Consider the following 55,415-nt stretch of genomic DNA (forward strand, 5'->3'; position numbering starts at 1 on the left):
ACCAGTACGCCGGTCGCCAGGGCATCAAGGACGGCGATTACGAAGTCATCGATGCCTTGGGCAAAAGCATCAAGGGCAAGCTCGACGCGAAGGGCTTCGCCAGCGTCGCCGGCGCCGCACCGGGGCCAGCGCGGGTGCTGTTCGGCAAGGATCCTGCGGACACCTGGAGTGAAGGCAGCTACATCGGCAAACCGCAATGGCCGTTGAATCCGCCGGGAGCCGAAGACGTGCCGAGTCAGGTGCAGGCGATGGTGGCGCAGGTGCTGCCAAGCAAGAACTGGGACATGTTGGAGAAGGGCAAGGAATTGGCACAGACAGGGATGGGTGCAATGCAGACCGCGCAAGGTGCGATGCAAACGGCGCAGCAGGTGAAAGGCGTGATGCAGGGCGGAGCGGCCGGACTGCCGAAACTGGCGAGTGCGGCGTTGCCGAGTGCGTCGGGGATTCTCGGGGCGGCGAGCAAGGCGGGCAAGTTGCCGAGTCTGCCGGTGCCGACGCTTCCAAAACCTTCCTTGAAAACCCCGGGCCTGCTGGCGGGTGAGATGCTGTCATGACCACTGAAAATGCTGTTGTAAAACGTGAACCTCAGGTTGCCATTGTTCCCCTGAATGCCATCGATATTCAGGATGTCGCCAGCGGTGCGGCGACTTTCGATGCCTGGCTTCAATCCGCCAGCGGCGGGGTGGTCACCCTCGACCGGATCAAGAACGTTGCCGGCTCCTTGCCGGTGGTCGGCAACATCATGGCGCTGGTCGATGCGCTGGGTGACATCGTCACCCTGTCGAGCGCCAAGCAGCGCGACTTGCTCGCGTGGGCCAGCCTTGGCATCAACCTGATCGGCGTATTGCCTTTACCACCGGCGATGGCGGCTGCACGCATGACCCTTCGTCCGACCCTGTTTCTGGTGCGTCAGGAGATGAGGGCCAGCAGCAAGTTGTTGCTCAGCACCTCCGTGATCGAGGTGCTGGTCGGTCACCTGAACGCCTCGATTATCGGCACGCTGGATGATTTTGTTGAACAGGCCAAAGGCAAGTTGCCCGGTATTTTGGCGGACGCTGGCAAGCTCGGCGAAGAAGTCGTTAACGAAATTGCCAAAGGCATCGAAGCGGTGGCGTTTGGCAATCTGGATGCCAAAGGTGATCTGAATGCAGCCAGCGCCCAGGCAAGCGCTGCGGCCGACCAATTCAAGAATGATCCGCTGGCGTCTTTCAGCAATATTTTTGGGGCTGCCAACAGCGCGCTGAAGTCAGCAGGCAAAGGCCTGGCCAACAGCGTGGCGCAAAATCTCGTCCCTGATGACCTCAAAAAAACCGTTTCCGACGAAACCAAAAAACTGCGGGCGATGGGCCCGGAACTACGCACCCAATTGAGCAAGCTGGACGACGAGTCCGTTCAGAACTCCATCGGTTGGTTGCTGCTGATCCTTTCCAGCGCCGTGACGTTGTGGCGCAAGCGCAATGCCCATGGCCAGAACGCCGCCGTCCACCCGGAGAAGACCGGACAGGCGAAGCGTACGGCATCTGAGGGGCAGTTGGCCGCCCACGGCCAACAGGCACCGGCGAAAGGCGCGCCCAATCCAAAGAAAGGCCCCTGTGAATGTGCCACGGACTTCAGCATCAATTTCGCCTTGGGTTCGGAAAGCCTCAGCCATACCGATTTCAGCCTGCCCGGCCCATTCCCGATCGAGTGGACCCGCACTTACAACTCTCGCCTCGACGCCTACGATCAGAGTGAACTCGGCGCCCGCTGGATCAGCGAATTCACCACGCGTTTCGACTGCGTGGATGAAGGCCTGACCTTCTACGGCGCCGATGGCCGCGACCACAGCTATCCACTGCCAAAGGTCGGCCTGTTCCACTACGACCCCATCGAAAACACTACCCTCGTTCGTGCCAGCGAAGATCAGCTATTGCTGTGCCGTGGTTTCGAGCGCAAGGAAACCTACGTCCGCCGTGGTCAGTGTTATGTACTGACCAACATCTCGCTGCGCAACGGCGCCGGGATCATGCTGCATCACGAGCATCGGCAAGGCGAACAATCGGTGCTTTCGGACCTGATCACCTATCAGGAAAACGACTTCACCAAAGTCCACCTGCACCTCGGCACGCTGATCGACGATCACGGCCGGTTTATCGGTCTCTGGCAAATCGTTGATGGCGAGCCGCAGCGACAGCTCTGCGCCTACCAGTACGACACCTATGGCGATCTGATTCGAGCTCAGGACGAGAACGGCGCAATCTGGTCGTATCAGTTCGAGCATCACCTGATCACCCGCTACACCGATCGCACCGGACGCGGCATGAACCTGCAGTGGGACGGTCCGGGGTCCAAGGCCAAAGCCATCCGCGAATGGGCCGATGACGGCAGCTTCGACACGCGCCTGGAGTGGGACGAAAACATCCGTCTGACCTACGTCACCGATGCCCTTGGCAACGAGACCTGGCACTACTACGACATCCTTGGCTACACCTACCGCATTCGCTACGCGGACGAGCGTTCGGAATGGTTCTTCCGCGACGAGGCCAAGAACATCGTGCGCCGCGTCAATGCCGACGGCAGCACCGATCGCTACAGCTACGATGAACGCAGTAACCTGCTCGAACACATCCGTGCCGATCACACGGTGATGCATTACGCCTACGACGATCAGGATTTGCTGATCAAGATCAGCGACGCCGAGGGTGGTCAGTGGCAACGCGTCTATGACGACCAAGGCAACCTGGTCGAATCGCTCGATCCGCTGGGCAACAAAACCGAATACGCTTACAACAAATCCGGTCAGCCCACCGCGATCAAGGATGCCAACGGCAACGAAAAAACCCTCGACTACAACGACGCCGGGCAACTGGTCGAGTACGTCGATTGCTCGGGCAAAACCAGCGCCTGGGAATACAACGAACTGGGGCAGATGATCTGCTTCACTGACGCCGCCGGTAACGCCACCGAATACGAATACAAGGCTGGCCAACTGGTGCTGATCAAGCACCCGGACAAGACTGAAGAGCGCTTCGAACGCGACGCCGAAGGCCGGCTGTTGACGCATGTCGACGGTCTTGATCGCTGCACCACCTGGAGCTATGGCGCGGCCGGTTTGATCGCCGAACGTGTCGATGCCGCCGAGCAAACCCTGCGCTACCGCTGGGACCGCCTCGGACGGTTAACCGCCCTGGAAAACGAAAACGAACAACGCGCACACTTCCACTACGACCCGGTTGGACGCCTGTTGGAAGAACGTGGCTTCGACGGTCGCACCACGCGCCATCAATACGATGCACAGACAGGTCGCCTTGCCCAATCGATCAATGGCAAACGCGTCATCTCGGTGAGCTTCGACCCGATGGGCCGCTTGACCGAGCGTCGCGCCACTCTGGGTGACCAATCGCAAAGCGAAACCTTTGCCTATGACGGCAACGGCAATATGGTGCTGGCCGACAACGCCGACAGCCGTCTGCAATGGTTCCACGACCCGGCCGGAAATCTGCTGCGCGAACACCAACATTACCTCGGACTGGAAAAGCCCACCGTCGCGATCTGGCAGCACGAGTACGACGTGCTCAATCAACGTGTTGCCACCGTTCGCCCGGACGGTCACCGCGTCAGTTGGCTCACCTACGGCAGTGGTCACTTGCTCGGTATGCGCCTGGACGAGCATGACCTGATCGGCTACGAACGCGACGACCTGCACCGCGAAATCGCCCGCCACCAAGGCAATCGCCTGCTGCAAACTCAAAGCTGGGACCCGGCCGGACGCTTGCAGGAACAACTGCTGGGGCGCAGCGATGACAAAAGCATCCTGCTCAAGCGCGAATACAAATACGACGCTGCCGGCCAACTGACCGACATCAACGACAGTCGTCGCGGCCCGCTCGCCTATCGTTACGATCCCGTCGGTCGACTGCTCAGCGCCGTGACGCGTCAAGGCGTTGAAACGTTCGCCTTCGACCCGGCCGGTAACCTGCTGGATGACAAGACTGCTGAAATCCGCCGCCCACTGGATCTGACGCCACCGCGCAGCAAACTGGTCGACAACCTGCTGCGCGAATACGCCGGCACCCACTACGACTACGACGAACGCGGTAATCAGATCCAGCGCTGGCACAACGGCCAACGCAGTGATCTGCGTTGGGACCTGTTTGATCGACTGGTGCATTTCGAAGACTCGCGCCTGAGCGTGGATTTCGCCTACGACGCGTTGGGACGCCGTCTGCACAAAAACTCCCGCGCGCACTACAAACAGCGCCCGGAAGCCGGTTCCCTCTGGAACAGAAACGAGCACGCCCGCAAACAGCGTGAACTGGGCTGCGGTTTTACGCTTTACGGTTGGGATGGCGACAATCTTGCGTGGGAAAGCAGTCTGGCGCAGGGTGATGGCGAGCCGGGTCGCACGGTGCATTACATCTTTGAACCGGGCACTTTCATACCCGTCGCTCAAGCTGTGCGCCACGCGCCGATCAACCTCATGGGGCAGCCTGATTACAGCGGTGAGTACAGCCTTGATGAGGATCCGTTGTGGAATCACAAAGCCACGGTATTACCTTTTGATGCGCTGGCCTGGTACCAGTGCGATCACCTGGGAACACCGCAGGAACTGACGGATTCCCAAGGCAACATGGCCTGGACCGCGCAGTACAAGGCGTGGGGGCAGGTGACGGAACAGCGTTCAGAATGGGCGCGGCAGCATGGCGTGACGAACCCGATACGGTTTCAGGGGCAGTATCACGATCATGAGACGGGGCTGCATTACAACCGGTATCGGTACTATGATCCGGGGGTTGGGCGGTTCATTTCTCAGGATCCTATACGCTACGAGGGAGGCTTAAACCTTTACAAGTATGCGCCAAACCCGGTTGAGTGGATTGACCCATTGGGGTTGGAGACTGTTGTTGCTACCAAAAGCCGCGCAAGCGCAATGAGGAAGGCACAACAACACGCACAGGTTCCAAGAGTAGGAAGAGGTGGAAAAGATATCCCCACACAAGAGTTGAACGGTGAAAGTGACGGGCGATTTTGTGCATGTTTGAAAAAGCGTGGAGTTACAACGCTGGGAAGGCGTGGACACGATAATTCTGAGGTCTTTGATCACCCGGATGGTCACTCTCATATGGTCGGAGAGGGGCACCCGGAGCATCACAGCTCCCCACATGTTCATGCAATGAACAAAAAAGGCGAGTCAAAAATATTCACTTATCCGGGAGAGATGTAGCGTGAACGACTACAAAATTATATGTTATCGGGCTAAATTTGATGATTTCAAAAAAACCTCAAGTGCTCGCATTAAAAATATTCCTGCGGAAGTTAATGATGATTTTGCACTGTTGGCTTCTGTTGATCAAAAAGGCACTATCGGTTTCAATAAAACCATCCAGGGCTCCGCTGCGATCAAAGCTTTGATTGCTAGTTGCTACTACATTGATATCGATGGAAGGCTTCAGTCGCCTTCAAATAATGAACTTTGCTATATGCCGTTCTTTATGTTTAGGGATAAAGATGGGGAGTTTGAGCTCGCAGTTCGCGCGCACAGGCAATACGAAATAGATATCAAAAAATATGAAGTGCTCTCACGGCATCGAAGCGTAGATAAACCCATTGCCCCTATGCTGACTACTTTTTTGCAAAATGATGAGTTATCCATAAGTCATGATGTATATGAACTTCTCAAAAGGTCCTGCCACTATGTCGCTATTGCGAAAATTTCTGGCGAATATGGGCATGGTGCGTTCGATGTGTTTTCTAACGATTTGACTTATTTTTTTGAAGAGTTTGGCAGTATTACCGCGGGAACAGCTGAATGGGTGATGGTTGATGCTTTGTCGCAACTTCCAATAAATTAGTTGGCGAGTGTTCTTAACCTCATGGAGGCAGGTCGCGTTTTTAATAGTGTTTAAATGTGGTCTGTCTCTGATAAAACCCCACAAGGCCGAACGCAATGGTGGGGGCGGGTTTGTTTTTTAATTAGGGGGGGCGTCCGTGATGTGAATGGCACTAACAAGCCGCCTGGTTCAGTTTGTAGTCCCTTAGTAAAGAAGTTTGACTTTAGGGTGCGGAGGAAATTCTTGATGTTAGAGTTTTCGAACAGGCTTTTAAAACTTTCTCCGATAGATTTGCAACTCTATGCATCGAAATCTTTAAATGCTTATTGCGCAGCAAAGTCTATTCAGCACGTGACGGTCGATGAGTTGATAGCCCACCTTAATAGTCGTCCTGAAGGCCGTGACTTGGCTGAGTGGGAGAGAAGGGGGGCGCTATTGCCGCTCAATGGAAGGGGGGATGATATGCCTCAAGAACTTAGGCAATCGATTCCATCTCAAGATATTGACGATTTTTGTCATATTGTGGATAGCGCGGTCGAGGTCGGAATAGTAGATGTCTATGGAACTGCAAGCGAGCTGCCGGCCATGTTCTTAGAGAAAATAACTTCAATTCTTCGCAAAAATAACATTGATATTCCTCAGTTGTAATTTGTGGAGTAATGGGGGATTTATTTTTGTATGATTTTTGCATTATATAAATCTGTCACCTTTGTTCAGGTCGGTACCTTTCTGAGTGGGCACTATGCCGCAGGAAAGAACCCGATGGCGCGTAAATAAGGAGATATAAGATTTCTACTGATTTTTATAAGCTGATTGCGCTGTTTTTAGAAGGAGCGGGTAATCTTCAACCAAATATTTTTGAATTGAAGGGTTTCTCTGAGTCTGAGTTTTTAAATGCCGATTTTGAGTTGGTCGGGGATCTGGATGATTTTCATTTTTTCGAGAAGGAATACAGCGTTTCTTATTTGTGTCGAAAAATATCGATTGTATTTAAGCAATATTTTTTTGTAAGTGAGGCGTTAGGGGGCGGCCTTGGTGTTGCATGTGGGGTGAGGCTGACTTCTCTTTTGAAAAAGCAGCCATTTGCTGCAGCGTTGAGGCAGATAGGCGATAATCGGATTTCGTTCTATTTTTCCGAAGATGAAAGTGAAGGGGCACTGATTTTTGATGAAAGCATTGTAATAAGATTTGGTCGGCGATCCAAAAGAAGCTCATACATGATTTCAACTGTTGAATGCGATTTTGATAATGAGCGTTTTGGTGACATAGCAAGGAAAGCAGTGCATGAAACGTTCGAGTGCCTTACTCCCGAATCGATGATAAGCGAAGCCAGTTCAAAAGGCTGCTCAAATGCTTTCAAACGGCTGGTTCGACAGATTTATTTGGGCAGTACTATGCAATGAATAGTGCCATCCGCTCACAACTAAAAGAGTTATAGCATGACTTTTGCTTTTTATAAATTTGTCACCTTTAAAGGTTGTAATTTTTAAAGCTTTCGGGATAAAGGTCTCAATCTATGAAAAGGCTGACTGAGTTCACTGTGCACGGGACCGCTGTCGGTAGTGATGCGAGTATTCAGCTGGATGAGGTTTCGATTCTTGCTGATCCACAAACGATTAGAGAGCTTGGTGTTTTTTCTTATTAATGCATCGTATGAGATGTCAACGAATGGTCTTGAGCATATGCACCTTCAAGATATAGTTGAAGACTTCGACTATGACGCGAATGTGGACTTCATCGCGTTGAATAACAGCTTTGTGAAGCCTGTTTAAGTATCGGATCATGAGTCATGAATACAAGCTGGTGTTCGGCGACACAACCTCTACCAGCAAAGTAATGAAGAAAATAAAGGGCAGCGATGCATGTGTTCGCGCACAACAACTTGGCGACTTCTACCTGAAAGATCAGTCGCTCAACAGTAGCGCCGATTATGACGCTCGATTGATCTATGAAAGTGGGAGCGTTTTGTGGCTTCAGGTCAATTTCAAGTCATTGAACCTATACCAAACCTTGCTCTCGGCGTTGGGTGACAGCGACTATAGATGTCTTGAGGAAGGTGATGATGAGGTGCCGCTTAAGGATGCATTTCGCATCAAGGGCAATGTTTGAAGAACGCTTGAATGTCTGCATCGTGCATTAGTGCGAATAAACAGGCCTTGGTCAAAGGAGTGACAACATGAAAGACGCAATCCGCCTCGGCGACTCCACGACTCACGGTGGCAAGGTCCTCGAAGCATTCTCCCGGACAGATCTCAATGGCAAACCGATTGCCGGAGTCGGTCACAAGGTCAGTTGCCCATTGTGCAAAGGGGTTTTCCCGATTGCCGAGGGCAGCAGCACTTACACCGTGGACGGCACACCCATCGCACTGGACGGTATGAAAACCGCCTGTGGTGCAGCGCTGATTGCCAGTGGCCCGAAAGGCGCCGTAATCAGCTGAGTTTCTGAGTTTCTTTTACCCCTGTTTGCCCCGGTCGATATCCAGAGTGGGCAGCCGCTAGTCCAGGGATTCAAAAAGCAAAAAGATCGCAGCCTGCAGCAGCCCTACATCAGGATTAATTTTCCCCTGTAGGCGGTGCCGCAGGCTGCGATCTTTTGCTTTTACTTCGCGGAGAACTTCAACACCACGCTCTGCGTGTAGGTCTGTCCCGGATCCAGTCGGGTACTCGGGAAGTTCGGCTGGTTCGGCGAGTCCGGATAATGCTGGGTTTCCAGAGTGAACGCGCCCCAGTGCGGATAGACCTTGCCACCCTTGCCCTTGACCGTGCCGTCGAGGAAGTTGCTGGTGTAGAACTGCACGCCCGGTTCGTTGGTGTACAGCTGCAAGTGGCGACCGGATTGCGGGTCGCTGACTTCGGCGGCGAGTTTGCTGACGTCACCCTTGGTGTCCAGCGCCCAGTTGAAATCGAAGCCGCCTTGTTTCTCCTCAGCGAATTTCAACTGCGGATGGTCGGCCTTGATGTGCTGGCCGATGGCGGTCGGTTTGGTGAAGTCCATCGGTGTGCCGGCCACGGGCGCCAGTTCGCCGGTCGGGATCAGCTTGGCGGTGACCGGGGTGTAATGGCTGGCGTGCAGGGTGGCGACTTGCTTGAGGATGTCGCCATTGCCGGCGCCGGCAAGGTTGAAGTAGCTGTGGTTGGTCAGGTTGAGTACCGTCGGTTTGTCGGTGCTGGCCTTGTAGTCGATGCGCAGTTCGTTGCTGTCGGTGAGGCGGTAGGTCACTTCGGTGGTGAGGTTGCCGGGGAAGCCCATTTCGCCGTCTGTCGACAGGTAGGTCAGGGTCACGCCGACCGAATCCTTGTCCTTGGTTTCTTTCGCCTTCCAGACCTTTTTGTCGAAGCCCTGAGTGCCGCCGTGCAAGGCGTTGGTCTTGTCGTTCTGCGGCACTTGGTAGCGCTTGCCGTCGAGTTCGAAAGCGCCGTCGGCCAGGCGATTGCCGAAGCGGCCGATGGTTGCGCCGAAGTACGCGGTGCCTTTCTGGTAACCCTGCACATCGTCGAAGCCGAGGACGATGTCGTCGAGCTTGCCGTGTTTGTCCGGCACCTGCAGCGCCTGCAAGGTCGCGCCGTAGGTGATGACCGTGGCCTGCATGCCGTGGCTGTTGCGCAGGATGTATTGCTCGACGGGCGTGCCGTCATTGGTTTTGCCGAAGGCTTTGTGTTCGCTGGTCAGGCCGGCGGCCTGGGCGGAGAGGGTGGCGATCATCAGGGACAGTCCGAGGCCGCAGAGTGAGTGTCGGGATTGAAGCATGGGTTGACCTTCCTTTTTGTTGTTGTTTTGAAAATCGATAAATAGTCATGCTAATTATGGTGTTAATGAAGGTTTATAGCGGATTTAGCATTTATTGCAAAAATAAAGTCCGACTAAATGAAAAAGGCAACCAGCACCGAAGGTCGGGAATCCACCCTGGCACCGCACTTTTGCGAAATCCCCGGCTCTATCCATGGCCAGGTTGCGGTGACTTCCGCTGCACAGGAACGTGTCCGTCAAAGAATTCATGCCGAGAGTTTTGCACCCAATCGCTGCATTCATTCATCGCCCGTGCCTGCTGCTGGCCTGCCTGTCGACGCTGCTGTTCGGCGGTTGCAGCCATCAGGACGGCAACAATTTCATCAGCCAGATGCGCGAGGGCAGGCCTCAGGAATTTCTCCAGACCAGCGTCGACCGCATGGCTACGCTGGCGATGCGCGACAACCTCGACAGCCTCTATCGCTTGATGGGCAAGTTGTATTTGCGTAACCCGGAAGAACTGCGCAAATCCGGTTTTCTCGACATTCGCACGGCGGTCAAGCAGGTGCGACTGGCCATCGAGCAACAGCAACCCTTGCCGACCCTCGGCGGCAAAAAGGATCTGGCAGCGCTGAGCTATGCCATGAGCCCGGAATTCCTCGGCGACCGGGTCGGCGCGTTCATCTATGCGATCGGCAGCATGCTGGTCACCGCCCACGGCAACCGCACCGAGTTCTACATGACCGATGCGATCAACCCGACCTTCGTCAACAACGCCGCGCGCAACATCGAGAAAGCCACTTGGATCCTCGCCCAGCGGCAGAACAAGGATGGCCAGCCGCTGCTGTTTTCCAATGAGATTTCCGAGGAGGGCAGCAACCTGAGTTTCGCCACGGAGTTCGGCAAAGTCGTGGCGCGTCTGGATCTGCTGACCCAGATGCTCGACGAGCGCTACCGGCGCATCGGACTGAATTACGCCCAGAGCCTGCTGTTTTTGAATTTTTTGCCCGTGCAGTGAAATGGCATAACGATAGATCCGATCGATATAGGGCGTTATAAGAAAACTGGTTATGCTGCGGGCCGGATTTTTCCTGTGGTTTGTCTGGACGTCTTAATGGAATTGGCAAATTTCGGCCTGGTGATTGCCGGGCTGGTGGTGGGGTTCATCGTCGGCATGACCGGTGTCGGCGGCGGTTCGTTGATGACGCCGATCCTGCTGTGGTTCGGCATCAATCCGGCCACGGCGGTGGGCACGGATCTGCTGTACGCGGCCATCACCAAATCCAGTGGCGTGCTGGTGCACAGGAAGAACAAGAACATCGACTGGGCCATCACCGGCTGGCTGACCCTGGGCAGTGTTCCGGCGGTGGCGATGACCTTGTGGTTCCTCAGCACCTTGCACACCGCCCCGGACGCGATGAACGCCATCATCAAGCAAGCGCTGGGCTTCGTGCTGTTCGCCACGGCGCTGGCGATTCTGTTCAAGAAGCGCCTGCTGGAATTCGCCCATAAACGCGCCGGCGGCAACTACAACCCCAGCGGTGCGCGCCTGAATGTCATGACCGTGATCACCGGTCTGATCCTCGGCACCATGGTCGCCCTGACCTCCATCGGCGCCGGCGCCCTCGGCACCGTCGCACTGTTCATCCTCTATCCGCTGCTGCCGACCCGCCGCCTGGTCGGCACCGAAATCGCCCACGCCGTACCGCTGACCCTGGTCGCCGGCCTCGGCCACGCGAGCATGGGCAACATGGATTGGGGCGTGCTGGGCTTTCTGTTGGTCGGCTCGCTGCCGGGCATCTGGCTCGGCAGCCACCTGACCGGCCGCGTCTCCGATGAACTGCTGCGCCCGTGCCTGGCGACGATGCTGGTGTTGATCGGTTACAAGCTGGCGTTCTGATCAAGCGCCCGTTTCATCACCGTCACCGGCAATCCGTCGTACTCCGTTTCTTCCAGCACCTCCCAACCCAGCCGCGCATACAGCGACTGCGCGGCATCGGTGTACAGGTACAACTGCGGCACGCCCAGTGCGGCAGCTTCCTCGACGATGCGGTTGACCAGTTGCGAGGCGATGCCGCGACCACGCTGTTCGGCCTTCACGTAGACCCCGGCCAGCCACGGCGTCAATTGCGGACGGGCATCCATATCGCTGTCGATCAGCAGCGCACCGCCGAGCAGTTTTCCGTCTTCGATCGCCACCACCACGCTGGGAATCGCACCTTTGCCGCAGGCGGCGCGCATACGTTCGGTGCGGCTGGCGAGGGTGTCTTCGGGTTTGTATTGGCCCCATTCCTTGAAGTTGAGTTCAGCCAGTTCCTCGATCAGTTGCGGGTGATGGCAGAGGTAGTCGATGTGCATGCGCGTTGAACTCCATTTCACAGGTTGAACAGCCACCCTAATGCGGTCATAAAAGGTAATCAAATGCGCGACATGATCGCGCCCGACCGGTTGCGCAAAATCGGTGCTGACCTAAGCTTTGGGCAAGGCGAAACACTTTTGCCGGGCAGCCCCCGGAACAATCGCCGCGATGCGCAATCATTAGAGCGTGGATATCAAAAGGAGATGCGCATGCTCATCAGGTCACTGACCCTGACACTCTTGCTGGCGATTGCCGGCCCCCTGTTCGCCGCCGACGGCGATTCCCCTCTGGACGTCGACAAGGGCATCAACCGCCCGGTGATCGTGATCGCTTCCAGTACGGTCGATTCTTATTGGGTCAGCCTGAAAAAAGCGCTGGACGACCCGGCCAACAAACAAGGCATCGCCGACCGCAAGATCAAGGTTTACACCATCCTGAGCATGAGCGGTCAGGTCGATGGCAAAAGCCTCGAGCAGCAGCAAACCATGGCGCTGCTGCGCTCGCTGAAGCTGGGCGCCGGGGCGTATCCGAAAGTCTTCCTGGTGGGCAAGGATGGCGAGACCAAACTGACGGCTTCGGGGGATGAAGCGGCGGCGGTCGATCTGAAGAAAATCTTCGACACGATTGATGCGTTGCCTGCCGCCGAGAAAGAAACCACTTCCACCGTGGTCACGGCCCCGGCTGCTGCAGAACCGGCACCGGCCAAGGGTGCGAAAGGGACTAAGCCGGTAAAGCCGACGAAACCGGCCAAGCCGCCGGAAATGCCGGATGATTGATGTTCTGATTCAGGGGTGATCAGAAAAGAAAAACGGGCGACCTTCTCAGGTCGCCCGTTTTTTATGGCGTGGTTACCGGGTCAATTCCCCCAGAATCCTGTGCGCAATCTTCACCCGCTCTCCATTCGGGTAATTGCGGTTCGCCAGAATCACGATCCCGACTTTCTTCGACGGCACGAATGCGACGTAGGCGCCGTAACCCCCGGTGGAACCGGTCTTGTTCAGCAGCACGTTCGCCGGTTCAGGCTGTGGCGGATTCAGCCATTTGACCTTGTGCGCATCCATGGCCATTGGCGTCGAGTTGCCGTCCAGCAGGCGGTCGAGGCTGATCGGGTAGGCGTAGCGTTCCCAGCCCAGCCCCTGGGTCATGTCGCCGACGGTGTAGTATCCGGTGTGGGTGAGGGCGATGGCTTTTTGCAGAGGCGTTTCGAGTTTGGCGGTGTCGAGGTTGGCCTGGACGTATTGCAGCAGGTCGGCGGCGCTGGTTTTCACGCCGTAGGCTTCGGAATCGAGGGCGCCGGGGCTGACTCGAATCGGTTTGTTGTTCTTGTCATAGCCTTGGGCGTAGAGCTTTTGTTCAGACGCGGGCACCGACAGGAAGGTGTGCTTGAGCCCGAGTTTCGGCAGCAGGGTTTCGGTCATGGCCTGATTGAACGGCTGGCCGAGGCTTTTCGCCGCCAGATAACCGAACAGGCCGATGCTCGGGTTGGAATACAGGCGATGGCTGCCGGCCGGATACGTCGGTTTCCACTGTTGGTAATAGCCGAGCATCTTGTCGGCAGAATCCGCAGCATCCGGGAATTGCAGCGGCAGCCCCCCGGCGCTGTACGTGCCCAGTTGCAGCAGGCTGATGTGGTCGAAGGCGCTGCCTTTCAGTTCGGGCCAGTGCTGGCTGGCCTTGTCGGAGAGTTGCAGTTTGCCGCTGGCCTGGGCGTAGGCGGCGAGGGTCGCGGTGAAGGTTTTGCTTACCGAGCCGATTTCGAACAGGGTGTTTTCACTCACTGCCTGCCCGGTGCTTTTGTCGGCGACACCGTAGTTAAAGTAATGCGCCTTGCCATTGACGGTCACGGCTACGGCCAGTCCCGCGATGTCCTGTTGCTGCATGACCGGGGTCACGGTGGCCTTGACCAGCGCCTGTAACTGATCGTCGGTTTGTGGGGCTGCCAGACAGGTGGCGGCGCTGAAGAAAAGTCCGAAAGCGCTGTAGGACTTGAGTTTTCTCAGGTTGGTCGAAGACATGTTTGAACCACTCTCCATGAGTGTTGATGGTGTTATCCCGCTACACTGCGAGCGTTTTTTCATTGGGCTGCTGATCGGCGCCGCCAAATCTAGGCAGTCCGCTGTCTTTCGACAAACGATGAAAATTCGGACGAGCCATTAGAAAAATTTGGGACTTGGCATGATTCGACCTCAATTGCCCTTGAATGCGTTACGTGCCTTCGAAGCCTCTGCGCGTCATTTGAGCTTTACTCGCGCCGCCGTGGAGTTGTGCGTGACCCAGGCGGCCGTCAGCCATCAGGTCAAAAGTCTGGAAGCGCAACTCGGCGTGATCCTGTTCAAACGCCTGCCCCGTGGGTTGATGCTGACCGGCGAAGGCGAAACCCTGCTGCCGGTGCTGACCACGTCATTCGATCATATCGCGCAGATGCTCGAGCGTCTGGCGGGCGGGCAATATCGGGAAATGCTCACGGTCGGCGCGGTGGGCACTTTCGCGGTGGGCTGGTTGTTGCCGAGGCTGGCGGATTTTCAGGCGAAACATCCGCTCATAGATTTGCGGCTGTCGACCAACAACAATCGGGTGGACGTGGCCGCCGAAGGGCTGGATTACGCGATCCGGTTTGGCGCCGGGGCGTGGCACGGTATCGAGGCGACCCGTTTGCTGGAGGCGCCGTTGTCGGTGCTTTGCGTGCCGGAAATCGCCCGGCAACTGCACACGCCGGGGGATCTTTTGCAGCAGCGTTTGCTGCGTTCCTATCGCACCGATGAGTGGCCGGAGTGGTTTCATGCGGCCGGTCTTGCGACCCATGCCGCGCCGCCCCAGAGCATCGTGTTCGACTCGTCGCTGGCGATGATGGAGGCGGCGTTGCAGGGCGGCGGGGTGGCACTGGCGCCGCCGTTGATGTTTGCCCGGCAACTGGCGGCGGATCTGATCCGCCAACCCTTTGCCATTGAAATCACCACCGGCAGCTATTGGCTGACGCGCTTGCAGTCACGGCCGGAGACGTCGGCGATGGCGGCGTTCAGGCACTGGTTGCTGGAGGTTGCGCAGGCCTAGCGCACCAGACATGGCTTCTTGTTATCGAACGTCCAGCCCGGAATCAGAAACTGCATCGCCACACTGTCATCCCGCGCGCCGAGCCCCATGCCTTTATAGAGTTCGTGGGCCTTGGCCACCTGATCCATGTCCAGTTCCACGCCCAGCCCCGGCTTCTTCGGCACCTGCACACAACTGTTGACGATTTGCAGCGGTGCCTTGGTCAGGCGCTGGCCGTCCTGCCAGATCCAGTGGGTGTCGATGGCGGTGATGTCGCCCGGTGCGGCGGCCGCGACGTGGGTGAACATCGCCAGGGAAATGTCGAAATGGTTGTTGGAGTGCGAGCCCCAGGTCAGGCCCCATTCGTGGCACATTTGCGCCACGCGCACCGAACCCTGCATGGTCCAGAAGTGCGGGTCGGCCAGCGGAATGTCGACTGACTGCAACTGGATCGCGTGGCCCATTTCGCGCCAGTCGGTGGCGATCATGTTGGTCGCAGTTTTCAGGCCGGTGGCGCGACGGAACTCGGCCATCACTTCACGTCCCGAATAACCGTTTTCTGCACCGCACGGGTCTTCGGCGTAAGCGAGTACATGATGCTGATCGCGGCACAGACGGATCGCTTCTTTCAGTGACCACGCGCCGTTCGGATCGAGGGTGATGCGGGCGTCGGGGAAGCGTTCGGCCAGTGCGGTCACTGCTTCGATTTCCGCATCGCCGCTAAGTACGCCGCCCTTGAGCTTGAAGTCCTTGAACCCATAACGCGCGTGCGCAGCCTCGGCCAGACGGACCACGGCGTCGGCGGTCATGGCTTTCTCGTGACGCACGCGGAACCAGTCGTTGTCGGCATCCGGTTCGCTGCGGTATGCGAGGTCGGTCTCCCGGCGATCGCCCACGTAGAACAGATAACCGAGCATCTTCACTTCATCGCGTTGCTGACCTTCGCCGAGCAATGCGGCCACCGGCACGTCGAGGTGCTGGCCGAGCAGGTCGAGCAGGGCGGCTTCCAGGCCGGTGACCGCGTGAATGGTGATGCGCAGGTCGAAGGTTTGCAGGCCACGGCCTCCGGCGTCGCGGTCGGCGAAAGTCTGGCGCACCTGGTTGAGGATCTTCTGGTAGGTGCCGATCGGGCTGCCGACCACCAGGCTGCGGGCGTCTTCTAGGGTCTGGCGGATACGTTCGCCGCCGGGCACTTCACCGACCCCGGTGTGGCCGGCGTTGTCCTTGAGGATGACGATGTTGCGGGTGAAAAACGGCCCGTGGGCGCCGCTCAGGTTGAGCAGCATGCCGTCGTGGCCGGCGACCGGGATGACTTGCATCTCGGTGATGATCGGGGCTTTGGCGATGTCGTGTGCGGTCATTTGGGATTGTCCTTTCAAGCGGATTCAGGCGTGTTTCGGCGCGGCATCGGCCACGGCGACGTCAGGGGCGGATTTGGGTGTCATGCGGGCGGCGAACACGATGATCGCGGCGATGATCGAGGTCGCGGCCAGACCATAGAGGCCGCCCTGGATCGAACCGGTGTGTTGTTCCAGCAAGCCGAATGTGGTCGGAGCGACGAAACCGCCGAGGTTGCCCACCGAGTTGATCAACGCGATGACGGCAGCGGCGATCCGCGCATCGAGATAGGCCTGCGGGATCGGCCAGAACAGCGAGGACGCGGATTTGAAACCCAGCGCAGCAAAGCAGATTGCGACAAAAGCGAAGATCGGCCCGCCGGTGGTGGACATGAACATCCCCGCAGCGGCGATCAGCAATGCAGTGGCGACCCACGCCTGCTGGTGTTTCCACTTCGCCGAGAACGAGGCGAACGCGTACATGCCGATGATCGACAGCAACCACGGAATCGAGTTGAACAGGCCGACCTGGAAGTCACTCATTTCGCCCATCTTCTTGATGATGCTCGGCAGCCAGAACGTCGCGGCGTAGATCGTCAATTGAATGAAGAAGTAGATCAGGCAGAACAGGATGATCTGGCGATCCTTGAGCAGTTTGCCCAGCGACGGCCGGATCGGGGTCGCAGCTTCGCGGGCCTTCTGCTCATCGTCGATGGCTTTGACCAGTGCATCCTGCTCGGCGCGGGTCAGCCATTTCGCATCGTGAGGTTTGGCGTCGAGCCAGAACCAGACGAATACGCACAGGCCGACCGAGAACATCCCTTCAATGAAATACATCCACTGCCAGCCGTGCATGCCGAGACCTTCGATCTGCAGCAACAGACCAGACAACGGGCCGGAAATCAGCGAGGCCACGGCCGAACCGCTCAAGAAAATCGCAATCGCCTTGCCGCGTTCGGCCCCCGGCAACCAGCGGGTGAAGTAGTAGATCACCCCGGGAAAGAACCCGGCCTCGGCCACGCCGAGCAGAAAACGCAGGATGTAGAAGTGGGTTTCGTTCTGGATGAACGCCATGCCGGCGGCGACCAGGCCCCAGGTGAGCATGATGCGGGTCAGCCAGATTCGCGCGCCGACCTTTTGCAGCAACATGTTGGAAGGGACTTCGAACAGCGCGTAACCGATGAAGAACAGACCGGCACCGAAACCGTAGGCCGCGGCACCGATGCCGAGGTCGTGTTCCATGTGGGTACGGACGAAACCGATGTTCACCCGGTCAATGTAATTGACGATGAACATGATGACGAACAGCGGCAGGACGTGGCGTTTGACTTTGGCAATGGCGGAGGACAGCACCGAATCGGCGCCCTCGTTCATCCCGGCGATGGATGATTTCACTTGGTTTTCTCCCACTCGTTATTTTTATGCGGGGTGTGTCTGGTGTTGCGTTGTTGATAGACATCATACAACTAGATTTTTTTGTCCTACAAGCGGGAGTGCTCAATCAAATTTGTCTACGGGGAGCGGTTTTTATGCTTTTTCAGATTTTAAATCCCGTTTTTGTTGGGTTTTATAGAGGTTCTATCAGGTGTGATGTAGAGTTTTACGCCAGTGATCGTGGAGTAATTGCCCGGCGAAATGGAAGAATGTCTGTCTAAAATTGAGTGTTGTCATACAAGCTGAATCCCGGAATTCATAGGAGCTCATACAAGTCATTGCCGCCAGTGCTACGATCGGTCTGCCCCGATCACCGGAACCGACCATGCAAGACGACATCGACGCCCCCGCCCGCAAACGCGCGCACAACCTGGCCCATGACCTGGTGGAAAAACTGACCCAGAGCATCCTGCTCGGTCAGATGCTGCCCGGTGACAAGTTGCCGTCGGAAAACTCGATCGTTCAGGAACACGGCGTCAGCCGCACCGTCGTGCGCGAGGCGATTTCCAAATTGCAGGCGTCGGGGCTGGTGGAGACGCGGCACGGCATCGGCACGTTCGTGATCGAACGCGCACAGGAGCAGGGGTTGCGACTGAATGTCGACACCGCGCTGGGGGTGCGCAGCATTCTCGAATTGCGCATGGGGCTGGAGACGCAAGCGGCGGCGCTGGCCGCGCAGCGCCGCACCGAACAGCAGCTGGAGCAGATGCGTCAGGCACTCGATGACTATCAGCGTCTATTGGCCAACAACGACAGCTGCGTTGAAGCCGACCGGCGCTTCCACCTGTTGATTGCCGAAGCCACCGGCAATGTCTGCTTCACCGAAATTATGCAGCACTTGGGCAGCGCAATGATTCCGCGCACTCGGGTCAACGCGGCCGAGCGCGGGGCGGTGGATTTGAGCAAGCTCGGGCAACTGGCGAACCTGGAACATGAGGCGATTTTCAACGCAATCAAACGCCAGGATTCGGAAGCGGCGCGTGCGGCGATGTGGCTGCACCTGAGCAATAGTCGCGACCGGTTTTCGGCTCAGGGGTAAACCAAAGGAATAACGCGGAGCTTTCTCAGTCCTTATCCACATCGCGCATCAATAACCCGAACCGCAGATCCACCGCATCCGGAATCGGCAGATACACCGTGTGCCCGTCCCCCGGCGCCACGTCGATGGCTTCGCCTTTAAGGTTCTGCAGTTCATGCAGATCAAAATGGAAATTGCCCTTGGGCGTCATCAGTTCCAGATGATCGCCCACGGCAAAGCGGTTCTTCACCTTGACCTCGGCCAGACGATCCCGCCGCTCGCCGGTCAGTTCGCCCACAAACTGCTGACGCTCCGACACTGAGCTGCCGTTCTGATAGTTCTGGTATTCGTCGTGCACATGGCGGCGCAGGAAGCCTTCGGTGTAACCGCGCTGAGCGAGGGATTCCAGATCGGTCATCAGGCTGCGGTCGAATTCGCGGCCGGCCGCCGCATCGTCGATGGCCCGGCGATAGACCTGGGTGGTACGCGCGCAATAGAAGTGCGATTTGGTCCGGCCTTCGATCTTCAGTGAGTGCACGCCCATGCGGGTCAGGCGTTCGACGTGCTGCACGGCGCGCAGGTCCTTGGCGTTCATGATGTAGGTGCCGTGTTCGTCTTCGAAGGCCGGCATCAGCTCGCCGGGACGGTTGGCTTCCTGCAACAGGAAGACCTGATCGGTGGGGGCGCCGAGGCCGAGGGTCGGTTGCGGTTCGAAGGTCTGCACGATTTCGCCGAGATGGTTTTCGCTGGCTTCCTGCGCCGAGTATTTCCAGCGGCAGGCATTGGTGCAGGTGCCCTGATTGGCGTCGCGCTTGTTCATGTAACCCGAGAGCAGGCAGCGGCCGGAGTAGGCCATGCACAGCGCGCCGTGGACGAACACTTCCAGTTCCATGCCCGGCACTTGCTCGCGGATTTCGCCGATTTCTTCCAGCGACAATTCACGGGACAGGATGATCCGGCTCAAGCCCAGTTGTTGCCAGAATTCGACGCTCGCCCAGTTCACCGTGTTGGCCTGCACCGACAGGTGGATCGGCATCTGCGGGAAGTGCCGGCGCACCAGCATGATCAGGCCCGGGTCGGACATGATCAGCGCGTCCGGCGCCATCTCGATCACCGGCGCCAGGTCCTTGAGGAAGGTTTTCAGCTTGGCGTTGTGCGGCGCGATGTTGACCACCACGTAGAAGCGCTTGCCCTGGGCCTGGGCTTCACGAATGCCGAGCGCCAGGTTGGCGTGATCGAACTCGTTGTTGCGCACCCGCAGGCTGTAGCGCGGCTGGCCGGCATACACCGCATCGGCCCCGTAGGCGAAGGCGTAGCGCATGTTTTTCAGGGTGCCGGCGGGGGCGAGCAGTTCGGGGGTGAAGGAGGTCGTCATGGCGGCGTCGGTCGCAAAAGCGCGGCAGGGTAGAGCAGTTGCGCCGAGGGTTTATTGATCTGGATCTATGCTCCATGAAGAAACAGGGCACTCGCGCTGACGCTGGCTGACTAAACGGGACGGGCGCGGGTGGCGCCTGACTGACCTGGACCGGACATGAACCAAAAGAGTCTGCAATTCAAATCCCTCACCGTGCTGTTGTTTCTGGTGACGGTCGCCTTTATCTGGATCCTGCTGCCGTTCTACGGCGCGGTTTTCTGGGCGGTGATCCTCGGCATCCTGTTCGCACCGATGCAGCGCCAGTTGCAACTGAAATTCGGCTGGCAACGCAATCTCACATCCCTGTGTACCTTGAGCATCTGCCTGGTGATCGCGATCTTGCCGGTGATCGTCCTCAGTGTGCTGCTGGTGCAGGAAGGGGCGACGCTCTACGACAATATCGAAAGCGGCAAGCTCGATATCGGCGCCTATCTGGCGCAGTTCAAGCACAGCCTGCCGCCTTACTTTCAGCACCTGCTCGACCGCTTCGGCATGGGCGAGCTCAATGCCTTGCGCGAGAAGATCGTCAAGGCCGCCATGCAGGGCAGTCAGGTGCTGGCAAGCCAGGCGTTCAGTTTCGGCCAGGGCACGTTCGAATTCGTGGTGAGTTTTTTCATCATGTTGTACCTGTTGTTTTTCTTCCTGCGCGACGGCGCCGAACTGGCGCGCAAGGTGCGCACAGCGATACCGCTGGAGGAGCATCACAAGCGTCGCTTGCAGTTGAAATTCAATCGCGTGGTACGCGCCACGGTGAAGGGCAATCTGCTGGTGGCGATCACTCAAGGTGCGCTGGGCGGGGCGATTTTCTGGTTTCTCGACATTCCCAGCGCGTTGCTCTGGGCGGTTCTGATGGCGTTTCTGTCGTTGCTACCGGCGGTGGGCGCCGGGATTGTCTGGGTGCCGGTCGCCATTTACTTCCTGCTCAGCGGGATGATCTGGCAGGGCGTGGTGCTGGGATTGTTCGGGGTATTCGTCATCGGTCTGGTGGACAACCTGCTGCGCCCGATCCTGGTGGGCAAAGACACCCGGATGCCGGACTACATGATCCTGATCTCGACCCTGGGCGGGCTGGCGGTGTTCGGCCTCAACGGTTTCGTGATCGGGCCGCTGATCGCGGCGCTGTTCATGTCGAGTTGGGCGCTGTTCATCGAAAGCAAGCCGAAAGTGCAGCTGCCTTAAGCCTTGAACGGGCCGTTGAGCAGTTGCTGCGACAGCGCCTGCGCCGCTGGCAGGGATGTGAGCGGGCCGCTGACCGGCTCGCCGTCGCGCACCAGATACCAGCAGGCGAGCAGGCCCAGTTCTCTGAGCGAGGCGGGTACGGCGCTGCCGATAACGGACATGATTTGAACCTGAGCCATGAAAAGTACCTCCATCAATCGATGGGGCTACCTTAGGCAATTGGCCGTTTCAGGGACAATCAACGCTTTCGATAGTGGTCATTGACGCCAGTGAGGACTGGCTCAATCCACCACTTGATCGAGCATGTGCACGATTTCGTGTTCGTTGAGAAAACCCTTGCGCACCAGGTTTTCCGCCAGCAGCGAGAGAAATTTCGCGGTGCGGTGGCCTTCCAGGTGCTTGAGTTCGGTCAGGGCGTTGTAGACCTTGCTCGAGGTGCATAAGCCGACGATGCGGTGCGGATTCTGTGTTGGCATTCAAGTCGTCCTTGTTGTTATCAACCTGTTGTATGCGGACGGATTCAGAGTGCGGTTCCGTCATGACAAATAGATGACCGTTTGTGTTTTGCCCCCGACGGTCGAGTCCATCATGCCGACTTTAACGGTTCAAACTGTCCCCACAGCGACCTTGGCGAGATTTTTTCAGACCTTGGCCGACGGACGGTTGGCTTTTCCGCCGGCAGTAATATGCGCGCAAGAAAAAGCCCCGCTATCAAGCGGGGCTTCGTGTACCGGTTACCAGCGCGGGCCACCGTAGTAGTGTGGCCGACCGTAATAACCGCGCGGCGGGCCGTAATACACCGGGGCCGGTTGGACGTAGACCGGTTGCTGCACATAGACCGGGGCCGGCTGATAGTAGACCGGTGGCGGCGGTTGCTGCACATAGACCGGAGCCGGTTGAGCGTAAACAGGCTGTTGGACGTACACCGGCCGATCCTGGTTGATGAGCGCCGAGCCGATGATGGCCGAGCCGACGATCGCACCAAATACCGCCGGGCCCTGCCAGCCACCGCCGTGGGCTTCTGCCTGACCCGTGATCGCGAATGCACCAATCAACAAGGCCACGATGGGGAGTTTACGAATCATGATAATTCCTCGGTTCTTCGACCCGGCGTCCGGACCTGCAACAGGCCCGGAATGGCGCGGGGATACTTCTAAGACAGCAACATTTTGAAAAACAGCACGGCCGCTGGGTAAATTTTGTGTAAGGTCTGTACCGGTTTGTTTACCGGACTTCTGCCATCGGCTGTGATGCCCGGAACAGACCGCCTTATGATCGTTCAGAACCCGATGGCCTGGCTAATCCCGTCCATCCGAAAGTGCATTCGAAGGAGCCTCCCATGCAGATGAACCCCAACAAAGACACCCAATTGTGCATGTCCCTGTCTGGGCGTCCCGGGAATTTCGGTCTGCGTTTTCATAACCATTTGTATGAACAACTGGGCCTGAATTTCTACTACAAGGCATTCAGCAGCCAGGACCTGCCCGGTGCGGTCGGCGGGATCCGCGCACTGGGGATTCGCGGTTGCGGCGTGTCGATGCCGTTCAAGGAAGCCAGCATTGCGCTGGTCGATGAGCTGGATGCGTCGGCGGCAGCGATTCAGTCGATCAACACCATCGTCAACACCAACGGCCATCTCAAGGCCTACAACACCGATTACATTGCCATCGCCCAGTTGCTGGAAACCCACGCGGTGCCCAAGGACACGACTTTCGCCCTGCGCGGCAGCGGCGGTATGGCCAAGGCGGTGGCGAGTGCCTTGCGCGATGGCGGTTACAAAAACGGTTTGATCGTCGCCCGCAACGAGCGCGCCGGCCGTGCGCTGGCGGATTCTTTGGGTTATCGCTGGCAGGCAGAACTGGGTGACGAGCGCCCGCGGATGCTGATCAACGTCACGCCGGTGGGGATGGACGGTGGCCCGGAAGCAGGGCAGCTTTCCTTTGACGTGGATGTGATCAAGTCTGCCGACACCGTGTTCGATGTGGTGGCGATCCCCTCGGAAACCCCGCTGATCGTGCGCGGTCGTGCCGAAGGCAAAAAAGTGATCACCGGGCTGGAAGTGATCGCGATCCAGGCGCTGGAGCAGTTCGTGCTGTACACCGGCGTGCGGCCGACGGTCGAGCAGTTCGATGCGGCGGTGGCGTTCGCCCGCAGTTGATAGCGCCTGAACAACGGTGAATCCGCCCGGATTTGCCGTTGCCTATACTGCCGGATCAGCAAGCACAGACTTGCCCTTCACAAAAGCCGAGGTTTGCATGCATCCGCCCATTCTCAACCTGAATGACGTCGAACTCGAACCGCTTCCCGAATCATTGGCCCCCGAGGGTGAAACCGCCGGGCGATATCAGCAACGGTTCGCCCGGGTCGGCCAGCAATTGGGCGCGCAGAAGCTCGGTTATCGGCTGTATGCGCTGCCACCGGGCATGCGTGGCAGTCCGTTTCACAGTCATCGGGTGAATGAGGAAATGTTTTACGTGGTGGCCGGGGAAGGGGAAGTGCGCCTGGGTGCCGAACGTTTCCCGATCCGCGCCGGCGACGTGATCGCCTGCCCGCCGGGCGGCCCTGAAGCGGCGCATCAAATCATCAACACCAGTGCTGCGGAACTGCGCTATCTGGCCGTCAGCACCCAGCAGCAACCGGAAATCTGCGAGTACCCGGACTCGAACAAATACGCGGTGATGGACAACTTCAATGTCGATGCCGAAGGCAATGCCTCGGGATTCGTCGCGGTGGCGCGGCAGTCGGACGGGGTGGATTACTGGGACGGCGAATAACGCCGCCCCGACGCGCTTATTCTTCGAGGCGGGCCAGACGCTCTTCCAGCGCCGCAATCCGCGCTTCCAGCTCTTCGATGCGCTCCACTGACACGCCGCTGGCCGTGCCGCGATCACTCGGGTTCTGCCGCGCCGCGATAATCGCCTCGATGTCCGCCGGATCGCCCAGTGCATGGGTGTAACGATCTTCGCGCTGGCCGGCCTGACGCGGAATCAACACCGCCAGCTCCCGTGCGATCAGACGTTCCAACTGATGCACCACTTGTTCGGCGTCTTCGAATTCATGCATGCGACCGCTGCGGGTCAGCAGTTCGTTGACGGTCTGCGGGCCGCGCAAGAACATCAACCCGGTCAGAATCAATTGCGCCGGCACCAGTTCCAGCGCCTTGTCGACCTTGTGCTCCCAGCGGTCGGCGCGACTGCCCATCACCAGTTTGGCGAAACCACGGCTTTCGAGGGCGCGCAGGCTCTGGCCGACCTGGCCCTGGGTCAGGGTCATCACCGGTTCGCGGCTGGTTTTCTGGTTGCAGGCCAATACCAGCGCATTGAGGGTCAACGGATAGGTTTCCGGGCTGGTGGCCTGTTTCTCGATCAGCGAACCCAGAATGCGGATTTCCGTGGCGTTGAGCCGGGGTTCGTTGGTGGCGGTTTCAAGTTCTGTGGTCATCGCGCGTTCCCTCTGCAGTCGAAGGCGCCTAGCCTAATCCTTGCTGGATAAAAGACAAGCCGCGCCGCCATGCGAGCATGGCTATAATCGCCCCCACGATTCACCCAGCCACCACGTGAGACTGCCATGACCATTTCCCTGTACGCCGCATCCGTCCCGGTTTTCCAACAAATGCTCAACGCCGTGAGCGATGTGCTGAAAAAGGCTGAAGCCCACGCCACCGAGAAAAACATCGACCCGAACGCCTTCCTGCAAGCGCGTCTGTACCCGGACATGTTTCCGCTGGTGCGTCAAGTGCAGATCGCCGTGGACTTCGCCAAGGGCGTGTCCTCGCGTCTGGCCGAAATCGAAATCCCGAAATATGACGACACCGAAACCACCTTCGTCGAGCTGCAAGCGCTGATCGCCAAGGTTCTGGCCTTCATCGGCGAGATCAAGCCAGAGCAGATCAATGGCAAGGAAGGCATCGAGATCGTGACTCGCCCGGGCACCCCGAAAGAGAAGCGCTTCAGCGGCCAGGCTTACCTGTTGAGCTACGGCTTGCCGCAGTTCTTCTTCCACGTCACCACCACCTACGCCCTGCTGCGTCACAACGGTGTGGAAGTGGGCAAGCGCGATTACATGGGCGCGTTCTAAAACGTTCTGTAACAAAAAGCCCGCCAAGGTTTGCGCCTTGGCGGGCTTTTTGTTGCGCCGGGTTTTTACGCCGGACGCTGGGCTTTCTGCTCTTCGCCCAGGCACGCGGCGGCGGTGAACAGCACGTCGGTGGAGGAGTTCAGCGCCGTCTCGGCCGAATCCTGCAGCACGCCGATGATGAAGCCGACTGCCACCACCTGCATGGCGATTTCGCTCGGGATGCCAAACAGGCTGCAGGCCAGCGGAATCAGCAGCAGCGAGCCACCGGCCACGCCCGAGGCGCCGCAGGCACAGATCGCGGCGACGACGCTGAGCAGGATTGCGGTCGGGATGTCCACCGCAATGCCCAGGGTGTGCACGGCGGCGAGGGTCAGCACGGTGATGGTGATTGCCGCACCCGCCATGTTGATGGTGGCGCCGAGCGGGATCGATACCGAGTAGGTGTCTTCATGCAGGCCCAGACGCTTGCTCAATTCCAGGTTGACCGGAATGTTCGCCGCCGAGCTGCGGGTGAAGAACGCGGTGATGCCGCTTTCGCGCAGGCACTGAAGTGTCAGTGGATAAGGGTTGCGACGCAGCTTCCAGAACACGATCAGCGGGTTCATCACCAGCGCCACGAACAGCATGCAGCCGAGCAGCACTGCCAGCAGATGCGCATAACCGATCAATGCACCAAATCCGGAGGTGGCCAGGGTCGATGCCACCAGGCCGAAAATACCCAGCGGCGCAAAACGGATCACGACCCGGACAATCACTGTCACGCCGTTGGACAGATCACCCAGCACTTCGCGGGTAGTGTCGCCCGCGTGCCGGATCGCCACGCCCATGCCGATGGCCCAGGCCAGAATGCCGATGAAGTTGGCGTTCATCAGTGCGCTCACCGGGTTGTCGACCACGCTCAGCAACAGGCTTTGCAGCACTTCACTGATGCCGCCCGGCGCGCTCACCGCGATGTTGTCGGTGGACAGCACCAGATGCGACGGGAACATCATGCTGGCGATCACCGCGACCACGGCGGCGGCGAAGGTGCCCAGCAGATACAGGAACAGGATCGGCCGGATGTGGGTTTCCTGACCGTGCTTGTGGTTGGCGATCGAGGCCATGACCAGCACGAACACCAGGATCGGCGCCACGGCTTTCAGGGCCGAGACGAACACCTTGCCGATGAAGGCCGTGCCTTTGGCCGCTTCCGGCGCGAACAGCGCGAGGGCGATGCCGGCAATCAGGCCGATAAGGATCTGGGTGACCAGGCTGAGGCTTTTGAGGCGTTGCAATAGAGAAGGGGATGAAGCGGTCATGAACGGCATCTCTGTTTTTTTATAGGGTGCAAGGTTGCGCAATCCGGGCGTTGAATCGGGGGCAGGCCACAGACACGAACCGAAAGGACTGACGCGCCAACCACGCCGTTAAACGGGTGGCTGAACAGGGTGTACGTTTTGCAGGGCGCGGACTTTATCACAGGGTCATCCGATTCCTTCAGGCCTGTGACGATCTGCCACCGGATCCATCTACAAGTTAGACAGGTTTGTGCAAGTCACTCGGGAAACACTCTGTTAAGATTGCGCATCCTTATTTTCAAGTTCTGCCAGCGGGCCCTCGGGTCAACGCTGGTGTCGTCGTTTTGCTGGAGTTCCTCATGCTGTTGCCCATCCTTCTGTTGTCCGCCGCCGGGTTCACGGTGCTGACCACGGAGTTCGTCATCGTCGGCCTGCTGCCGGCGATTGCTCGCGACCTGGCCGTCACCATCCCGCAGGCCGGGCTGCTGGTGACTCTGTTCGCTTTCACCGTGGCGATGTTCGGTCCATTCTTGACCGCCTATTTCGCCCGCTTCGAGCGCCGCAAGCTGTTCATCACCATCCTGATCATGTTCGGTCTGGCCAATACCGTGGCCGCGTTGGCGCCGAACATCTGGGTCATGGCCATCGCCCGGCTGATCCCGGCGCTGGGGTTGCCGGTGTTCTGGGCGCTGGCCAGCGAAACGGCGGTGGATATCGTCGGCCCGGACTACGCCGGTCGCGCGATCGCCAAGATCGGCTTCGGCATTGTCTGCGCCACCGTGTTCGGAATTCCGGTTGGTACGCTGATTTCCGATGCGTTCGGCTGGCGCAGCGCGTTCGCCATTCTGGCGGTGATCGCGTTCGCCAAGGCGCTGCTGCTGTTTGTCTACCTGCCGAAAACCAGCCTGCACCAGCATCAGGTCAGTTTCGCTTCGCAGTTCAAGATTCTGCGCAGCCCGCTGATGCTGGGTCATGTGCTGCTGTCGATCCTGGTGTTCAGCGGCATGTTCACCGCCTACACCTATCTGGCGGACATCCTTGAACGTCTGGCCGGCTTCAATGGCACCGTGGTCGGCTGGTGTCTGATGGGCTTTGGCGCGGTCGGTCTGATCGGCAACTCGCTGGGTGGTCGCGCGGTGGATCGTCATCCGCTGATGGCGTCGGTGATGTTCTGCGCGTTCATGATCCCCGGGATGGTGGCGCTGGTGCCGAACATCAATTCGTCGCTGGGTCTGGCGGCGGCGATGGGCATCTGGGGCGTGACGCAGGCGGCGCTGTTTCTGGTCAGTCACGTGCGCTTGATGAAAGCCGCACCTGAGGCGCCGGCCTTCGCCGCGTCGCTGAACATCGCCGGGGCCAACCTCGGGATTGGTCTGGGCGCGATCATTGGCGGTCGAGTGATCGACAGCGCCGGTCTGGGCTTTGTGGGCTTCGCCGCCGCCGGGTTCATTCTGCTGTCGATTTTCCTCGCCATGGTGCTGATGGTGCTCAAGCCGCGCGACGCCTGTGCGCCGGCTTAAAAGGCTGTAAACAGCTCGCGTCGGGCACCTTCGGTAATCGCTTTGATACCGGGGTGCTTGACCTTGCGCTCCACCGAGATCGCGTAGAACGACTCGCTCACCGCATCGGTCTGGCCGATCAACTCGACGCCGTACTGGCGCTTCACCTCATCGGCAATCACGCTCGGGCCGATGAAAATCCCGCTGCCGGACTGGCCGAACGCCTGCATCAGGGCGCTGTCATCGAACTCCCCGACAATCCTCGGCTGAATCTGCTGCTCGGCGAACCAGCGCTGTAAGCGACTGCGCACCACGGTTTCCGCGCCGGGGATCAACAGCGGCGCACCGTGGAGGCTGCGCGGGAAATCCTGACCGTATTGCGCGGCCAGTTCTGCGGTGGCAAAGAAACTGATCCCGCATTCCCCGAGTTTCTGGCTGTAGCCCTTGATGTCCAGGTGCGAGGGCATCGGGCTGTCGGAGATCACCAGGTCCAGGCGCTGGATTGCCAGGTCCGCCAGTAACCTCTCGAGTTTGTCTTCGCGGCAGGTGATGCGTAGTGGCTCGCTCAATTCCATGGTCGGCGCGATCAGGCGATAGACGATGGATTTGGGCACCACGTCCGCCACGCCGACCCGGAACAGGATCTGCTGTTCATTGGGCTGGGCGCGCAGCATCAACTCCAGTTCGCCGCCGAGCTGGAACATCTGCTCGGCGTAGGGCAGGGCCTGGCGCCCGGCCTCGGTGAGCTCTAATTGCCGGCCGACTCGTTGAAACAGCTCGATGCCGTAGGTCTGTTCGAGCAGGGAAATCTGCCCGCTGATGGTCTGCGGCGTCAGGTTCAGTTGCTCGCAGGCGCGCACGATGCTGCCGGTCTTGGCCACCACCCAGAAATAGTGCAGTTGTCGGTAATTGAGCATGGGGTTCGGTCCGTCAAATACAGTTCGTATAAATCGAAGTATAGCCGCTAAAAATACGAATTTTCCTGAAGTGTTTGTCTCCCTAGAATGCCCAGCCATCGACGGCCGGTCTGTACGGCGCTGTCTGTTCTATCGAGGGAAGCATCATGAAACTAAAAACTACGGCGTTATTGATCGCGTCTTTACTGGTACTGGCCGGTTGCGACCAGGCCGAAAAGAGCGCCCAGCAACTGATGGGGCAGGCGGCCGAAGCGGCCAAGCAAGCCATCGACGACACGCATAAAGCTGCCGAAGAGGCGCTCAGCGATGCCACCGGCAATCTGATCAGCAAGAAAGAACCGAAAGACGACGAAGAAAAATCCGAATCGTCCTCCCAGGAAATCTAAACCGTCTTACACAGAGTCAGGACTGACCCATGGAATATCTGTTAGAACTCGCTTCCAGCCCGACCGCCTGGATTGCCTTGGCCACATTGGTGGTGATGGAGATCGTACTCGGCATCGATAACCTGATCTTCATCTCGATCCTGACCAACAAGCTGCCCGAGCAATATCGGCAGAAAGCCCGTCGTCTGGGGATCGGCATGGCGCTGATCATGCGTCTGGCCTTGTTGAGCACCATCGCGTTCATCGTTCAGTTGACCGCGCCGGTCATCGAAATCCTCGGCCAGGCGTTCTCCTGGAAGGACATGATCCTGATTGCCGGTGGCCTGTTCCTGGTGTGGAAGGCGACGACCGAAATCCATCACAGCATGGACCCGGCGCCGGAAGATCCGAAGACCGCGACGTCGACGGTGACCCTGGGTTTTGCAGCCGCCATTGGGCAGATCCTGATGCTGGACATGGTGTTCTCGATCGACAGCATCATTACCGCGGTCGGCATGACCGAACACTTGCCGATCATGGTGATTGCAGTGGTTGTCTCGGTGCTGGTGATGTTGTTTGCAGCTGATCCGCTGGCCAAGTTCATCAATGACAACCCGACGGTGGTGATGCTGGCGCTGGGCTTCCTGATCATGATCGGCATGACGCTGATTGCAGAGGGCTTCGGCGCCCACGTACCGAAAGGTTATGTGTATGCCGCCATGGCATTCTCGGCTGCGATTGAAGTGCTGAACATGATGTCGCGCCGCGCCAAGCAGAAGAAACTGACTGCCGAAGCGTAATCGCTGGAAAACCAAAGGCCGCCTGAACTCGCGAGAGTCCAGGCGGCCTTTTTGTTTTTGTTGGTTGCAGAACGTCAGTGCGCGGTGGCGTGGCGGGCGTCGTGTTTCTCGATCTTCCTGGTCGGTGCAGGTTGAACCGGGTGGTGATGGCGGCGGGAAATCCGCAACACGCCCCACAGCATGGCGGCGGCAACGGCCAGCCAGCCGGCGATCAGCATTACGATGGTCATGGTCAGGCTCATCTGTGCCTCCTCTTTGCCCTGCGTCGGGCGCGCTTTCTTTGGCTCTTGTCTGAATGACAGTCTAGTCGCTGGTGTGTTTCAGGCTATTGACCAAAGGTCGGTGGTGTTCAATCAGTTCGCTCTATGCAGCTCTGGCATCTGCCGCTTTGGGCTATACCGCAACGTTGCGCCGTCCTATGATCCTCGACCAAGCCGGAACACGATGACCGGTAACTGATCAAGAGAGTGATGATGGTGCAGCTATTTTCCCGGATTCGCGCAGCGCTGCTGGTGGCCGGTTGCGTGACAGCATTGGTGGGGTGTGCGGGCAGTGTGGCGCCGGAGGTCAAGCGCCTGCCGGAACGGGTCGAGCTCAGCGGCACCTTCTACCGCGGTGAGGCCTATCAAAGCGGGCCACAGGTGCTGGCCAGTCTGCTGTCGCAGCAGGGCATCGTGATCACGCCGGGGCTGTTGGAAAAACCGCTGCACTTGCCGGGCGCCGAGGACAAGTTGCAACAGAATCTGCAGAGCCTGGCGCGTGAATACGGCATGGTCGTGTATCCGCTGGACAGCAATCTGCCGGCGCTGCTGACTCAGGTGGCGGCCGGGTATCCGGTGATGGTGCGTTTCAGTGAGGGCTCGGCGTTTTGGGCGGAGCCGCGTTACGCGATCCTGTCCGGCTACGATCGCTTGAAGCAGAAGGTGCTGCTGCGCGCCGGGATGAATCGCCGTGAATTGATGAGCTTCAGCTCGTTTGAGTCGGCCCTCGAAAAATCCGGCGGCTGGGCGGTGTTGATCCAGAAACCGACGCAGATTCCAGCGGCGGTCGATCAACAGCGCTGGCTGAAAGCTGCCGATGCACTGGCCCAGGCCGGGCAGGAGCGGGAAGCGGCGCAGGCGAGAAAGGCGCTGGCGGCGCATTGAGGTTCCGTTCGTCGCCTGTCGGGCACCCTGATGGAGGATGCGCTTCTGAACTGTAGCGTCCCGTGTTTTACGGGCCAGTATCAGGAGGCGAACATGGCAATTCCAACTTCACCCAGCGGGCCGCATTCTTCCGAGCATGGCAGCGGCGACGACCTGGGCTTCGATCCGGATTCGCCTGATCTGGACGATCCGCAAGTCGATCCCATTGGCCCGGCGAAGGCGCCGAAGGATGTGCAACCGGGCGATGATCCCAAGCGTCCGGCCAAGCCTTACGATCCCTTGGCTGATCTCAAGCCTTGAAGCGAGGTGCGTATGAGTACCGATTCGAGTTTCGACGACCACAAGCCTGACAGTGTGCCCACTACCCCCGAGCCGGATGTCGATCCGGTGCTGGATCCGGACAGCCCCCTGCGCGATCCGCTCGCGCGTCCAGCAGTGGTCACGCCAGAGCATGCGCGCGACCCAAGCGCCGGTGACGGCATTCCCGATGACGACAAGATGCCGTTGCCCAACGACTGAGTGCATAAACGAAAAAGCCCCGACGAGTCGGGGCTTTTTCATGGGTGGGCGATTTACTTGGAGGCTTCGATTACGCCGCTCTGGCGACTCTTGAGGTTCTTGTCGGCTTTGTATTGCTGAGCCACCGCTGGAACGTTGGCGCTCTTGCCGGTTTCCACCCAGCTGCGGATGCGGCTGGCATCGGCAAAGTGAGTGTATTTGCCGAACGCGTCGAGAATTACCAGGGCGACGGGACGGTTGGCCATGCGGGTCACCAGCACCAGGCAATGACCGGCAGGATTGGTGAAACCGGTCTTGGTGATGCGGATATCCCAATCGGCCTTGTTGACCAGGTGATCGGTGTTACGGAAACCCAGGGTGTAATTGGGTTTGCGGAACGAGACGGTCTTTTCCTTGGTGGTGGTCAGCTCGATGAGCAGCGGCTGTTTGTGCGCGGCCACCAGCAACTTGCTCAGGTCGCGGGCAGTGGAGACATTGCGCTCCGACAAACCGGTGGGTTCGACAAAGTGCGTGCTGGTCATGCCCAGCGCCTTGGCCTTGGCGTTCATCGCTGCGATGAATGCCGCGTAACCACCCGGATAGTGGTGGGCCAGGCTGGCGGCGGCGCGGTTTTCCGAGGACATCAGGGCAATCAGCAGCATCTCCCGGCGGGGCAGTTCGCTTCGCAGTTTGACGCGGGAAAACACGCCTTTCATTTCCGGGGTGTGACTGATGTCGACGTCAATCCATTCGTCCATGTTCTGATGCGCTTCGACCACTACCAACCCGGTCATCAATTTGCTCACGGAGGCGATGGGCACCACCACGTCCGGGTTGCTGGAATAGATGACTTTGTTGGTCTGCAGATCCATCAGCAGGGCGCTGCCGGACGCAATCTTCAGTTGCGAGGCGTCTCGGGGGGCAGCGGTGGTTTCGGCGGCGTTGACCGTGGGCGTGAGGAGTGTGCCTGAAAATGCAAAAACCAGGCTCAGGATGGACAGACGAATATTCACGCGGGCGAACTCATGAAGGTTGGAGATGCCGTTCTTTGTAACGGGCTGTGTCGTAAAAACGACGCATTGTAGGAGTATGGTTGAAGAACTGTCGATGGTTGTCCGCAAGGCATGAAAAAGTCGTGAAAAGCCCTGTAAAAATAGGGGTTTCCGGCGAACGGTAAAGGTTTTTTCGAGGGCATGAAAAACCCCGCACAAGGCGGGGTTCTCGGCGTACGGAAAACGCGACTCAGGCGTGCAGGGTTTCTGCCGCGTAGAGGGTGTTTTCCAGCAGGCAGGCACGGGTCATCGGACCGACGCCACCCGGCACCGGAGTGATCCAGCCGGCGCGGGGCAGGGCGGTTTCGTACACGACGTCACCGACCAGTTTGCCGTCTTCCTGTCGGTTGATGCCGACGTCGATCACGATCGCGCCTTCCTTGATCCATTCGCCCTTGACCAGGCCCGGCTTGCCGGCGGCCACGACCACCAGGTCGGCACGACCGACATGGCCGGCCAGATCCTTGGTGAAGCGGTGGGTGACGGTCACGGTGCAACCGGCCAGCAACAGTTCCATCGCCATCGGGCGACCGACGATGTTGGACGCGCCGACGACCACGGCGTCCATCCCGTACAGATCGGCGCCCGTGCTTTCCAGCAGGGTCATGATGCCCTTCGGGGTGCACGGGCGCAGCAATGGAATGCGCTGGGCCAGACGGCCGACGTTATAAGGATGGAAACCGTCGACGTCCTTGTCCGGGCGGATGCGTTCCAGCAGTTTGGAAGCGTCCAGGTGCTCTGGCAGAGGAAGTTGAAGCAGAACGCCGTCGATTGCCGGGTCGTCGTTCAGTCGATCGATCAGATCGGTCAGCGCTTCTTGAGTGGTTTCGGAAGGCAGGTCGTACGCTTGAGAGAGGAAGCCGACCTCTTCACAGTCTTTACGCTTGTGCGAGACATAAACCTGAGAGGCAGGATCGCTGCCGACCAGGATCACCGCGAGGCCTGGCGTGCGCAGACCTTGCTGGCGACGTTCGGCAACCCGTTGGGCGATCTGCTGGCGCAGGCTGGCGGCGATCGATTTGCCGTCGATTAGTTGTGCAGTCATTGCGCGTGATTAACCATCGAGAGGGGAAAAAAAGAGAACGCATTCTCGCATGTCAAACGGTGAGGGCAAAGGCGCTTGGTCAGCAAATTCCCCTAAGCCCTTTAATTAAATGAATTTTTTTTAAAAAGGATTTGACGACCCTCGGGTCGCTCTATACTATTCGTCGCACTTGTCGGGCACAGCCTAGCACTGGTTAAGAAGGTCGAGCGAAATCAACGTTTTGCAAGGCTGGAAAGCACTTAGTTTGTAGTCCTCCAAGGGTACAGCTAACAAGGCGCCCGTAGCTCAGCTGGATAGAGCATCCGCCTTCTAAGCGGATGGTCGCAGGTTCGAGTCCTGCCGGGTGCGCCATTAGGCAGCATTGGCACAAGTAACGCGATATGGTGGGCGTAGCTCAGTTGGTAGAGCACGGGATTGTGACTCCCGTTGTCGTGGGTTCGATCCCCATCGTCCACCCCATATTTCGAAAGGCGCCAGATGTAACAGTCTGGCGCCTTTGCTTTAAAAAGCTTCATCTGCGGATGTGGTGGAATTGGTAGACACACTGGATTTAGGTTCCAGCGCCGCGAGGCGTAAGAGTTCGAGTCTCTTCATCCGCACCAATCAAAGCTTCATTCATGCCGTTGGCCGGGTGAAGTTCTACAAAGAAGTTGTTTGGCTTCTTTGGCACGCAATATGGTGGGCGTAGCTCAGTTGGTAGAGCACGGGATTGTGACTCCCGTTGTCGTGGGTTCGATCCCCATCGTCCACCCCATATTCCGAAAGGCGCCAGATTTAACAGTCTGGCGCCTTTTTTGTTTTACGGTTTCGGATTTTGGCGGCTGCAGGTTTCGGGTCGCAGGGCAGGGTGTTTCGTCGTATTAATGTTGCTCGATGATGCTGCGCTGTCCGCCGGCCTTGCTTGCGAGGTCGGCTGTCAGGGAGATGATTCAACCGCCTCTATATATAGAAGAGGTTGGCGCAGAGCCCTGGCTTGAATTGGCTGTATTTGCTAACAGGGCGAGGCGCAACCGCTTGTCCCCACCTTCAAATGGCCTGCTGTTTTTTTACCCGTTTTCAGTAGGGTGACTTCTTGAGTTTGACCTACTAGAATGCTTGCCCTTGATTCTTGGGTCGGAAACGGCCGGCTAACGTCTGTGCAACGAGGAATATCCATGCAAGTTTCTGTTGAAAATACTACTGCTCTTGAGCGCCGCATGAGCATCACCGTGCCGGCTGAGCGCATCGAGACTCAGGTCAACAAGCGTCTGCAGCAGACTGCCCAAAAGGCCAAGATTGCTGGCTTCCGTCCAGGCAAAGTGCCAATGAGCGAAATCAAGCGCCGTTTCGGTGCTGATGCGCGCCAGGAAGCGATCGGCGACGTGATCCAGTCCTCCTTCTACGAAGCTGTGGTTGAGCAGAAGCTGAACCCGGCCGGTTCGCCATCGATCGAGCCTAAGTCGCTCGAAGCTGGCAAGGACCTGGAATACGTAGCCGTATTCGAAGTGTTCCCTGAGTTCACCGTTGCCGGCTTCGAAGGTATCACCGTCGAGCGTCTGAGCGCTGACGTGGCTGACGCCGATCTGGATAAGATGCTGGACATCCTGCGCAAGCAGAACACCCGTTTCGAAGTGGCCGATCGCGCTGCCCAGAACGAAGACCAGCTGAATATCGATTTCGTTGGCAAGGTTGATGGCGAAGTATTCGCTGGCGGTTCCGCCAAGGGCACTCAGCTGGTGCTGGGTTCCGGCCGCATGATCCCAGGCTTCGAAGAAGGCCTGGTCGGCGCTAAAGCCGGCGAAGAGCGCGTTCTGAACCTGACCTTCCCAGAGGACTATCAGAACCTGGACCTGGCTGGCAAAACCGCCGAGTTCACCGTGACTGTAAACACCGTTTCCGAGCCAAAACTGCCTGAGCTGAACGAAGAGTTCTTCGCTCAATTCGGCATCAAGGAAAGCGGCATCGACGGTTTCCGCACCGAAGTTCGCAAGAACATGGAGCGTGAACTGCGTCAGGCGATCAAATCCAAGGTCAAGAATCAGGTAATGGACGGTCTGCTGGCCACCAACCCGATCGAAGTGCCGAAGGCTCTGCTGTCCAACGAAGTTGACCGTCTGCGCGTGCAGGCTGTTCAGCAGTTCGGTGGCAACATCAAGCCTGACCAACTGCCGGCCGAGCTGTTCGAAGAGCAAGCCAAGCGTCGCGTTGTCCTGGGTCTGATCGTGGCTGAAGTGGTCAAGCAGTTCGACCTGAAGCCAGACGAAGCCCGCGTTCGCGAAATGATTCAGGAAATGGCTTCGGCTTACCAAGAGCCTGAGCAGGTCGTGTCCTGGTACTACAAGAACGAGCAGCAACTGAACGAAGTTCGTTCGGTTGTGCTGGAAGAACAAGTTGTGGATACTGTTCTGCAGAAAGCTAGCGTGACCGACAAATCGGTCTCTTACGAAGAAGCGGTCAAGCCGGTAGAAGCTCCAAAAGCCGACTGATTGTTTTTGCGTTAGAAGCACACACCATAAGCCAGCCTTCGAGCTGGCTTATGCGTATTCAAGACATGACTATTTGGGAGTGACTGCAGAGCATGTTCCGTAATTCCTATATTCAGCAGAACTCTGATATCCAGGCCGCCGGCGGCCTGGTCCCGATGGTTGTCGAGCAATCTGCTCGTGGCGAGCGCGCCTATGACATCTACTCGCGTCTTCTTAAGGAACGAGTGATCTTTCTGGTGGGTCCTGTAGAGGACTACATGGCCAACCTGATTTGCGCGCAATTGCTGTTCCTTGAAGCGGAAAACCCGGACAAGGACATCCATCTTTATATCAACTCCCCGGGCGGTTCGGTGACAGCGGGCATGTCGATCTACGACACCATGCAGTTCATCAAGCCAAACGTATCAACTACCTGTATCGGTCAGGCGTGCAGCATGGGCGCGTTCCTGCTGACGGCCGGTGCACCTGGCAAGCGTTTCTGCCTGCCGAACTCGCGCGTGATGATTCACCAGCCGCTGGGCGGTTTCCAGGGGCAGGCGTCGGACATCGAAATCCATGCCAAGGAAATCCTCTTCATCCGCGAGCGTCTCAACACGCTGATGGCCAAGCACAGCGGCCGTACGCTTGAAGAAATCGAGCGCGACACCAACCGCGACAACTTCATGAGTGCAGAAGCTGCGAAGGAATACGGTCTGATCGACGAAGTGATCAACCAGCGCCCAGCTTAAAATAAGCAACTCAAAATAGGCTTGGTCGGCGCGTCTGATCAGCGGCGGGCTTGAAAAAGCCCGCAATAGCCTTCATCTTGTGTTGCAAGCCTATCGGATTTGGATCGAACGAATGACTGACACCCGCAACGGCGAGGACAACGGCAAGCTGCTCTATTGCTCCTTCTGTGGCAAAAGCCAGCATGAAGTGCGCAAATTGATTGCCGGCCCCTCGGTCTTTATCTGCGACGAGTGCGTCGACCTGTGCAATGACATCATCCGCGAGGAGGTGCAGGAAGCACAGGCCGAAAGCAGCGCGCATAAATTGCCTTCGCCTAAAGAAATCAGCGGCATCCTTGATCAGTATGTAATTGGTCAGGAACGTGCCAAGAAGGTTCTGGCAGTAGCGGTGTACAACCACTACAAGCGTCTGAACCAGCGTGACAAAAAGGCTGACGACGTCGAACTCGGCAAGAGCAACATCCTGCTGATCGGCCCGACAGGCTCTGGTAAAACCCTGCTGGCCGAAACCCTGGCCCGTTTGCTGAACGTTCCGTTCACCATCGCCGACGCAACCACCCTCACCGAGGCGGGTTATGTGGGTGAAGACGTCGAGAACATCATTCAGAAGCTGCTGCAGAAGTGCGATTACGATGTAGAGAAAGCCCAGATGGGGATTGTCTATATCGACGAAATCGACAAGATTTCCCGCAAGTCCGACAACCCGTCGATCACCCGAGACGTTTCCGGTGAAGGCGTGCAGCAGGCCTTGCTCAAGCTGATCGAAGGCACGGTCGCTTCCGTTCCGCCGCAAGGTGGCCGCAAGCATCCGCAGCAGGAATTCCTTCAGGTTGATACCCGTAACATTCTGTTCATCTGCGGTGGCGCATTCTCCGGTTTGGAGAAGGTCATTCAGAACCGTTCCACCAAGGGTGGCATCGGTTTCAACGCAGAAGTGCGCAGCAAGGAAGAGGGCAAGAAAGTCGGTGAATCCCTGCGTGAAGTCGAGCCTGACGATCTGGTCAAGTTCGGTCTGATCCCGGAGTTCGTCGGTCGTCTGCCGGTTCTTGCGACGCTGGACGAGCTGGATGAGGCTGCTTTGATGCAGATTCTCACCGAGCCGAAAAATGCCCTGACCAAACAGTATGCCAAGCTGTTCGAGATGGAAGGCGTAGATCTGGAGTTCCGTTCCGACGCGCTGAAGTCGGTCGCCAAGCGTGCCCTGGAGCGTAAAACCGGTGCCCGTGGCCTGCGTTCGATTCTCGAAGGTGTACTGCTCGACACGATGTATGAAATCCCCTCGCAGTCCGAGGTGAGCAAAGTCGTGATCGATGAAAGTGTGATCGAAGGCAAGTCCAAGCCACTGTATATCTATGAAAACAGTGAGCCGGCTGCCAAGGCTGCGCCGGACGCGTAAGCGCCCGGGCTGCCGGAACAAGGAAGGGGCCTTCGGGCCTCTTTTTTTTTATGTCGTTTTTTACATCCGCTTTGCGCTTGTTTTTTTTCAAGTCAGCCCCCATCTTGGTTTCAAGTTTAATTCCATCTGATTACGGCCGTATGGCCGCCGTAGAGGCGAAATCATGAAGACCACCATCGAATTGCCTCTCCTGCCATTGCGTGATGTCGTTGTGTATCCGCACATGGTTATCCCGCTGTTCGTGGGGCGCGAGAAATCCATCGAAGCCCTCGAGGCTGCGATGACGGGCGACAAGCAGATCCTGCTGCTGGCCCAGAGAAACCCGGCTGACGACGATCCCGGTGAAGAAGCTCTCTATCGCGTAGGTACTATCGCCACTGTTCTGCAGTTGCTGAAGCTGCCGGACGGCACCGTCAAGGTTCTGGTCGAGGGCGAGCAGCGTGGTGCTGTCGAGCGCTTCAGCGAAGTTGATGGCCACTGCCGTGCTGAAGTGTCGCTGATCGACGAAGTCGACGCCGCCGAGCGCGAATCCGAAGTGTTCGTGCGCAGCCTGCTGTCGCAGTTCGAACAATATGTGCAGCTGGGCAAGAAAGTCCCGGCTGAAGTCCTGTCGTCGCTCAACAGCATCGACGAGCCTGGCCGCCTGGTAGACACCATGGCCGCGCACATGGCGCTGAAGATCGAGCAGAAGCAGGAAATCCTCGAAATCATCGATTTGTCGGCCCGGGTCGAGCACGTTCTGGCCTTGCTGGACGCCGAGATCGACCTGCTGCAAGTCGAAAAACGCATTCGTGGCCGCGTCAAAAAGCAAATGGAGCGCAGTCAGCGCGAGTACTACCTGAACGAGCAGATGAAGGCCATTCAGAAAGAACTCGGCGACAGCGACGAAGGCCACAACGAAATCGAAGACCTGAAAAAGCGCATCGACGCTGCCGGTCTGCCGAAAGATGCCCTGGCCAAGGCCACTGCCGAGCTGAACAAGCTCAAGCAAATGTCGCCGATGTCCGCCGAAGCCACCGTGGTGCGCTCGTACATCGACTGGCTGGTTCAAGTGCCGTGGAAGGCTCAGAGCAAGGTACGTCTGGACCTGGCCCGTGCCGAAGACATTCTCGACGCCGATCACTACGGCCTGGAAGAGGTCAAGGAACGCATCCTTGAATACCTTGCCGTGCAGAAACGCGTGAAAAAGATCCGTGGCCCGGTGTTGTGCCTGGTCGGTCCTCCAGGCGTGGGTAAAACCTCGCTGGCCGAGTCGATCGCCCATGCCACCAACCGCAAATTCGTGCGCATGGCCCTCGGTGGCGTGCGTGATGAAGCTGAAATCCGTGGTCACCGTCGGACTTACATCGGTTCGATGCCAGGAAGATTGATTCAAAAGATGACAAAAGTGGGTGTGCGCAACCCGCTGTTCCTGCTTGATGAAATCGACAAAATGGGCAGCGACATGCGTGGCGACCCGGCGTCGGCGTTGCTGGAAGTGCTCGATCCTGAGCAGAACCACAACTTCAACGACCACTATCTGGAAGTCGATTACGACCTTTCGGATGTGATGTTCCTGTGCACCTCGAACTCGATGAACATTCCGCCGGCGCTGCTGGACCGGATGGAAGTCATCCGTCTGCCGGGCTACACCGAAGACGAGAAGATCAACATTGCGGTCAAGTACCTGTCGCCGAAGCAGATTGCAGCCAACGGCCTGAAGAAGGGCGAGCTGGAATTCGACGAAGAAGCGATCCGCGACATCATCCGTTACTACACCCGCGAAGCCGGTGTGCGTGGCCTCGAGCGGCAGATTGCCAAGGTCTGCCGCAAGGCGGTCAAAGAGCACGCGCTGGAAAAACGCTTCTCGGTAAAAGTGACAGCTGATCTGCTGGAGCATTTCCTCGGTGTTCGCAAGTTCCGCTACGGTCTGGCCGAGCAACAGGATCAGATCGGTCAAGTGACCGGCCTGGCCTGGACTCAGGTGGGCGGCGAACTGCTGACCATCGAAGCCGCCGTGGTGCCGGGTAAAGGTCAACTGATCAAGACCGGTTCGCTGGGTGACGTAATGGTCGAATCGATCACTGCGGCCCTGACCGTGGTGCGTAGCCGTGCCAAGAGCCTGGGCATTCCCCTGGACTTTCACGAGAAGCGTGACACCCACATTCACATGCCGGAAGGCGCGACGCCAAAAGACGGCCCGAGCGCTGGTGTAGGCATGTGTACTGCGCTGGTGTCGGCGTTGACCGGTATTCCTGTGCGTGCCGATGTCGCCATGACCGGCGAGATCACCCTGCGTGGTCAGGTTCTTGCCATTGGCGGTCTGAAGGAAAAACTGCTGGCCGCTCACCGTGGCGGAATCAAGACTGTGATTATTCCGGAAGAGAACGTGCGCGATCTGAAGGAGATTCCTGACAATATCAAGCAGGATCTGCAGATCAAACCGGTTAAATGGATTGACGAGGTCCTGCAAATTGCGCTGCAATACGCGCCGGAGCCCTTGCCGGATGTGGCTCCGGAGATAGTTGCCAAGGACGAAAAACGTGAGTCTGACTCTAAGGAAAGAATTAGCACGCATTAATACGCTTTTGCCTGGGGGGCTTCCTTGACAGCTTTTTAGAGCCCTTGTTATAAAGCGGCTCTTAAGTGTCTGTAGGCCATTCAGCACTCGTTTTTGCTTTCACCAAAAAACTTAGAATCATACTCAAATAGATATAAGGGGACTTAGAGTGAACAAGTCGGAACTGATTGATGCTATCGCTGCATCCGCTGATATCCCGAAAGCTGCTGCTGGCCGTGCGCTGGACGCTGTAATCGAATCCGTCACTGGCGCTCTCAAGGCCGGCGACTCCGTTGTTCTGGTTGGTTTCGGTACTTTCTCCGTGACTGATCGTCCAGCTCGCATCGGTCGTAACCCACAGACCGGCAAGACTCTGGAAATCGCGGCAGCCAAAAAGCCAGGTTTCAAAGCCGGTAAAGCCCTGAAAGAAGCCGTCAACTAAGTTTGATTCAGGATTTTACCCATCCGGGTCGGGGTCATGCCTGACTTGGCAGCGGAGCGGTAGAGCAGGTAGTTGAAACAGTTGCCTGTCACACCGGGATCGAGGGTTCGAGCCCTGTCCGCTCCGCCAGTTACGAGAAGGCGCATCCTCGGATGCGCCTTTCTTCTATCCGGATTCTACCCACGCTCCACGGTTGCCAAATTTTGAAGTTCAACCGTTTCTGGGGGACGCATGCTGCAGAATATCAGGGACAATTCACAAGGCTGGATTGCCAAGACCATTATCGGAGTCATCGTTGCACTGATGGCTCTGACCGGTTTCGACGCCATTTTCCAGGCCACGACTCACAAGAATGAGGCGGCCAAGGTCAACGGTGAAGAAATCAGCCAGAACGAGCTGAGCCAGGCGGTGGATATGCAACGCCGTCAGCTGATGCAACAACTGGGCAAGGACTTCGACGCTTCCTTGCTGGACGAAAAAATGCTGCGCGAATCGGCCCTCAAGGGTCTGATCGATCGCAAGCTGCTGCTGCAAGGCGCAGAACAATCGAAATTCGCTTTCTCCGAAGCGGCCCTGGACCAAGTGATCCTGCAGACGCCTGAATTCCAGGTCGACGGCAAGTTCAGCTCCGACCGTTTCGATCAGGTGATCCGTCAACTGGGCTACAGCCGCATGCAGTTCCGCCAGATGCTGGCTCAGGAAATGCTGATCGGCCAACTGCGCGCCGGTGTGGCGGGCAGCGGTTTCGTGACCGACGCTCAGGTGCTGGCCTTCGCCCGTCTGGAAAAACAGACCCGCGACTTCGCCACGCTGAACATCAAGGCTGACCCTTCGGCCGTGAAGCTGACCGATGACGAGGTCAAGGCTTACTACGACGAGCACGCCAAGGAGTTCATGACCCCGGATCAAGTGGTCATCGATTACCTGGAATTGAAGAAGTCTTCGTTCTTCGATCAGGTCGCCGTCAAGGACGAAGACCTGCAGGCGGCGTATCAGAAAGAGATCGCCAACCTGTCGGAACAGCGTCGTGCGGCGCACATTCTGATCGAAGTCAACGACAAGACCACCGAAGCTCAGGCCAAGGCGAAGATCGAAGAAGTCCAGGCGCGTCTGGCCAAGGGCGAGAAATTCGAAGCGCTGGCCAAGGAGTTCTCGCAGGATCCGGGTTCGGCCAACAACGGCGGTGACCTGGGTTATGCCGGTCCTGGCGTTTACGATCCAGCCTTCGAAAAAGCCCTGTACTCTCTGAACAAGGATCAGGTTTCCGAGCCGGTTCGCACCGACTTCGGTTTCCATCTGATCAAGCTGCTGGGTGTCGAGGCGCCTGAAGTACCGACTCTGGCCAGCCTGAAGGACAAGCTGACCCGCGAGCTGAAAACCCAGCAAGTCGAGCAGCGTTTCGTCGAGGCGACCAAGCAACTGGAAGACTCTTCGTTCGAAGCATCCGACCTGGCCCAGCCAGCGCAAGACCTGAAACTGACCGTACACACCTCCAAGCCGTTCGGCCGTGAAGGTGGCGAAGGCGTTGCAGCCAACCGTGCTGTAGTGACTGCCGCGTTCAGCACCGAAGTGCTGGAAGAGGGGGCCAACAGCACCGCCATCGAGCTGGATCCGGAAACCGTGATCGTGCTGCGCGCCAAGGAGCACCTCAAGCCTGCTCAATTGCCGCTGGAAAGCGTGGCTGCTGCCATTCGCACCCAGTTGACCAAAGAGCACGCCAGCGCGGCGGCCAAGACCCACGCCGAACAACTGATCGCCAGTCTGCGTGATGGCAAGACGCCGCTGGACAAGGCGGTGGACGGTCAGAGCTGGAAAGTCACCGAAGCGGCGAACCGCGCTCAGGAAGGCGTTGATCCGGCGGTGCTGCAAGCGTTGTTCCGCATGCCGAAACCGGCCGCCAAGGACAAGCCGACCTTCACCAGCGTGACGCTGGCGGATGGCAGCCTGACCGTCGTGCGCCTGAACGGCGTGAACGAAGCGGCGGCTCCGACCGATGAAGAGAAAGCGCAATACCGTCGCTTCCTCGCATCGCGTGTGGGCCAGCAAGACTTCGCGGCGTACCGCAAGCAGCTGGAAGCCGAAGCCGACATCAAGCGTTTCTGATGCCTGGCTGAGCCGCATGGCCCGAGCCCCGGATGAAAATCCGGGGCTTTTTTATGCGCGCTATCCGGCGTTCGGGAAGCCGTGGCTCCGGGCATTGACGGTCGTATACAGGGTCAACAGCAACAGACCCGCGACAATCCACGGGTAACTCCCGACGCCCGGGTTGTTCAGTAGCAGGCCTCCCGCAAGCCCGCCGCCGGCAATGCCGACATTCCACAGGGTCACCAGCATCGATTGCGCGGTATCGGCAGCCTCGCTGGCAGTTTTCGCCAGGGCCGTCTGCAACAGCGAGGGCATCGCGCCGAATGCCAAGCCCCAGACGGCGGTAGCGGTGTAGACCACGCCCGGCGATTCGCGCCATAGCCCCAGTGCGATCGCCGACAGCAGGAACAACAGGGCGCTGGCCAGTACCAGCTGACGCAGCCAGCGATCAATCAGGCTGCCGCCGATCCACAGGCTCAGTACCGACGCCAGGCCAAACACCAACAACACCCGGTCGATTTCTGCGCCAAGTCCCGATGGCTCCAGAAATGGCGCGATATAGGTGTACAGAAGGTTGTGCGCGACGACGTAGGACAAAGTCACAAACAACACGGATCGCACGCCCGGCAAGGTAAACACCTGACGCAGTGGCAGGCGCTTTCCGGCGCGTTCACCGGCGAAGTCCGGTACTTGCCAACGCACCCAGATCACCAGCAGCACGGTCAGCCCGGTCATGATCGCGAAGCTCAGGCGCCAGCCGACTGCCGTGCCCAGCAGCGTCCCGGCCGGAATGCCCAGCGACAGCGCAAGCGGCGCCCCGAGCATGGCCACCGTAATCGCCCTGCCTTGCAAGTGAGGTGTGACCATCCGGCTCGCGTACCCCGCCAGCAAAGCCCAGAGCAGCCCCGCGAACACGCCTGCGATCAAGCGTGCAATCAGGGTCAGCCAGTACAGCTCGGACAACGCAGTGATGCTGTTGGCGATGGCAAACCCGCTAATGGCCGCCAGCAACAGCGGGCGCCGACGCCAGCCCCGTGTGGCAATGGTGAGCGGAATCGCCGCCAGCATCGAACCAATGGCGTACAGCGTGACCAGTTGCCCGATCAGGGCTTGAGAGACATCAAGCCCCGCGCTCATCTGTGGCAGCAGGCCGGCGGGCATTGCCTCGGTCAGCACGGTGATGAACCCGGCGGTGGCCAGTGCAAGCAATGCACCCAGCGGTAATCGTTCCGCGGGCTCGACTGTGCCAGCGAGCGTGGGGGAAGTGAGTGGCGCATCGTTCATGGGCGGATTTCCATTTTGCCAAAGGAGACGAAGGCCATAGGGTAGGGCGCTGCACATTCGGGAAACACAGGTTAGGGTTCCGAACATCTCGGACAAGAATGTCGTGAATCAGGGAGGGATGAATGGACAGCCTGGGCAGTATTTCGGTGTTCGTGCAGGTGGCGGAAACCCGCAGTTTTACTGAGACCGGCCGCTTGCAGGGCGTGTCCTCGTCGGCGGTTGGCAAAAGCATCGCCCGCCTGGAAGCACGACTCAATGTGCGCTTGTTTCACCGCACCACCCGCAGCATCACGCTGACCAGCGAAGGCACGCTGTTTCTGGAGCGTTGCCGCAAGATTCTTGCTGAGGTCGAAGCAGCCGAATTCGAGTTGTGCGATGCGGCAGCGGCGCCTCACGGCAAGTTGCGGGTCAGCCTGCCGCAGGTACATGACCTGGTGATGCCGGTCATGAACGAGTTCATGGCGTTGTACCCGCAGATCGAACTGGATCTGGACCTGACCGACCGCATGGTCGATGTGGTTGAAGAAGGTTTCGATGCGGTGATTCGGACGGGTAAACCGCGAGATTCGCGACTGATGGCACGACCGTTGGGCGAGTTTCATATGGTGTTGGTGGCCAGCCCCGCGTACCTGCGCGAGCGCGGCGAACCGCTGACCCCGGCCGATCTGGCGGAGCACGCCTGCCTGCGCCATACGTTTCACGCCACCGGCAAACTGGAGTCCTGGCCGTTCAAACGCGAAGAGGGCGCTCCCGAGCCGACCTTGCCGACACGCCTGGTCAGTACGTCGATCGAAGCCGTGCGGCATGCAGCGCTGGCGGGCATGGGCATCGCTTGTCTGCCGGACTTCATGATCTTCGAGGCGCAGCAGCAGGGTCGCCTGCAGCGCGTGCTCGATGAGCATGTGGAGCACGTCGGGCAATTTTGCGTCCTGTGGCCATCAAGTCGGCACGCAACTGCCAAATTACGCGTGTTCATCGATCATTTAACGGCGCGACTTTTTCCTGTCGCCCATGACCGGTAGAGTTGTAACTGTTTTAAGACACTAATCCATACGCCGCGGGGCAGCGATCTGTTGCACAATACGCCCCGGACCGTTTTCCCCTCAGGATGTTTAATGTTGAATTCTATTCCCGTGCGTTTCATCGGGTTGGCGTTGTTGCTGACCGCCGCTGCCGGCTGCTCCAAGGACAAGCCTATCTACGAGCATGAGAATTTCGACGACTCCGGCACCTTTTCGCGCAATTACCCGGTGACCGACACCGCCAGTTGCGAAGCGGCCCGCCGAGCGTTACTCAGCCAGGGCTACATCATTACCAGCAATGACCCGAAACTGGTCAGCGGGCACAAGAGCTTCCAGCAGACCGGCGAAACCCACCTGGAGATCAGCTTCAACGTGGTGTGCGCCGATGATGGCAGCGCCGGCCATCACGCCACCGTGTTCGCCAACGCACTGCAGGACCGCTACGCGCTGAAGAAGACCAACAACTCGGCCAGTCTGGGTGTCGGCGTATTGGGTTCGGTGTCGATGCCGATCGGCTCGTCTGACGATTCGATGGTGAAAGTGGCCAGTGAAACCGTGTCGTCGCAGAAGTTCTACGAGCGTTTCTTCACCCTGGTCGAGTTGTTCCTGCCGGCCGACGCGAAGAAAGCCGCGCATATCACCGAAAAGCCCAAGACTGACCTGGGTGTGCCGGAAGCCAAGGCAACGCCGGCTCCTCTGGCTCCAGCCCCAGTGGCTGAACCGACCCCAGCGCCGGCCGCCGAGCCCGCTGCGGCACCGGCGCCAGCGCCTGCAGAAGCGGCCCCGGTCAGTTCCGAGCCGGTAGCACCGCCTGCCGAAGCCGCGCCGATCACCCCGGCACCGGTTGCCGAGCCTGCGCCCGCGACGGAAACCATCACGCCGCCGGCCAACCCGACGGACATGCCGCCACCCTCCGAGCCGATTCCGGCCATGCCTGCCTCCGGGCAGTAAACTTCACGCCACGCCTCCGGCTCCTGTCGGACGCGTGGCGTTTTGTTGTCTCCCTTGAGCTTCTTCCTGCCAGCCCCGTCGAAAAATATCCCGCGATAAATCCCTGACCGCCTGCTACGTTTATTTCATGAAGGACGCGTTTCATTTTTCCTTCACACGGGCACTTTATGCTCGAGGCGCTGGTCATTTGTTCCAGGCCATTTCAAGCAAGCGTCAGGGGGATTACGCAATGGATGACTATCAAGAAGAACTGCTGGAATTCCAGGCCTTTGAGCTGGATTCACCAGAGCCTGCGGAAGACGCCACCGAGCTGTGAGGCGTCAGCCTGTCTTGCGGTGACTGCGGCGAAACTCGCCCGGTGTCTGGCCGTTCCAGCGCTTGAATGCGCGCTGGAAAGCTTCTGCCGAGGCAAAGCCCAGCAGGTAGGCAATTTCACCGAATGCCAGTTCGGTGTCGCGGATGTAGGTCATTGCCAGATCACGGCGGGTGTCATTGAGGATCGCGCGAAACTGCGTGCCTTCCTCGGCCAGTTTGCGCCGTAACGTCCAGGTCGGCAGCTTCAGGCGTGCCGCCACTTCTTCCAGGTCGGGTTCCCGGCCACCATTGAGCAACGGCCCGAGCAATTGCGTGATGCGTTCGCGCAGGCTGCGGGTGCGGGTCAATTGCTCGAGTTCCCGTTCACACAGACCGAGCAAATGTTTCCAGGTGCTGGGGCAATGCTCCGGATTGCGTTGGCCCAGGCTGGTGAGGCTCAGGCGCAGTTGATTGTGTTCGGCGCCGAACTGGATCGGGCATTCGCCAAGCACCGCATAAGCGTCGCGATAATCCGGGTTGTCGAACTCGATCTCGATCCGCTCGGCGCGCAAGGGTTCGGGGCTGACGCTGGACAACTGATGCAGCCACCCGGCAATGATCGAATCCACCACAAACCGGTTGTAAGCGTTGTACGGGCTGATCGAATAGAAGCGCAGCCACGCACCGCTGGCGTCTTCGTGGAAACTCGACTGGCCGCGATAGTTGGAACCGTACAACGGTTCGAAACGAGTCAGGCAGCGAGCGGCTTCGCGCACGGTCGGGGCCTGCGCGGCGGTCACACCGGCCAGCCCGGCCTGACTCAATCGGCTGAGTCCGCCCATGCGCAAACCCAATGCCGGATCGCCGGTCAGCTGGATCGCGCCATGCCCCAGGCGCATGTAGCGCGGGATCGACAGACGCGCCCCGGCTTCGGCCAGCCGTGCGGCATCCAGGCCGTACTGTTCGAGCAATGGCAGCGGATCGACGTCATGGCTGCGTACGGCATCGGCCAGGCTGTGAACAAAGCCCACCGACAGATCCCCGAGACGCATCGGCTGCGGCTTCACGGGTTACAACCAGAGGTTCAGCAGGCGCGCGCCACGGGCTTCGCTGTCGGCGAATTGCTGGCCGTTGCTGCTGAGGAAGCTTTGCCCGGAACTCGGTTTGTCCCAGAACTGCCCGCGCAGGAACACACTCATACCGGCCTGCGCCTTGCTGGCCGGCGGTTGCGCGGTCAGGGTCAGTTGGTGCCAGGCCTGGCCTACACTGACTGCTCCTGGTTTCAGGCTGACCGAGTCCGGCACGCTCGAGCCTTTGTAACCCTTCCAGGGTTGATCCCACACCCCATGACCGACGACAAACGCGGGCACCGCGATCAGCTGCGCGCCTTGCTCGTCGAGTTTGCGGTAGTTGTCCGGGTACCAGCTGTCGTTGCCGATCAACACGCCGAGGCGTCCGGCCGGGGTGTCGATCACATTGATCCGCGACGCTTCGCGGGTGCCGGAGTCATCCTGATCGAAGACCGGACGCATCTGCCGCTGCGGCTGGCCGAGCGGGGCACCGTCGCGACCGAACACCACCGTGCTGTTGTACAGCGCGCCACTGCCGGCCTTGAGCCGGCCGTCGGTGATGTTCGGTTCGGGTAACACGATCGTGCCGGCCACCAGAGTGACGTGAAACTCCTTGGCCAAACCACCGAACAGCGCCTGATAATCCTTGGCCATGTCCCGGGACTTCATGCGCAGGTGTGCGTCATCCAGACGGCTGCTGCCCTTGGCGGTGAGCCAGGCGCGAGCAAACTGCACCGGGTTGCTCGCTGCCAGCCAGTTCATCGCTTCGGCGAGGGTGGCGGCCTGGTACAGCTCGTCTTTTTCGCCGCTGATCATCAGCCAGGTGCCGACATGCTCCGGCAGGATGACCACGGTTTTTTCATTCAATAGCCCCTGATCCTGCGCCTGCTGCAAATAGGCGGCGAGCTTGCGGTGCAGGCGTTCGGGGCTTTGGTAGTCGGTGGGGAACAGCTCGGGCTGGATGCCCAGCAGGTTGCCACGGTCGGCGGGCGTGCCCTGATCGACCGCGAGTTTGATCCGCAGGTCCGACAGGTAATGACCGGCCGGACGGTCAGCCGCCCACATGGCGTAGAAGGTGAGTGCGGCGATGAGCGCCATGGAAAAAGTCAGGTACAGAAGTTTGCGCATGAAATCCAACAACAACCGGGTGCAGGGTGTGTGGACAGGGTAGGGCGCCAGCCCCGGCTTGCCAAGGGGTGCTGCGCATTTGGATCAATAACTTGTCAGTTACGGTCATTGAGTGACAGCGAGGCGACTCCTAATCTGTCGAGCATGACTGACGGGGGACGCAGAGCTCCCGCATTTTCCGTGATCGCTCGCTGTGGAGTTAACGATGACCGCCACTCAATACCCGCACCTGTTGGCCCCGCTGGACCTGGGATTCACCACGTTGCGCAACCGCACCCTCATGGGCTCGATGCACACTGGCCTTGAAGAGAAACCGGGCGGTTTCGAACGCATGGCGGCGTATTTCGCCGAGCGTGCCCGTGGCGGCGTTGGCCTGATGGTCACCGGCGGTATCGGTCCGAATGACGAGGGCGGTGTGTATTCCGGCGCGGCCAAGCTGACCACCGAGGAAGAAGCGCTCAAACACCGCATCGTCACGCGCGCCGTGCACGAGGCGGGCGGCAAGATCTGCATGCAGATCCTCCACGCCGGCCGTTATGCCTACAGTCCGAAACAGGTCGCGCCGAGCGCCATTCAGGCGCCGATCAACCCGTTCAAGCCCAAAGAGCTGGACGAGGAAGGCATCGAGAAGCAGATCCGCGATTTCGTCACCTGCTCGGTACTGGCCCAGACCGCCGAGTACGACGGCGTGGAAATCATGGGCTCGGAAGGTTATTTCATTAACCAGTTCCTCGCCGCCCACACCAACCACCGCACCGACCGTTGGGGCGGCAGCTACGAAAACCGCATGCGCCTGCCGGTGGAGATCGTTCGCCGGGTGCGTGAAGCGGTGGGCCCGAACTTCATCATCATCTTCCGTCTGTCGATGCTCGATCTGGTGGAAGGTGGCAGCACCTGGGAAGAAATCGTCACCCTGGCCAAAGCCATCGAGCAGGCCGGCGCGACCCTCATCAACACCGGCATCGGCTGGCACGAAGCGCGGATCCCGACCATCGCCACCAAAGTGCCGCGTGCGGCGTTCAGCAAGGTCACGGCCAAGCTGCGCGGTTCGGTGAATATTCCGCTGATCACCACCAACCGCATCAACACTCCGGAAATCGCCGAGCAGATCCTCGCTGAAGGCGATGCCGACATGGTCTCGATGGCGCGGCCGTTCCTCGCCGACCCGGATTTCGTCAACAAGGCCGCCGAAGGTCGCGCCGACGAAATCAATACCTGCATCGGCTGCAACCAGGCCTGCCTCGATCACACCTTCGGCGGCAAGCTCACCAGCTGCCTGGTCAACCCGCGTGCCTGCCACGAAACCGAACTCAACTACCTGCCGGTCAAGCAGATCAAGAAAATCGCCGTGGTCGGTGCCGGTCCTGCCGGTCTGTCCGCCGCCACCGTGGCCGCCGAGCGCGGGCATCAGGTGACCTTGTTCGATTCGGCCAGCGAGATCGGTGGCCAGTTCAATGTCGCCAAGCGAGTGCCGGGCAAGGAAGAGTTCTACGAAACCCTGCGTTACTTCAAACGCAAGTTGCAGACCACCAACGTTGAGGTGTGTCTGAACACCCGCGTCGATGTGGCAAAACTGGTCGAGGGCGGTTACGACGAAGTCATCCTCGCGACCGGCATTGCACCGCGTCTGCCGGCGATTCCGGGTGTCGACAACGCCAAAGTGCTGAGCTACCTGGATGTGCTGCTCGAGCGCAAACCAGTGGGCAAGCGTGTGGCGGTGATCGGCGCCGGCGGTATCGGTTTCGACGTGTCGGAATTCCTCGTCCATGAAGGCGTGGCCACCAGTCAGGATCGCGCCGCGTTCTGGAAAGAGTGGGGCATCGACACGAATCTGGAAGCCCGTGGTGGCGTGGCCGGGATCAAAGCTGCACCGCACGCACCAGCGCGTGACGTGTTCCTGCTGCAACGCAAGAAATCCAAGGTCGGTGACGGTCTGGGCAAGACCACCGGCTGGATTCACCGCACCGGTCTGAAGAACAAGCAGGTGCAGATGCTCAACAGCGTCGAATACCTGAAGATCGACGACGAAGGCCTGCACATCCGCATCGGCGAAACCGGCGAGCCGCAAGTGCTGCCGGTGGACAACATCGTCATCTGCGCCGGCCAGGATCCGCTGCGCGAGCTGCACGACGGTCTGGTGGCAGCCGGGCAGAGCGTGCACCTGATCGGCGGCGCCGATGTGGCGGCCGAACTGGATGCCAAACGTGCGATCAATCAGGGTTCGCGTCTGGCCGCCGAGCTCTGATCCACCCTAGAATGCCGGCTCTTTGCACAGAGCCGGCCTTCATGTTTCTGCCTCCCACCGATTGGCTACCTCAAGCCCCACTCGAACCGCTTCATCTGGACTGGCTCACCGCCGCCGGTATTGAAGTGGCGGCCCTGCGTCTGGACCGGATCGATCCGCTGATCAGCGGCAACAAATGGTTCAAACTCGTCGAACATCTCAAAGCCGCCGACCGCGCGGGTGCCGAAGGCATCATCAGCCTCGGCGGCGCGCACTCCAATCATCTGCATGCACTGGCGGCTGCGGGCAAGCGCCTGGGATTCACGACGGTCGGGCTGTTGCGCGGGCATCCGCAGGACACGCCGACGGTCAGGGATCTGCAGGAGTTCGGCATGCAGCTGAACTGGCTCGGATACGGCGGTTATCGGGCGCGGCACGAGCCGGGATTCTGGCAGTCGTGGCTCGCGCAATATCCGACGCTGCATCCGGTGCCTGAAGGTGGCGGCGGATTGCCGGGCGCGCAGGGTTGCGCGGCGCTGAAGAATCAGGTCAGAGAACAACTCGGCAAACTTGGCTGGGACGACTACCACGGTTGGTGGCTGGCCTGCGGCACGGGCACCACGCTCGCGGGATTGGTGTTGGCCGAGACAGGACAACATGCGGTGTACGGCGCAATGGCCGTGCCCGACGATCACGGCGTCGCGGCCAATGTCGAGGCGCTTGTGGGCAAGGCTGGAGGCTACGAGCTGATCGACGCCAGCCGCGGCGGCTTCGCCAAGGTCGATCCGGCGCTGCTTGAATTCATTTTGCAAACCGAACAGGCCAGCGGCATTCCCCTCGAGCCGCTGTACACCGGCAAAGCTTTGCTGGCGCTCAAGCAACAGATCGAGGCGGGTCGCTTTGCCCGGGGTTCACGCTTGATCTTCGTCCACACCGGCGGCTTGCAGGGCCGGCGCGGATTCGACGGCTAACCCTGGCTGCGCTTGGGCATCATCCGCAGCAACGTGTTATCGCGCACCACGTAATGGTGATAGATCCCCGCCAGCGCATGCAGACCGATCAGCCAGTAGCCAATCGTGCTGATCAGTACGTGCCAGTGTTCAACCTGTTTGGCAAAGGCCTTGTCTTCACTCACCAGCAACGGCAGGTCGAAACCGTAGAACATCACCTGATGGCCCTCGGCGCTGGTGATCAGCCAGCCGAGGATCGGCATGCTGATCATGAACAGGTACAAGGCCCAGTGCATCAAGCGTGCGAGGATGGTTTGCCACGGTGGCGAGGCCGGGAAGATTTTCGGCACCGGGCCCAGGCTGCGGGCGAACAGGCGAAACCAGACCAGCACGAATACCGTCAGCCCAAGCATGTAATGCACTTCGCGGATCAGCGTGCGGCCGCCGCTGCCCTTGGGAAACAGACCACGCAATTCCATGCTGGCGTACACCAGTACCAACAGCACCAGCATCAGCCAGTGCAACAGGATCGACACGGTGCTGTAACGGGATTCTGAATTTGTCCACGGCATACGGCGTTCCTCACGGTTCAGGGCTCAAGCGTGCCGTTCTGCGACGGCATGCCTTAACTGTAATCCCCTTTGGCGCGTTTGCCCGAGGCTAAAAAAGCTTTCACTGAGCTGAGTCAGCGATTTGACTGAAAACACCCATGAAAAAACGCCAGTGTCGGGCAGACACTGGCGTTTTTGTTTGTCGAGATGGGTGCAATCAGCTGCTTTGCGGCATCTCGCCGTTGGCCAGGCGCTTGTTGATGTCGGCGATCACTTCCGGCAGATCGCTGATGGTGTCGATCATGTAGTGCGGGCGCGAACCTTCGAACAGCGCGTGAATGCGCTTGCGTTCGCTGGCCAGCGCGTCGCTGCCCAATGCGCGGTAGCCTGCATAATCCAGGCCCAGCGCATTGCCGGAGCAGATCAGCGCCACGGTCCACATCCCGGCGCGACGGCCTTCGAGAATCCCCGGCACGGTGTCGTCGATCTTCACGCAGGCGGCGACATCGTCGATGCCCAGCGCAATCACGTTGGCCAGCGCTTGCGCAGGCCATGGACGGCCGTTCGGCACTTCGTCGGTGGCCACGACGTGGTCGGCGATGTAGCCGTTGGTGGCGGCCAGTGCCACGACCTTGTCCATCACTTGCTTCGGATAGCCGGAGCACGAGCCGATCTTGATCCCTTGCTGGCGCAGGTTGGCGATGGTCTCCAGTGCACCGGGAATCAGCGCCGAATGCTCGGCGATTTTCTCGATCTGCAGCGGCATGAAGCGGTTGTAGATCGCGGTGACGTCATCGTCGGTCGGGGTGCGGCCGAACGCTTTGCGATAGCGCTCGGCAACCTGCGGCTGATCGCACAGGGTGCGGATGTGATCCCACTTGCCCATGCCCATCGGGCCACGGGCCTCCTCGATGGACACCTGGACGTCGAACTCGGCGAAGGCTTCAACGAAGATCTGGGTCGGTGCGAAAGAACCGAAGTCGACCACGGTGCCGGCCCAGTCGAGGATGGCGGCTTGCAGCTGGGTTGGGTTGTTGTAGTTCATGTTGGTCAGAATCCTGTGTGGGCAAGGCAATTCAAATAAGGGAGCGGGCCGGGTGAATCAGATGTCGAGCACTTCCATCTCGCGCAGCACTTCACCCACCGCCGCGACGGCTTCGCGCATCTGCGCCGGGGTGACGTGGCCGATGCAGCCGACGCGGAAGGTTTCGACCTGGGTCAGCTTGCCGGGGTAGAGGATGTAACCCTTGGCCTTGACCCGTTCGTAGAAGTCCTTGAACTGGTAGCGCGGATCTTTCGGTGCGTGGAAGGTTGCGATGATCGGCGCCTGGATCGCGGCGGGCAGGAAGCTGCGCAAGCCGAGTTTGCCCATCTCTTCCATCAACGCCTGGCAGTTGGCGGCGTAACGCGCATGCCGTGCCGGCAGGCCGCCTTCTTCGTTGTATTGCAGCAGCGCTTCGTGCAGCGCCGCGACCACGTGGGTCGGCGGGGTGAAGCGCCACTGGCCGGTTTTTTTCATGTAGCTGTGCTGGTCGAACAGGTCCATCGCCAGCGAATGCGAATTGCCGGCGGCTGCGGCCAGAGATTCCTTGCGGGCGAACACGAAGCCCATGCCCGGTACGCCTTCCAGGCATTTGCCGGAGGCGGCAATCAGCGCGTCGAACGGGACTTTTTGCGCGTCCACCGGCAACGCGCCGAACGAGCTCATGGCATCAATGATCAAGCGTTTGCCGTGCTGCTCTACAACCTGAGCGATTTCCGGCAGCGGATTGAGGATGCCGGTGCTGGTTTCGCAGTGGATCAGCGCGACGTGGGTAATGTCGCTGTCGGCACGCAGCAGGCGGTCGACGTCGGCGGCGGTGGTCGGTTCGTCTTCAGCGGTTTCGAAGGTGCTGAACGAGCGGCCCAGCACTTCGCAGATTTTCGCCAGACGCTTGCCGTAAGCGCCGTTGATCAGCACCAGGACCTTGCCGTCACGGGGGACGAGGGTGCCGATCGCGGCTTCGACGGCGAAGGTGCCGCTGCCCTGCAACGGTACGCAGTGGTGGCTGTCGGCGCCGTTGAGAATCGCCAGCAGTTGTTCGCACAGGCTGGCGGTCAATTGGTTGAAGCGGTCATCCCATGAACCCCAGTCGACCATCATCGCCTGGCGGGTGCGGGCCGAGGTGGTCAACGGGCCGGGAGTGAGCAGGATGGGTGCGGCAGTACTCATTCGTATGTCCTCGCGATAGCGCTGTGGGATGAAGCTACGGGGCCTACGTTGCAATTCGCCGGATCATCAATCAAATTGTTTGTTGTTAT

General features: G+C 59.0%; 53 protein-coding genes, 4 tRNA genes and 1 pseudogene. 37 read left to right on the forward strand and 21 right to left on the reverse strand.

What is annotated here, in order from left to right; translation table 11 throughout:
• From JKA62_RS25215 to JKA62_RS25245, 7 genes and pseudogenes are all read left to right on the forward strand, one after another.
• Window positions 1-554, forward strand: a pseudogene (locus tag JKA62_RS25215) (type VI secretion system tip protein VgrG); the annotation flags it as partial.
• Window positions 551-5,203, forward strand: coding sequence for an RHS repeat-associated core domain-containing protein (locus JKA62_RS25220; protein WP_236676663.1), 4,653 nt, complete (start codon window positions 551-553; stop codon window positions 5,201-5,203). The pseudogene JKA62_RS25215 and the gene JKA62_RS25220, both read left to right, overlap by 4 nt.
• A 1-nt stretch (window position 5,204) precedes the next feature.
• Entirely contained in the window at window positions 5,205-5,831 is a 627-nt protein-coding gene (locus JKA62_RS25225) for a hypothetical protein (RefSeq protein WP_201820016.1), read from the forward strand.
• Window positions 5,832-6,056: 225 nt separating this feature from the next.
• Entirely contained in the window at window positions 6,057-6,458 is a 402-nt protein-coding gene (locus tag JKA62_RS25230; RefSeq protein ID WP_236676664.1) for a hypothetical protein, read from the forward strand.
• A gap of 215 nt (window positions 6,459-6,673) precedes the next feature.
• Window positions 6,674-7,213, forward strand: coding sequence for a hypothetical protein (locus tag JKA62_RS25235; RefSeq protein ID WP_201820022.1), 540 nt, complete (start codon window positions 6,674-6,676; stop codon window positions 7,211-7,213).
• A 379-nt stretch (window positions 7,214-7,592) separates the two neighbouring features.
• Window positions 7,593-7,919, forward strand: coding sequence for a hypothetical protein (locus JKA62_RS25240; protein WP_201820025.1), 327 nt, complete (start codon window positions 7,593-7,595; stop codon window positions 7,917-7,919).
• Between the two features lie 67 nt (window positions 7,920-7,986).
• The gene (locus tag JKA62_RS25245) at window positions 7,987-8,250 is read left to right on the forward strand and encodes a PAAR domain-containing protein (RefSeq protein ID WP_102900435.1); all 264 of its coding nucleotides are present in this window, start codon (window positions 7,987-7,989) and stop codon (window positions 8,248-8,250) included.
• Between the two features lie 161 nt (window positions 8,251-8,411).
• Here JKA62_RS25245 and JKA62_RS25250 read toward each other — a convergent pair whose 3' ends face one another.
• Window positions 8,412-9,560, reverse strand: coding sequence for an aldose epimerase family protein (locus JKA62_RS25250; RefSeq protein WP_201820028.1), 1,149 nt, complete (start codon window positions 9,558-9,560; stop codon window positions 8,412-8,414).
• Between the two features lie 247 nt (window positions 9,561-9,807).
• On the opposite strand from JKA62_RS25250, the gene JKA62_RS25255 reads away from it, so the two are divergent.
• Window positions 9,808-10,557, forward strand: a complete 750-nt coding sequence (locus tag JKA62_RS25255; protein WP_011335063.1) for a hypothetical protein — start codon at window positions 9,808-9,810, stop codon at window positions 10,555-10,557.
• 96 nt (window positions 10,558-10,653) lie between these two features.
• On the forward strand, window positions 10,654-11,439 hold the full coding sequence (locus JKA62_RS25260) for a sulfite exporter TauE/SafE family protein (RefSeq protein WP_011335062.1): 786 nt from the start codon (window positions 10,654-10,656) through the stop codon (window positions 11,437-11,439).
• Here JKA62_RS25260 and JKA62_RS25265 read toward each other — a convergent pair.
• Complete coding sequence (locus JKA62_RS25265; RefSeq protein WP_011335061.1) at window positions 11,421-11,897, reverse strand: GNAT family N-acetyltransferase; 477 nt, start codon at window positions 11,895-11,897, stop codon at window positions 11,421-11,423. The genes JKA62_RS25260 and JKA62_RS25265 overlap by 19 nt on opposite strands.
• Before the next feature lie 210 nt (window positions 11,898-12,107).
• On the opposite strand from JKA62_RS25265, the gene JKA62_RS25270 reads away from it, so the two are divergent.
• On the forward strand, window positions 12,108-12,674 hold the full coding sequence (locus JKA62_RS25270) for a DUF4174 domain-containing protein (protein ID WP_201820113.1): 567 nt from the start codon (window positions 12,108-12,110) through the stop codon (window positions 12,672-12,674).
• 72 nt (window positions 12,675-12,746) lie between these two features.
• On the opposite strand, the gene ampC is transcribed toward JKA62_RS25270, so the two are convergent.
• Window positions 12,747-13,913 (reverse strand): class C beta-lactamase, encoded by a 1,167-nt coding sequence (ampC, locus tag JKA62_RS25275; protein ID WP_201820031.1) that lies wholly within the window; start codon window positions 13,911-13,913, stop codon window positions 12,747-12,749.
• Window positions 13,914-14,073: 160 nt separating this feature from the next.
• On the opposite strand from ampC, the gene JKA62_RS25280 reads away from it, so the two are divergent.
• Complete coding sequence (locus JKA62_RS25280) at window positions 14,074-14,949, forward strand: LysR family transcriptional regulator (RefSeq protein ID WP_011335055.1); 876 nt, start codon at window positions 14,074-14,076, stop codon at window positions 14,947-14,949.
• On the opposite strand, the gene gudD is transcribed toward JKA62_RS25280, so the two are convergent.
• A complete protein-coding gene (gene gudD / locus JKA62_RS25285; protein WP_201820034.1) occupies window positions 14,946-16,289 on the reverse strand; it encodes a glucarate dehydratase in 1,344 nt (447 codons plus the stop codon). The two genes, JKA62_RS25280 and gudD, sit on opposite strands and share 4 nt — an antisense overlap.
• Window positions 16,290-16,313: 24 nt before the next feature.
• On the reverse strand, window positions 16,314-17,660 hold the full coding sequence (locus JKA62_RS25290; protein ID WP_011335053.1) for an MFS transporter: 1,347 nt from the start codon (window positions 17,658-17,660) through the stop codon (window positions 16,314-16,316).
• 364 nt (window positions 17,661-18,024) lie between these two features.
• On the opposite strand from JKA62_RS25290, the gene JKA62_RS25295 reads away from it, so the two are divergent.
• Window positions 18,025-18,738 (forward strand): FadR/GntR family transcriptional regulator, encoded by a 714-nt coding sequence (locus tag JKA62_RS25295; RefSeq protein WP_011335052.1) that lies wholly within the window; start codon window positions 18,025-18,027, stop codon window positions 18,736-18,738.
• Window positions 18,739-18,763: 25 nt separating this feature from the next.
• Here JKA62_RS25295 and trhP read toward each other — a convergent pair whose 3' ends face one another.
• Entirely contained in the window at window positions 18,764-20,092 is a 1,329-nt protein-coding gene (trhP, locus tag JKA62_RS25300; RefSeq protein WP_011335051.1) for a prephenate-dependent tRNA uridine(34) hydroxylase TrhP, read from the reverse strand.
• A gap of 156 nt (window positions 20,093-20,248) precedes the next feature.
• Here trhP and JKA62_RS25305 point away from each other — a divergent pair, with 156 nt between their 5' ends.
• Window positions 20,249-21,310, forward strand: coding sequence for an AI-2E family transporter (locus JKA62_RS25305; protein WP_201820037.1), 1,062 nt, complete (start codon window positions 20,249-20,251; stop codon window positions 21,308-21,310).
• Here the strand turns inward: JKA62_RS25305 and JKA62_RS25310 are convergent.
• The 3 genes from JKA62_RS25310 to JKA62_RS25320 all read right to left on the reverse strand — a co-directional run bounded on the left by JKA62_RS25310 (window position 21,307) and on the right by JKA62_RS25320 (window position 22,395).
• Entirely contained in the window at window positions 21,307-21,489 is a 183-nt protein-coding gene (locus JKA62_RS25310; protein WP_064380832.1) for a hypothetical protein, read from the reverse strand. The genes JKA62_RS25305 and JKA62_RS25310 overlap by 4 nt on opposite strands.
• A gap of 102 nt (window positions 21,490-21,591) precedes the next feature.
• On the reverse strand, window positions 21,592-21,786 hold the full coding sequence (locus tag JKA62_RS25315; protein WP_007951579.1) for a hypothetical protein: 195 nt from the start codon (window positions 21,784-21,786) through the stop codon (window positions 21,592-21,594).
• 258 nt (window positions 21,787-22,044) lie between these two features.
• Complete coding sequence (locus JKA62_RS25320) at window positions 22,045-22,395, reverse strand: hypothetical protein (RefSeq protein WP_007951578.1); 351 nt, start codon at window positions 22,393-22,395, stop codon at window positions 22,045-22,047.
• A 254-nt stretch (window positions 22,396-22,649) separates the two neighbouring features.
• Here JKA62_RS25320 and JKA62_RS25325 point away from each other — a divergent pair, with 254 nt between their 5' ends.
• A complete protein-coding gene (locus JKA62_RS25325; RefSeq protein WP_201820039.1) occupies window positions 22,650-23,468 on the forward strand; it encodes a shikimate 5-dehydrogenase in 819 nt (272 codons plus the stop codon).
• 97 nt (window positions 23,469-23,565) lie between these two features.
• Window positions 23,566-24,084: a cupin domain-containing protein gene (locus tag JKA62_RS25330; RefSeq protein ID WP_011335048.1), complete on the forward strand. Its 519-nt coding sequence runs from the start codon at window positions 23,566-23,568 to the stop codon at window positions 24,082-24,084.
• 16 nt (window positions 24,085-24,100) lie between these two features.
• On the opposite strand, the gene JKA62_RS25335 is transcribed toward JKA62_RS25330, so the two are convergent.
• Window positions 24,101-24,751: a YceH family protein gene (locus JKA62_RS25335; protein ID WP_201820041.1), complete on the reverse strand. Its 651-nt coding sequence runs from the start codon at window positions 24,749-24,751 to the stop codon at window positions 24,101-24,103.
• 126 nt (window positions 24,752-24,877) lie between these two features.
• On the opposite strand from JKA62_RS25335, the gene JKA62_RS25340 reads away from it, so the two are divergent.
• Window positions 24,878-25,387 (forward strand): DUF1993 domain-containing protein, encoded by a 510-nt coding sequence (locus JKA62_RS25340; RefSeq protein WP_201820043.1) that lies wholly within the window; start codon window positions 24,878-24,880, stop codon window positions 25,385-25,387.
• A gap of 65 nt (window positions 25,388-25,452) precedes the next feature.
• Here JKA62_RS25340 and sstT read toward each other — a convergent pair whose 3' ends face one another.
• Window positions 25,453-26,685 (reverse strand): serine/threonine transporter SstT, encoded by a 1,233-nt coding sequence (gene sstT, locus JKA62_RS25345; protein WP_064384078.1) that lies wholly within the window; start codon window positions 26,683-26,685, stop codon window positions 25,453-25,455.
• A gap of 338 nt (window positions 26,686-27,023) precedes the next feature.
• Between sstT and JKA62_RS25350 the strand changes: the two genes are divergently transcribed.
• Window positions 27,024-28,184: an MFS transporter gene (locus tag JKA62_RS25350; protein WP_011335044.1), complete on the forward strand. Its 1,161-nt coding sequence runs from the start codon at window positions 27,024-27,026 to the stop codon at window positions 28,182-28,184.
• Here JKA62_RS25350 and nhaR read toward each other — a convergent pair.
• Window positions 28,181-29,080, reverse strand: a complete 900-nt coding sequence (gene nhaR / locus JKA62_RS25355; RefSeq protein ID WP_007951569.1) for a transcriptional activator NhaR — start codon at window positions 29,078-29,080, stop codon at window positions 28,181-28,183. The two genes, JKA62_RS25350 and nhaR, sit on opposite strands and share 4 nt — an antisense overlap.
• 146 nt (window positions 29,081-29,226) lie before the next feature.
• On the opposite strand from nhaR, the gene JKA62_RS25360 reads away from it, so the two are divergent.
• The gene (locus JKA62_RS25360; protein WP_007951568.1) at window positions 29,227-29,466 is read left to right on the forward strand and encodes a hypothetical protein; all 240 of its coding nucleotides are present in this window, start codon (window positions 29,227-29,229) and stop codon (window positions 29,464-29,466) included.
• Window positions 29,467-29,495: 29 nt separating this feature from the next.
• Window positions 29,496-30,245: a TerC family protein gene (locus JKA62_RS25365; protein ID WP_011335043.1), complete on the forward strand. Its 750-nt coding sequence runs from the start codon at window positions 29,496-29,498 to the stop codon at window positions 30,243-30,245.
• A 74-nt stretch (window positions 30,246-30,319) separates the two neighbouring features.
• Here JKA62_RS25365 and JKA62_RS25370 read toward each other — a convergent pair whose 3' ends face one another.
• Window positions 30,320-30,487: a hypothetical protein gene (locus JKA62_RS25370; RefSeq protein ID WP_007951566.1), complete on the reverse strand. Its 168-nt coding sequence runs from the start codon at window positions 30,485-30,487 to the stop codon at window positions 30,320-30,322.
• A 231-nt stretch (window positions 30,488-30,718) separates the two neighbouring features.
• Between JKA62_RS25370 and JKA62_RS25375 the strand changes: the two genes are divergently transcribed.
• From JKA62_RS25375 to JKA62_RS25385, 3 genes are all read left to right on the forward strand, one after another.
• Window positions 30,719-31,390, forward strand: a complete 672-nt coding sequence (locus JKA62_RS25375; RefSeq protein ID WP_039767624.1) for a peptidase C39 family protein — start codon at window positions 30,719-30,721, stop codon at window positions 31,388-31,390.
• 93 nt (window positions 31,391-31,483) lie between these two features.
• Complete coding sequence (locus tag JKA62_RS25380) at window positions 31,484-31,690, forward strand: DUF6021 family protein (RefSeq protein ID WP_041475356.1); 207 nt, start codon at window positions 31,484-31,486, stop codon at window positions 31,688-31,690.
• Window positions 31,691-31,702: 12 nt separating this feature from the next.
• Window positions 31,703-31,909 carry a hypothetical protein gene (locus tag JKA62_RS25385; RefSeq protein ID WP_011335040.1) on the forward strand — a complete coding sequence of 69 codons (207 nt, stop codon included), beginning with the start codon at window positions 31,703-31,705 and terminating at the stop codon, window positions 31,907-31,909.
• 53 nt (window positions 31,910-31,962) lie between these two features.
• Here JKA62_RS25385 and pbpG read toward each other — a convergent pair whose 3' ends face one another.
• Both pbpG and folD read right to left on the reverse strand, forming a co-directional pair.
• Window positions 31,963-33,183: a D-alanyl-D-alanine endopeptidase gene (gene pbpG, locus JKA62_RS25390; protein WP_238383019.1), complete on the reverse strand. Its 1,221-nt coding sequence runs from the start codon at window positions 33,181-33,183 to the stop codon at window positions 31,963-31,965.
• Window positions 33,131-33,985, reverse strand: a complete 855-nt coding sequence (gene folD, locus JKA62_RS25395) for a bifunctional methylenetetrahydrofolate dehydrogenase/methenyltetrahydrofolate cyclohydrolase FolD (protein WP_011335038.1) — start codon at window positions 33,983-33,985, stop codon at window positions 33,131-33,133. Before folD ends, pbpG begins: the two co-directional genes overlap by 53 nt.
• A gap of 274 nt (window positions 33,986-34,259) precedes the next feature.
• Between folD and JKA62_RS25400 the strand changes: the two genes are divergently transcribed.
• From JKA62_RS25400 to JKA62_RS25445, 10 genes are all read left to right on the forward strand, one after another.
• Window positions 34,260-34,336, forward strand: a tRNA-Arg gene (locus JKA62_RS25400).
• Between the two features lie 32 nt (window positions 34,337-34,368).
• Window positions 34,369-34,444, forward strand: a tRNA-His gene (locus JKA62_RS25405).
• Window positions 34,445-34,502: 58 nt separating this feature from the next.
• Window positions 34,503-34,587, forward strand: a tRNA-Leu gene (locus JKA62_RS25410).
• Window positions 34,588-34,663: 76 nt separating this feature from the next.
• Window positions 34,664-34,739: transfer RNA gene (locus tag JKA62_RS25415), tRNA-His, on the forward strand.
• A 400-nt stretch (window positions 34,740-35,139) separates the two neighbouring features.
• The gene (gene tig, locus JKA62_RS25420) at window positions 35,140-36,450 is read left to right on the forward strand and encodes a trigger factor (protein ID WP_011335037.1); all 1,311 of its coding nucleotides are present in this window, start codon (window positions 35,140-35,142) and stop codon (window positions 36,448-36,450) included.
• Window positions 36,451-36,542: 92 nt separating this feature from the next.
• Window positions 36,543-37,178, forward strand: coding sequence for an ATP-dependent Clp endopeptidase proteolytic subunit ClpP (gene clpP, locus JKA62_RS25425; RefSeq protein ID WP_007951559.1), 636 nt, complete (start codon window positions 36,543-36,545; stop codon window positions 37,176-37,178).
• Between the two features lie 112 nt (window positions 37,179-37,290).
• Window positions 37,291-38,574 (forward strand): ATP-dependent Clp protease ATP-binding subunit ClpX, encoded by a 1,284-nt coding sequence (gene clpX / locus JKA62_RS25430; RefSeq protein ID WP_007951558.1) that lies wholly within the window; start codon window positions 37,291-37,293, stop codon window positions 38,572-38,574.
• A 163-nt stretch (window positions 38,575-38,737) separates the two neighbouring features.
• A complete protein-coding gene (lon, locus tag JKA62_RS25435; protein ID WP_007951557.1) occupies window positions 38,738-41,134 on the forward strand; it encodes an endopeptidase La in 2,397 nt (798 codons plus the stop codon).
• A gap of 148 nt (window positions 41,135-41,282) precedes the next feature.
• Window positions 41,283-41,555: an HU family DNA-binding protein gene (locus tag JKA62_RS25440; protein ID WP_002552737.1), complete on the forward strand. Its 273-nt coding sequence runs from the start codon at window positions 41,283-41,285 to the stop codon at window positions 41,553-41,555.
• 231 nt (window positions 41,556-41,786) lie between these two features.
• On the forward strand, window positions 41,787-43,658 hold the full coding sequence (locus tag JKA62_RS25445) for a SurA N-terminal domain-containing protein (protein WP_201820045.1): 1,872 nt from the start codon (window positions 41,787-41,789) through the stop codon (window positions 43,656-43,658).
• 60 nt (window positions 43,659-43,718) lie between these two features.
• On the opposite strand, the gene JKA62_RS25450 is transcribed toward JKA62_RS25445, so the two are convergent.
• Entirely contained in the window at window positions 43,719-44,924 is a 1,206-nt protein-coding gene (locus JKA62_RS25450) for an MFS transporter (protein WP_201820047.1), read from the reverse strand.
• A 122-nt stretch (window positions 44,925-45,046) separates the two neighbouring features.
• On the opposite strand from JKA62_RS25450, the gene JKA62_RS25455 reads away from it, so the two are divergent.
• The 3 genes from JKA62_RS25455 to JKA62_RS25465 all read left to right on the forward strand — a co-directional run bounded on the left by JKA62_RS25455 (window position 45,047) and on the right by JKA62_RS25465 (window position 47,213).
• Window positions 45,047-45,946: a LysR family transcriptional regulator gene (locus JKA62_RS25455; protein WP_201820049.1), complete on the forward strand. Its 900-nt coding sequence runs from the start codon at window positions 45,047-45,049 to the stop codon at window positions 45,944-45,946.
• Window positions 45,947-46,039: 93 nt separating this feature from the next.
• Window positions 46,040-46,897 (forward strand): DUF2242 domain-containing protein, encoded by an 858-nt coding sequence (locus JKA62_RS25460; RefSeq protein ID WP_011335033.1) that lies wholly within the window; start codon window positions 46,040-46,042, stop codon window positions 46,895-46,897.
• Window positions 46,898-47,024: 127 nt separating this feature from the next.
• Complete coding sequence (locus JKA62_RS25465; protein WP_146615297.1) at window positions 47,025-47,213, forward strand: hypothetical protein; 189 nt, start codon at window positions 47,025-47,027, stop codon at window positions 47,211-47,213.
• 4 nt (window positions 47,214-47,217) lie between these two features.
• Here the strand turns inward: JKA62_RS25465 and JKA62_RS25470 are convergent, their stop codons facing one another.
• Window positions 47,218-48,258, reverse strand: a complete 1,041-nt coding sequence (locus tag JKA62_RS25470) for an AraC family transcriptional regulator (protein ID WP_041475354.1) — start codon at window positions 48,256-48,258, stop codon at window positions 47,218-47,220.
• A gap of 3 nt (window positions 48,259-48,261) precedes the next feature.
• A complete protein-coding gene (locus JKA62_RS25475) occupies window positions 48,262-49,389 on the reverse strand; it encodes a nitrilase-related carbon-nitrogen hydrolase (protein ID WP_201820051.1) in 1,128 nt (375 codons plus the stop codon).
• Window positions 49,390-49,594: 205 nt separating this feature from the next.
• Here JKA62_RS25475 and JKA62_RS25480 point away from each other — a divergent pair, with 205 nt between their 5' ends.
• The gene (locus JKA62_RS25480; protein ID WP_201820052.1) at window positions 49,595-51,634 is read left to right on the forward strand and encodes an NADPH-dependent 2,4-dienoyl-CoA reductase; all 2,040 of its coding nucleotides are present in this window, start codon (window positions 49,595-49,597) and stop codon (window positions 51,632-51,634) included.
• Window positions 51,635-51,675: 41 nt separating this feature from the next.
• A complete protein-coding gene (locus tag JKA62_RS25485) occupies window positions 51,676-52,584 on the forward strand; it encodes a 1-aminocyclopropane-1-carboxylate deaminase/D-cysteine desulfhydrase (protein ID WP_201820053.1) in 909 nt (302 codons plus the stop codon).
• Here JKA62_RS25485 and JKA62_RS25490 read toward each other — a convergent pair.
• The 3 genes from JKA62_RS25490 to JKA62_RS25500 all read right to left on the reverse strand — a co-directional run bounded on the left by JKA62_RS25490 (window position 52,581) and on the right by JKA62_RS25500 (window position 55,326).
• The gene (locus JKA62_RS25490; RefSeq protein ID WP_201820055.1) at window positions 52,581-53,135 is read right to left on the reverse strand and encodes a cytochrome b; all 555 of its coding nucleotides are present in this window, start codon (window positions 53,133-53,135) and stop codon (window positions 52,581-52,583) included. The two genes, JKA62_RS25485 and JKA62_RS25490, sit on opposite strands and share 4 nt — an antisense overlap.
• 196 nt (window positions 53,136-53,331) lie before the next feature.
• Complete coding sequence (gene phnX / locus JKA62_RS25495; protein ID WP_201820057.1) at window positions 53,332-54,159, reverse strand: phosphonoacetaldehyde hydrolase; 828 nt, start codon at window positions 54,157-54,159, stop codon at window positions 53,332-53,334.
• Window positions 54,160-54,216: 57 nt separating this feature from the next.
• A complete protein-coding gene (locus JKA62_RS25500) occupies window positions 54,217-55,326 on the reverse strand; it encodes a 2-aminoethylphosphonate--pyruvate transaminase (RefSeq protein WP_102687143.1) in 1,110 nt (369 codons plus the stop codon).
• Window positions 55,327-55,415 lie beyond the last annotated feature (89 nt).

This window comes from Pseudomonas sp. B7 (assembly GCF_016735645.1).
Taxonomy (GTDB): Bacteria; Pseudomonadota; Gammaproteobacteria; order Pseudomonadales; family Pseudomonadaceae; genus Aquipseudomonas; species Aquipseudomonas glycinae.

What these genes read in the sequence shown, in the direction of transcription:
- JKA62_RS25460 (WP_011335033.1), top strand. Translation starts at nt 46,040, where the DNA reads ATGTTGAATTCTATTCCCGTGCGTTTCATCGGGTTGGCGTTGTTGCTG.
- JKA62_RS25450 (WP_201820047.1), bottom strand. Translation starts at nt 44,924, where the DNA reads ATGAACGATGCGCCACTCACTTCCCCCACGCTCGCTGGCACAGTCGAG.
- JKA62_RS25240 (WP_201820025.1), top strand. Translation starts at nt 7,593, where the DNA reads ATGAGTCATGAATACAAGCTGGTGTTCGGCGACACAACCTCTACCAGC.
- JKA62_RS25335 (WP_201820041.1), bottom strand. Translation starts at nt 24,751, where the DNA reads ATGACCACAGAACTTGAAACCGCCACCAACGAACCCCGGCTCAACGCC.
- JKA62_RS25330 (WP_011335048.1), top strand. Translation starts at nt 23,566, where the DNA reads ATGCATCCGCCCATTCTCAACCTGAATGACGTCGAACTCGAACCGCTT.
- JKA62_RS25305 (WP_201820037.1), top strand. Translation starts at nt 20,249, where the DNA reads ATGAACCAAAAGAGTCTGCAATTCAAATCCCTCACCGTGCTGTTGTTT.
- JKA62_RS25465 (WP_146615297.1), top strand. Translation starts at nt 47,025, where the DNA reads ATGAAGGACGCGTTTCATTTTTCCTTCACACGGGCACTTTATGCTCGA.
- trhP (WP_011335051.1), bottom strand. Translation starts at nt 20,092, where the DNA reads ATGACGACCTCCTTCACCCCCGAACTGCTCGCCCCCGCCGGCACCCTG.
- clpX (WP_007951558.1), top strand. Translation starts at nt 37,291, where the DNA reads ATGACTGACACCCGCAACGGCGAGGACAACGGCAAGCTGCTCTATTGC.
- JKA62_RS25320 (WP_007951578.1), bottom strand. Translation starts at nt 22,395, where the DNA reads ATGATTCGTAAACTCCCCATCGTGGCCTTGTTGATTGGTGCATTCGCG.
- JKA62_RS25385 (WP_011335040.1), top strand. Translation starts at nt 31,703, where the DNA reads ATGAGTACCGATTCGAGTTTCGACGACCACAAGCCTGACAGTGTGCCC.
- JKA62_RS25250 (WP_201820028.1), bottom strand. Translation starts at nt 9,560, where the DNA reads ATGCTTCAATCCCGACACTCACTCTGCGGCCTCGGACTGTCCCTGATG.
- tig (WP_011335037.1), top strand. Translation starts at nt 35,140, where the DNA reads ATGCAAGTTTCTGTTGAAAATACTACTGCTCTTGAGCGCCGCATGAGC.
- JKA62_RS25280 (WP_011335055.1), top strand. Translation starts at nt 14,074, where the DNA reads ATGATTCGACCTCAATTGCCCTTGAATGCGTTACGTGCCTTCGAAGCC.
- JKA62_RS25485 (WP_201820053.1), top strand. Translation starts at nt 51,676, where the DNA reads ATGTTTCTGCCTCCCACCGATTGGCTACCTCAAGCCCCACTCGAACCG.
- nhaR (WP_007951569.1), bottom strand. Translation starts at nt 29,080, where the DNA reads ATGCTCAATTACCGACAACTGCACTATTTCTGGGTGGTGGCCAAGACC.
- JKA62_RS25260 (WP_011335062.1), top strand. Translation starts at nt 10,654, where the DNA reads ATGGAATTGGCAAATTTCGGCCTGGTGATTGCCGGGCTGGTGGTGGGG.
- JKA62_RS25360 (WP_007951568.1), top strand. Translation starts at nt 29,227, where the DNA reads ATGAAACTAAAAACTACGGCGTTATTGATCGCGTCTTTACTGGTACTG.
- clpP (WP_007951559.1), top strand. Translation starts at nt 36,543, where the DNA reads ATGTTCCGTAATTCCTATATTCAGCAGAACTCTGATATCCAGGCCGCC.
- sstT (WP_064384078.1), bottom strand. Translation starts at nt 26,685, where the DNA reads ATGACCGCTTCATCCCCTTCTCTATTGCAACGCCTCAAAAGCCTCAGC.
- JKA62_RS25370 (WP_007951566.1), bottom strand. Translation starts at nt 30,487, where the DNA reads ATGAGCCTGACCATGACCATCGTAATGCTGATCGCCGGCTGGCTGGCC.
- lon (WP_007951557.1), top strand. Translation starts at nt 38,738, where the DNA reads ATGAAGACCACCATCGAATTGCCTCTCCTGCCATTGCGTGATGTCGTT.
- folD (WP_011335038.1), bottom strand. Translation starts at nt 33,985, where the DNA reads ATGACTGCACAACTAATCGACGGCAAATCGATCGCCGCCAGCCTGCGC.
- JKA62_RS25265 (WP_011335061.1), bottom strand. Translation starts at nt 11,897, where the DNA reads ATGCACATCGACTACCTCTGCCATCACCCGCAACTGATCGAGGAACTG.
- JKA62_RS25310 (WP_064380832.1), bottom strand. Translation starts at nt 21,489, where the DNA reads ATGGCTCAGGTTCAAATCATGTCCGTTATCGGCAGCGCCGTACCCGCC.
- ampC (WP_201820031.1), bottom strand. Translation starts at nt 13,913, where the DNA reads ATGTCTTCGACCAACCTGAGAAAACTCAAGTCCTACAGCGCTTTCGGA.
- JKA62_RS25270 (WP_201820113.1), top strand. Translation starts at nt 12,108, where the DNA reads ATGCTCATCAGGTCACTGACCCTGACACTCTTGCTGGCGATTGCCGGC.
- JKA62_RS25315 (WP_007951579.1), bottom strand. Translation starts at nt 21,786, where the DNA reads ATGCCAACACAGAATCCGCACCGCATCGTCGGCTTATGCACCTCGAGC.
- JKA62_RS25375 (WP_039767624.1), top strand. Translation starts at nt 30,719, where the DNA reads ATGGTGCAGCTATTTTCCCGGATTCGCGCAGCGCTGCTGGTGGCCGGT.
- JKA62_RS25445 (WP_201820045.1), top strand. Translation starts at nt 41,787, where the DNA reads ATGCTGCAGAATATCAGGGACAATTCACAAGGCTGGATTGCCAAGACC.
- JKA62_RS25380 (WP_041475356.1), top strand. Translation starts at nt 31,484, where the DNA reads ATGGCAATTCCAACTTCACCCAGCGGGCCGCATTCTTCCGAGCATGGC.
- JKA62_RS25500 (WP_102687143.1), bottom strand. Translation starts at nt 55,326, where the DNA reads ATGAGTACTGCCGCACCCATCCTGCTCACTCCCGGCCCGTTGACCACC.
- JKA62_RS25230 (WP_236676664.1), top strand. Translation starts at nt 6,057, where the DNA reads ATGTTAGAGTTTTCGAACAGGCTTTTAAAACTTTCTCCGATAGATTTG.
- phnX (WP_201820057.1), bottom strand. Translation starts at nt 54,159, where the DNA reads ATGAACTACAACAACCCAACCCAGCTGCAAGCCGCCATCCTCGACTGG.
- JKA62_RS25255 (WP_011335063.1), top strand. Translation starts at nt 9,808, where the DNA reads ATGCCGAGAGTTTTGCACCCAATCGCTGCATTCATTCATCGCCCGTGC.
- JKA62_RS25245 (WP_102900435.1), top strand. Translation starts at nt 7,987, where the DNA reads ATGAAAGACGCAATCCGCCTCGGCGACTCCACGACTCACGGTGGCAAG.
- JKA62_RS25220 (WP_236676663.1), top strand. Translation starts at nt 551, where the DNA reads ATGACCACTGAAAATGCTGTTGTAAAACGTGAACCTCAGGTTGCCATT.
- JKA62_RS25365 (WP_011335043.1), top strand. Translation starts at nt 29,496, where the DNA reads ATGGAATATCTGTTAGAACTCGCTTCCAGCCCGACCGCCTGGATTGCC.
- JKA62_RS25325 (WP_201820039.1), top strand. Translation starts at nt 22,650, where the DNA reads ATGCAGATGAACCCCAACAAAGACACCCAATTGTGCATGTCCCTGTCT.
- JKA62_RS25455 (WP_201820049.1), top strand. Translation starts at nt 45,047, where the DNA reads ATGGACAGCCTGGGCAGTATTTCGGTGTTCGTGCAGGTGGCGGAAACC.
- JKA62_RS25295 (WP_011335052.1), top strand. Translation starts at nt 18,025, where the DNA reads ATGCAAGACGACATCGACGCCCCCGCCCGCAAACGCGCGCACAACCTG.
- JKA62_RS25340 (WP_201820043.1), top strand. Translation starts at nt 24,878, where the DNA reads ATGACCATTTCCCTGTACGCCGCATCCGTCCCGGTTTTCCAACAAATG.
- JKA62_RS25350 (WP_011335044.1), top strand. Translation starts at nt 27,024, where the DNA reads ATGCTGTTGCCCATCCTTCTGTTGTCCGCCGCCGGGTTCACGGTGCTG.
- JKA62_RS25475 (WP_201820051.1), bottom strand. Translation starts at nt 49,389, where the DNA reads ATGCGCAAACTTCTGTACCTGACTTTTTCCATGGCGCTCATCGCCGCA.
- gudD (WP_201820034.1), bottom strand. Translation starts at nt 16,289, where the DNA reads ATGACCGCACACGACATCGCCAAAGCCCCGATCATCACCGAGATGCAA.
- JKA62_RS25480 (WP_201820052.1), top strand. Translation starts at nt 49,595, where the DNA reads ATGACCGCCACTCAATACCCGCACCTGTTGGCCCCGCTGGACCTGGGA.
- JKA62_RS25490 (WP_201820055.1), bottom strand. Translation starts at nt 53,135, where the DNA reads ATGCCGTGGACAAATTCAGAATCCCGTTACAGCACCGTGTCGATCCTG.